We start from the raw sequence: 56,226 nt of genomic DNA, 5'->3' as shown, positions 1-56,226 counted from the left end.
GCGAGGTCGACCTCGCGGAGCTGACCGACGGCGAGACGGCGCTCGGCCTGCCGCGTCGCCGCCGCGGCGACGAGTCGGCTGCTGCGCCCGTGAGCCGGCCCGCACCGGCGCAGCCGCAGGCGCCGGACGAGGACGCCATCCCCGTCCCGATGCTCAACGCCCCGGGCGCGCTGCCGACGAGGTCGCGCAAGACGTTCGACGAGAACAACATCGTCCTCGCCGAGGCCCCGGACACGACGCTGTCGCCCGAGCTGTCCGTCGACACGGGCGAGTGGTCCCCGGCGGTCGCCGCGACCCCGCTCTCGGCCGGGCTCCCGACACGTGCGCGTGCCGCGACCTCCGCCTGGGCCAGCGAGCCCGTGCAGGAGGAGACGCGTCCCGCCGCGCCCGCCGACCCGACGGCCCGCGTCGGTCTCTTCTCCGGCTTCCGTGGCCTGGCCGCGGCGCCCGCCGCGCCCGCGGCCACCCCGTTCGTCGTGCCGTCGCTGGAGCCCGAGGCCCCCGCGTCCTCGGCGTCGGGCGGCGCGGCCGAGGAGTCCGGCTGGCCCGTGCCGTCGTGGCGCGACCTGGGCGCCGCCCCGCTGCCCACCCGTGGTGGTGGAGCCGAGCCCCGGACCGACGAGCCCGCCGAGGAGCCGGCCGCGGCGTGGGCCTCTCCCGAGGTCGACGAGAACGCCTGGGCGCCGGCGGACGAGCAGCCGTGGCAGCCCGTGCACACCGAGGCCCAGCCGTGGGAGTCGCCGCAGGCGGACCAGCGCCGGGATGCGCAGGACGCCCGTCCCGACGCGTCGTCCGAGCAGTTCTCGACCCCCGCCTGGGACGAGCCGCAGGCACCCGCCGCGTCGTGGGCCGAGCCCGAGCAGCAGGGGTGGGCCGAGCCCGAGCAGCAGCAGGGGTGGGCCGAGCCCGAGCAGCAGCAGCGGTGGGCCGAGCCCGAGCAGCCGTCATGGACGGAGCCGCAGGCTCCTGCCGCGTCGTGGGACGCGCCGCAGTCGTCGACGTGGGACGCCCCGCAGGCTCCTGCCGCGTCGTGGGACGCGCCGCAGTCGTCGACGTGGGACGCCCCGCAGCCGGCGCAGTGGGCGCAGGCCGACGCGGCCGCGCAGGAGCCCGTGCCCGGTGACGAGCCGCAGGACTGGTCCCAGGACGCGGCCGGCGCCACCGACGGTGCCGCGCAGCCCGACCCGGAGCCGACGTTCACGTCGTACAGCGGGTACTCGGGCTGGGCGGGCAGCACCGACAGCCCGGCGCTGCAGTACACGGCGCCGTACGTGCCCTTCGAGCGGTCCCTCGACGAGGCGCGCGCCTGGCACACCGGTGCGATCCCCGTCGTCCCGGAGCCCGCACGCACCGAGTCCGCGTGGTCGGCCCCCGCACCCGTCGAGCAGCAGCAGGCGCACGTCGAGGCCGAGCCCGAGGTCGAGGTCGAGGAGGAGGTCGCGGCCCCCTGGGCACCGGTCTCCGCGGTCTCCGCGCCGCCCGAGCTCGAGCCGGACCCGCAGCCGACGGCACCGGTCTGGGAGGCCCCCGTGTGGCAGGGCCAGGCGGCCCCGCTCACGTCGGTCCGCCGCGAGCCCACGAGCCCGAGGCCCGAGGAGTCCCGCCCGAGCACCCCGGCCTGGGCACGTACCGCGGCCGGCGACCAGCCGACGCAGGTCTTCGCACCCGTGGAGCCGCAGCCCGTCGCCCCGGCACCGGTCGCGCCGGCCGCCTCCGCGTGGCAGCCGACCGCGGTCGACGCCGGCCCTCGCGAGCCTGCGGCACCCGCGTTCAGCGACCTCGTGGCCCCGGCCGAGGACAAGCCGAAGCGCCGGTGGGGCAACTTCTTCAGCCGGAAGAAGGACGACGGCGTCGACCTCATGGAGCAGCCCGCTGCGCAGCCCGCTGCGCCGCCCGCCGTGGACCGCACCCCCCTGCGGACCTCCGCGTGGGGGCCCGACGCCGCGGCGTCCGCACCGGCCGCGCCGCCGGCGCCCGCCGCCAACGGCTGGGAGGCACCCGCGTGGTCGGCACCGCCCGCGCCGCAGTCGGTGCCCAGCCCCGTCGTCCAGGAGGCGCGTCCCGCGCCCTCGTGGTCCCCGCCGGAGTGGACGGGCCGTCAGGCCGCGCCCGCCTCGACGGTGCCGCACCCGTCCGTCCCGCCGTCGGCCGCACCCCGCGTGGGCACGCTCGACGACGAGGTCGCGGCGATGCTCGCCCTCCGCTCGGACATCCAGGAGCAGGCTCTCTCCGAGCTCAGCCAGCTGTCCGCGTACCGGCCCAGTGCCGTGGGGGCGGGCGGTTCGGAGCGCCTCACCAAGCGTGTGCCGAGCGCGGTCCCCGCCGCGCCGGCACCGACGGAGGAGCGCCCCGTCCAGCGAGACGCGGACCAGCTGCGTTCCCGCTTGTCCAGCTTCCAGACCGGTACGTCGCGCGGACGCCGCGCCGCACACGGCCCCCAGGACGGTGACCACTCGTGATCCGACGACCCCGAAGCTCCGGTGGCCTGTGCGTCACCGGTGACACCCCGCTCGCAGTCGGCCCAGACTGCACCATGAAGGAGGAAGTGTGACCGCGCTCAGCACCGAGGCAGCCAACTTCGGCTGGCTCCTGGACAACTTCGTCCGGACCGTGCCCGGCACTCGCCACACCCTCGTGGTGTCGGCCGACGGCCTGCTCATGGCCATGTCCGACCAGCTGGACCGCACCAGCGGCGACCAGCTCGCGGCCATCGTCTCCGGCATGTCGAGCCTGACCCGTGGCGCGTCGCGCCAGCTCCGGGCAGGCGAGGTGCGCCAGGCCATCATCGAGATGGACCACCTGTTCCTGTTCCTGATGAGCGTCTCCAACGGCTCCGTCCTCGCGGTGGTCGCCGAGGCGACGTGCGACGTCGGGCTCATCGGGTACGAGATGGCCATGCTCGTCTCGCGCACCGAGGCCACGCTCACCCCGCAGCTCATCTCCGAGATGCGCGGTCAGCTCCCGATCGACGGCGCCACCCGGGCGCCCGTCGCCTGAGGCCACCTGTCATGAGCGAACACCTCGAGTACGAAGCCCGCACGGTCCGGCCCTACGCCGTGACCGGGGGCCGCGTGCGCTCGGCGCGCTCCGACCTGCCTCTCGAGGCGCTGGTCGAGGTCATGCCGGGCGCGGTGGCCACCAGGGGGCTGACGCCTGAGAAGCGCGCGATCATCCAGCACGCGTCGGCCGGGTACATCTCGGTCGCCGAGCTGTCGGCGCTCCTCCATCTGCCGCTCGGTGTCGTCCGGATCCTCGTGTCCGACCTCACCGACGCCAACTCTGTGCGCGTGCACACCTCACAGCCGGTCGAGGTCAACACCGGTGAAAGCCCCGCCCTGTCCCTGAGCGTGCTGGAGAGTGTTCTCAATGGCATTTCCGCCCTCTGACGCCGCCGTCGCCGCTCCGGCGGGGACCGCGGGCGCAGTTGCCCCCACAGTCGTCAAGATCGTCGTCGCCGGCGGGTTCGCCGTCGGCAAGACGACCTTCATCGGCTCGATCTCCGACATCGAGCCGCTCAACACCGAGGCCGCCATGACCGAGCACTCCGTGGGCGTCGACGACGCCGGCGGTGTGACGGACCGCAAGACGACCACGACGGTCGCGATGGACTTCGGTCGCATCGCGCTGCCGGGCTCGCTCTGGCTGTACCTGTTCGGCACCCCGGGCCAGGACCGCTTCCTCTTCATGTGGGACGACCTGGTGCGTGGCGCGATCGGCGCCGTCGTGCTCGTCGACACCGACCGCCTGGACCAGTGCTTCCCGGCCGTCGACTACTTCGAGTCCCGCGGCATCCCGTTCGTCGTCGGCGTCAACTGCTTCGACGGGATCGCCAAGCACCAGCTCGACGACGTCCGCGACGCGCTGGCCATCCCCGCCCACGTGCCGGTGCTCTACACCGACGCGCGGTCGCGGGCTGCGACCAAGCAGGCGCTCATCGCGCTCGTGCAGCTCGCCATGGAGCGTCTGCGCCAGCGGTGAGCACGGCACCTGCGAACGGCCGGACCCCTGCGGGGGCCGGCCGTTCGCGCGTCCTGAGCACGGTGCCGGCGCAGCGGCGCGCGCTCGACGCGAGCGTCCTGGTGGCGCGGGACCCGGCCGCGGACGTGTACCTCGACGGGTCGGCGGTGAGCCGGTACCTGCCGCAGGCGCCGGAGGCGCAGGCGTGGTCCGCGTGGGTGGCCGAGCACGAGCCCGCCGTGGTCGTGTCACAGGTGTCGGTGCTGGAGGCGCGAGTCACAGCGGGGTTCCTGGGTCGCGAGGCGTCCCTGGTGGTCCTCGACGTGCTGGCACGGATCGGGCGCATGCGGCTGTCCGACCAGGTGCTGCGGCGGGCGGTCCTGCTGCCGACGGACCTGGGCCCGTTCGCCGCGCTGCACGTGGGGGCGGCGGTCGCGCACGTCGACGTGCGCGCGATCGCCACGTACGAGGCACCGACCGCGCGTGCCGCGGCTGCCGCGGGACTCGACGTGGTCAGCCCCGGCCGTCCGGCCGGCTGGTGGCGCTGACCCCGCCGGTGCGCGAGGCCTGCGCGTGCGGCTCGGGCGTGCGACGTGCGACGCGGGCGGCGCGGCCGTCGGCACCGCTGCCACGCTGGGGCGCATGGAGCCCCGCACCGGTGACCCGCACGAGCCGCGGTGGCACGTCCGCGCCCCGCAGGGCTGGCTGAACGACCCCAACGGCGTCGGCCGGTGGGACGGGCGCTGGCACGTGATGTACCAGTGGAACCCCGACGACACGGTGTGGGGCTCGATCCGCTGGGGGCACGCGAGCTCGGTGGACCTGCTGCGCTGGGAGCACGAGCAGGTCGCGCTGACGCCGCGGCCGGGCACGCTGGACGCCGGCGGCGTGTGGAGCGGGGTGGCCGTGGCGGACGGGGGCGACGTGGCCCTGGTCTACAGCGCGGTGCGCGACGCGTCCGACACGGGCACGGCGGGCGTCGCGGTCGCCCGCCGCGACGCCGACGGCGGCTGGGTGCAGCCCGACCGGCTCGCGGCCCCGCACCCGGACCTGCCCGGGGCCGTGGACGTGCGCGACCCGTTCCTGCTCACCGTCGACGGGCGTCGCGTGGCCGTCCAGGGCGCCGGGACGCCCGCGGGTGGTGCGGTCGTGGTCCACGACGCCGGCGACCTGGACGACTGGCGGCTGCTGGGCACGTTGCTGCAGGCGCGGGACGTCCCCGCGGGCCTGGCGGCGCCCGGCCAGGTGTGGGAATGCCCGCAGCTGATGCAGGTCGCCGACCGGTGGGTGCTGCTCGTGTCGTGGTTCGAGCGAGGCGACGGGCCGGAGCGGCTCGGCGTGACGGCGTACACGGGTCACCTCGACCTCACGGGCGCCGCGCCGCGGTTCGTCCCCGAGGTGGCCACCGCGCTCGACCACGGCCCGGACCTGTACGCGCCGCAGGCGTACGTCTGCGACGACGGCCGGGTGCTGCTGTGGGGGTGGTCCTGGGAGTCCCGCGACGGCAGCCGCCCGGCGGACGAGGTCGCCGCCGCGGGGTGGGCGGGCGTGCTGACGTGCCCGCGGGAGCTGGCGCTGGCGGTGGACGGGCGGGCGGTCATGCGCCCGGCGCGCGAGCTGGCCGGGCTGCGCGGGGCGCCGCTGGACGTCGACCGCGGCCTGCTCGTCACCGACGAGCCCGCGTGGCGCGTCGCCGCGTCCGGCGGGCTGGCGGTGTCACTGGTCGACGAGACCGGCACGGTCGTGGACGTGTGGTCGACGGGCGGGCCCGCGGAGGTGCTGGTCGACGGGTCGCTGCTGGAGGCGTTCGAGCGGGACCGCGGCAGCACGACGCGGCGGGTGTACCGGCGGGGTACGCAGCGGTGGCGCGTGCAGGCGGCCGGTGACGTGGCGGCGCACGTGCTGCGGGTGCCGGCTGCCTGAGCCCGTCGGCCAGGCCTCAACCGGCTGGCCGCGTCGCCCGGCCCAGCACGTGCGGGGACGCCGGCTGCGTGCGGCCAGGCGGGAACATGAACCGCTCGACGTCGTCGACGACGAACCCCGCTGACGCGATGGCGCCCACCGTGTCCCGCCCCGTGTGGCAGCCACCGCTGAGGATGGGCCACAGGGTCGCGTCGACGACGCGCTGGACGCGCCGCAGGGTCGGGCTCTGCGCCGCCACGTGCTCGTAGAACCGCAGCTCACCGCCCGGCCGCAGCACCCGGATGGCCTCGCCGAGCGCCGCGGGCACGTCGCGCACCGAGCACAGCACGAGCGAGGCGACCACGACGTCGACCGACGCGTCCGTGAGGGGCAGCTGCTCGGCGACGGCGTCGACGACCCGCACGGGGACGGCGGCGTCCGCGGCGCGGCGGGTGGCGCGTCCCCGCAGGTAGGGCTCCGGCTCGACCGCCAGCACCGACGTGACGCCGGCGGGGTAGTGCGGGAAGTTCGCGCCGTCCCCGGCCCCCACCTCGACGACCGTCCCCTGCAGCCGCGCGAGGACCCGCCGCCGGTGCGCGGTGACGCCCTGGGCGTCGAGCGTCCGCGACGCGCGGGCGTAGACCCGCGCGAAGACCGGGTGGCGACAGGTGGCCGGCACCCGCCCAAGGTCGGCCGTCGGGCCGCCGGTGTCAAGAGTGGTGGCGTCGCGGCGGCCGTCGTCCGGCGTGCGTCGCGGACGCCGGGGTGGCTTCCGGCCCGGCGCGCCCTCGCGTACGGTCGGTCGTGCGGTCGGCACCGCCACGTCCTGCCGGGAGGCGCGATGACCATGCTCGTCACCGGCGGCACCGGGAACCTCGGTGGCCACGTGCTGCCGCTGCTGCACGCCGCCGGGGTGCGTCCGCGGGTCCTCAGCCGACGTGCGCGGACGGACACCCCGCAGACCGCGTACGTCGTGGGGGACACGGTCACGGGCGACGGCCTGGACGCCGCGACGGCCGGGGTCACGACCGTGCTCCACATGGCCGGCGGCCGCGGCGACGACCGGGCGGCGCAGCAGGTGGCGGCCGCGGCGCGGCGGGCCGGTGTCGAGCACCTCGTCCTCGTGTCGGTGACGGCGGCCGACCGGCTGCCCGTCGGCTACTACCGCACCAAGGCCGCCGCCGAGCGCGCCGTGCAGCGGTCGGGCGTCCCGTCCACCGTGGTGCGCCCGGCCCAGTTCCACGACTTCGTGCTCCGCACGCTGGGGCGGCTCGCGGCCTGGCCCGTCGTGCCCGCGCCCCGGGCCATGTGGGCGGAGCCGGTCGAGGTCGCGGCCGTGGCACGCCGGCTCGTCGAGGTCGCGCTCGGGCCCCCGCAGGGCCGTGTCCCCGACGTCGTCGGGCCGCAGGTGCTCTCCGCCGAGCAGCTCCTGCGCGCCCTGCTGCGGGCCCGCGGGCGGGACGTGCGGGTCGTCCGCGTCCCGGTGCCCGGGCCTGTGGGGCGGGCGTGCCGGGAGCGCGTGAACCTCGCCGGTCCCGATGCCCTGCGCACCGGCGGGACGTGGGAGGAGTTCGTCGCGAGGGTGTGAGGGAGACGGTGGCGGGTGGGGTCGGCCGGTGACGTGGTGGCGCACGTGCTGCGGGTGCCGCCGGCCTGACGGTGGACGTGTCGGCGCGGATCGATCGCACGGGTGAAGCGCACGACGACGAGAACCGGAAGCGGCACGGGGGGCCATGATGTGCGCGTGGACGACGGTCACGGTCCGGCGGACTGGCACGACGGCCCGGACCCGGCGGCCGAGCAGGAACGACGCATGTCGGAGCCGGCGGCGCTGTGGCTCTACGGGCTGGGCGTGCTGGCCGTGCTCGCCGTGCCCCTGCTGGCTGTGCGGGGGCTCGCGGACGACGCGTCGGTGCAGATCCTCGCCGAGCGGGTCCTGGGCGTCCTGACGAGTGCGGTGGTCGGCGGCCTGCTGTGGCAGACGTGGCGCCTGCAGCGCGCCGACGGGGTCAGGGTGCCGGAGGAATCGTCGACGCTGCTGCTCGAGCCGATGCCGGCGTGGCCGCGCGACGCGATCCGTCGTGCGCGGCGACGCGCCGTGCGTGGTCGGCTGCGGTGGGCGGTCCCGGTCGTCGTGCTCGTGCTGCTGGGGCTCGCGGCGGTCGCGGGGAGCCGTGCGCAGCAGCACGACGCGACGGTGCTGTGCACGCAGCCGGTCCGTGAGGCGGTGGTCGTCGACGTCCGCGACCCGCTGTCGCGCACCGGGATCCCCGACGTCGTCGTGGAGGTCGACGGGCGCGAGGTCGTGCTGGCCCTGTCCTACCCGGGCAGCGACCGTGCCCGGGTGGGGGACGTGCTGCCGGTGGTCGTCGACCCGGACGACCCCGCGCACGTGCTGGCCACCACGAGCCACGACGGCTGGGAGTACACGGTGTGGGGCGACCTCGTGCTGTGGGGCACGCTGGTGCCGGCCTGCGTCGGCCTGGCGTGCTGGCGGCTGCCGTCGCGCCGGGCGCTGCGCGCCGCCCGTACGGTCCGCACGCACCGCCCCGCCCGGGTCGTCACGGTGGCACCCGGCTGGGTTGTCCTGGACGACGGGCGCGACCGGTGGGTGTTCGAGGGGCAGGAGCCGGCCGGGCCGCAGGTGGTCCTGCTGGGTGAACCGGCGCCGGGAGCGTGGGTGGTCCTCGACGACGGCCGGACGCGACTGCCCTCCGCGCCGCTGCGCGGTGAGCAGGACGACGACGGCGACGACGAGGACGACTGGGACGACGACGAGGACGGGCTGCCGCACGTCCGGTGACCCGCCGGGGCCCTGCGCCGCCGGCTGCGTCGGTCCGACCGTCCTGCTGCCCGGCGGCGCCGTGTGGGAGACTCGTCGCCGCCGCCGGCTCGCCGCGCGGCAGGGAGGGCTGGCTGAGCGGCCGAAAGCGACGGTCTTGAAAACCGTTGGTGCGGTGACCCCGTACTCAAGGGTTCGAATCCCTTGCCCTCCGCCACACGTGTGCTCGTGCTGCTCGGACAGGTGGCAGACCTCCGTCCGGGCTGCCGTCGACGCTGGACGGATGTCCCGACCCGCCGCCACGTCCGCGCCCCCGCCGCCCGACGGCGAGGGGCCGAGCGAGTGACGGAGCGGGTGAATCTCGGCGTATCCGCGCGAACCGTCTGCGCCGTGCAGCGGGGAGCACCAGCATGACCGTGCCCCGGTCGCACCGACCTGGGCGGTGATGCCCCGAACTCCCCGAGGAGCGCCGTGCGTTCGTCCGACCGTGCCCGCCGTCCCGCGCTCGTCGCCGCACTCGTCGTCCTCGCCCTCGTGCTGACGCCCACGGCCGCGTCTGCATCGCGCTCCCCTGGCGCCGATCCGGCGGGCGCCGGCGGCTGGGTCCAGCAGGCCGGGGCGAGCACCTGGCTCCGAACGTGGAGCTCGTCGCTGCGTGCCGACGAGCAGCGCACCGTGGGCCTGCCCCGCGGCGTCACCGGACGGGTGTCCTCGCTGGTCGTCCAGGTCGAGGTCGACGCGCGGGCCGAGGGCCGGCTCACCCTCGGGGCGGCCGGCGTCGACGAGCCGACGGCCGCCGCGGTGACGTTCCCCGCAGGCTCGTCCTCGACGACGACGCTCGTCGTGACCGACGGCGCCGGGCAGGTCGTCGTGCGGGCCACCGCTGCGGCGCGCGTCTCGCTCACCGTGGTCGGGGACCTGGGTGCGGCCGCCGACGGCGTCGGCCCGGGCGGATCCGTCGTGGTCCCGGCGGCCACGGTCCTCGACATCGAGACCGGTGACGGCGGTGCCGCACCGACCGTGGGGCAGCCAGTCCGGGTGCCCGTCGCCGGGCTCGCGGGAGTGCCGTCGCAGGGTGCGCAGGCCGTGTGGCTCTCCGTCCAGACGCGCGGACCGGTCGGCAGCGGCATCGCCCTCGCCGACCCCGCCGGCGCACCGTCCGCTGCGACCGTCGTCCCGGTCGCGCCGTCGTGGTCGTCGACCCTGGTGCTGGCACCGCTCGACGCCACGGGTGGGCTGACGTACGAGGTGCGCGGGGCGGTGCCGACAGGTCTGCACGCCGCGGTCGTCGGGTTCGTCCCGGGGGCGCGGGACGACGGTGCGGTCGCGCCCGCCACCGACGGCGTCGTGCCCGTGGCGACGCGTGAGCTCACCGTCTCCAGGCCGTCGCTGCTCGGTGTGCGGACGGTCGCCGCCGGTGGCGCCGACGTGCCGGGGTCCGCCCAGGGTGTCCTCCTGCGGGTCGTGCTGCGCACGGGCGCCCTGCCCGGGGCGCTGAGCGCGGCCGCGTCGTCGGTGGGGCTCCTGTCGCCCGCCGCCCCGGCCGTGCCGCTCGGCGACGACACCGCGGCCTCGGTGACGCTCGTCGCGCCGGTCGGCCGGGACGGACGCGTGCACCTCGCCGCGCCGTTGCTCTCGCAGGTGTCGTCCGTCGCGCTGCAGGGCTACGTCACCGCGCCCGTGCGGGCGGCCGACGACCGGACCCCGCCGGCCCTGACCGTGACGTCGCCCGCACCGGGCTCGACGCACGACCAGGCGGCCTCACCGACCATCACGCTGACCGGCGCCGCGTCGGACCCGGGATCGGGCGTGCGCGACGTGCAGGTGCTCGTGGGCGCGGACGTGGTCGCGGTGGCGGACCTGCGGGCCGGCGCCTGGACCGTCGACGTCCCCGCGGTCTCCGGCCGACAGAGCCTGCGCGTCGTCGCGACCGACTGGGCGGGCCGCAGCACGACGGTGACGCGCGAGCTGACCGTCGTCGAGGCGCCCGAGCAGAGCGTCGTCGTGGACCCCGACACCCACGTGCTGACCCCGCAGGAGGCCGCGACGGTCACGGGGGTCGGCACCGACCACGTCGAGTTCGCCGGTGACGCGCCGGTCGTCCCCGGCGACGTGCTGGTCGCGGGCAGCACGGAGGTGACACCGGACGGTCTGCTGCGGCAGGTCGTGGCCGTGCGTCGCACGGGGGGGACCACGGTCGTGACGACGCAGGACGCTGCCCTGACCGACGTGCTCGCGCAGGCGCACATCGACGTGCAGGACGTGCCCATGGACGGCGGCGCGCTGGTGCTCGCGGAGGACGGCACGGTGCTCTCGGCGACGCCGCCGTCCGACGGTGCCGTCGCCGGGCTCCTGGTCGAGCCCGGCGCAGGCGCGCGGACCGCGGCGTCCCGGGACGGGATCGGTGGGCAGTTCACGATCGTGCCGGCACCGTTGACCAACGCCTCGCGGACGATGTCCGTCGGCATCGAGGCGACCGCCGGGTTCACGGTCACCGTGAAGCTCGACATCGACCTGGACGTGTCGTGGTCGGGCGTCTCGTCGGAGGTGCGGGAGTTCGAGTTCGTGCTGGGTACGACCAGCGCGCTCAAGGTCGTCGCGGAGGCACGCACGCCCGAGGCGCGGCTCGACGTGAGTGTCCCGGTGCGCTCGGTGACGCTGGGAACGACGACGATCATGGCCGGCCCGGTGCCGATCCTGCTCGCGTTCACGCTCGACTTCTCGGTCGGTGCGACCGCCACCGCGAGCGCCGGCCTGACGACGTCGTTCGAGGTGCGGATGACGACGCGGTCGGGGGTCCGCTTCGTCGACGACGAGTGGACTCCGATCGCGACCCGCACCACGACGGCGCAGCCGCACGCCGCGCTGACCATCGAGGCCTCGATGGGCGCCTGGCTCGGGGTCGCCTTCGCGGTGAAGCTCTACGGGGTCGTCGGCCCGTACGCGCAGGTGCGATCCGGTCCGGAGCGGACCGTCACGGTCGACCTGGGACGCCGGACCGTCACCGACACGATCGAGATGCTCCACACGCTGCGGATCGGGGTGAAGGCGAGCGTCAAGGTCTGGAAGTTCCGGGTCACCCTGTTCGACTGGGCGGTCGAACCGGCCGAGGTGCGGGTGCCTCTGTCGACGCGGACCGTGCCGTGGGACGGCAGCGGCCCTGGCGACGGCAGCGGCCCCGGCGACGGCGGTGACCCCGGTGATGGCGGTGACCCCGGTGATGGCGGTGACCCCGGCGACGGCGGCGGCCCCGGCGACGGTGAGGACCCCGGCGACGCGCCGTCGGGCGGCTGGGACCTGGCGCTCGTCCTGGACCGCAGCGTCCCCGCCGGCGACGAGCGGGACAGGCAGCGTGCGGCGGCGCACGCGGTCGTCGAGATGCTCGGCGAGGGCGACCGGGTGTCGCTGCACGTCTACGACAGCAGCGGGTTCGGCGTGCTGTCGTTGACCGACGACCTCGACGCCGCGCACGCCGCGATCGACGAGACCTACGAGGCGAACCCCGACGGCTGGTCGTACCCGAACATGGGTGACGCGCTGGGGTCGGCGGTGGGGGAGCTGGTCGAGGCGGGGAGCCCCGGCCAGTTCCGGACGATCGTCGGGTTCGGTGACGGCGGCGGCTGGACGTCGATGTCGGACGTGAGCCTCGACCGGGCGCGTGGCGCGGGCATCACGATGCACGGTGTCGGCTTCGCACCGCTCTACATGGGGGAGCAGGTGGCGAACGTCGCGCACCGCCTGGGCGGCAGCTACCTCACGGTCGGCGTCGGCCAGGACCCCGTCTCGTCGGTCAAGGCGTTCGTCCGCGGGCTCGGCGGCGAGCCGTCGGGCATCGAGGTGCGCGCCCGGGTGGGCGAGGTCCTCGGCGTCGACACCCGGCGTGAGTACGTCGAGGTCGAGGTCGGCGACCTGCCCCCGGGGGCCGCCACCGGACGTGCGGGGTCGTCGGCCTCGTGCGTCGCGACGACGGCGGTGTCCTCGCCCGTGCGCGGCACCGACGCCGACCTGGTCCCCACCTACACGGGGGGCGGTCTCTGGCGGCTCGACTGGGAGAACGCCGCTGCCGTCGCCTCGTCGATCGGCCGGACGTACCTGTGCGTCGCGCAGGCGCTCGACCCGGACGGGCTCGTGGTCGCGTCGCAGTCGCTCACGGTGGTCGACACCGAGGGGACGCGGTTCCGGGGCACCTGGGAGCCGGCGGCCGACGGGTCGGGTGTGCAGATCGACCTGACGGCGTGGCCGGTCGGCACGCGTGTCGTCTTCGCGACGTGCACGACGGGCCTGCCGGGGCAGATGCCGACGGGGGACGAGGACCACTACTTCGTCGCCGACACCGCAGTGCCGGCGCGGGGCGACGCGTGGCGGGTGCGGGTGCCGGTGCCGGGCGGTCGCCCGTACAGCTGCGCGGTGTGGGGGGCGATCAGCGAGGAGGAGTCCGACGGGCCGGGTGAGACCGGCACCATGGACCGGCACGTGGTGGTCGTCCCCTGAGGGGACGCCTCACCCGTCCGGGTCCGCGCCGGTGGGGCGCCGCGACGTACGCTGCCGCCATGGGTCACCCCGCAGCCGAGGCGCCCGGCGACGTCGCCGTCGAGCCCGCACCCGACACCCGTCAGATCGCCGCGTGGGCCGCGTGGGACTGGGGGTCGGCGGCGTTCAACGCGGTCGTGACCACCTTCGTCTTCACGGTCTGGCTCACCGGCAGCTCGTTCGCCGAGCCCGGGGCCGACACCGACGCGGTCACCGCGCTGCACAGCCAGTGGCTCGGGTGGGGGCTGGCCGCCGCGGGCATCCTCGTGGCGCTGACCGCGCCGGCGCTGGGCACGCTCGCCGACGCGGGCGGCCGGCGTCGGCCCATGCTGGCGGTGTCGTCCGCGGTCGTCGGCGCGAGCATGCTGGCCCTGTGGTTCGTGCAGCCGGCCGAGGGCGGCATGGCCGACGCCGTGCGCCTGGGCGTCACGCTGCTGGCGGTCGGGACGATCGCGTTCGAGATCGGGTCCGTCGCGTACAACGCGCTGCTGCTGCAGATCAGCGGGCCGCGGACCATCGGGCGCATCAGCGGCATCGGGTGGGGAGCCGGGTACGTCGGCGGGATCGTGCTGCTCGTCGTCCTGTACGTGGGCTTCATCCAGCCCGACGTCGGCTGGTTCGGCGTGACGTCCGAGGGCGGGCTCGACGTGCGCGTCTCGATGCTCATCGCGGGCGTGTGGTTCCTCGCGTTCGCCGTCCCCGTGCTCGTCATGGTGCCCGACCGTCGCCGGCAGGGCGCACCCCCGGCCCGCGTCGGGATCGTCGGGGCGTACGCGGCCGTCGGCCGGCACATCGCGCACCTGTGGCGCGAGCAGCGCTCGACGCTGCGGTTCCTCGTCGCGAGCGCGGTCTTCCGCGACGGCCTGACGGGCGTCTTCACGTTCGGCGGCGTGCTGGCCGCCGGCAGCTACGGGTTCTCGCCGGACGAGGTGATCGTCTTCGCGATCGCGGCGAACATCGTGGCCGGCGCGTCGACGATCGGTGCCGGCTGGCTCGACGACCGCTACGGCCCGCGGCGCCTCGTGACGTGGGCGCTGGTCGTGCTGATCCTGGCCGGGTCGGCCGTGTTCCTCCTGCACGACGCGGGCAAGTCGGCGTTCTGGGCCGGCGGCCTCGTCCTGTGCGCGTGCGTGGGCCCGGCGCAGTCGGCGTCGCGCGGCCTGCTGGCGCGGCTGGCCGAGCCGGGCCGGGAGACCGAGCTGTTCGGCCTGTACGCGACGACCGGCCGCGCGGCGACGTTCCTCGCCCCGGCCGCGTTCTCGATCGCCATCGGCGTCGGCGGCGAGCAGTACTGGGGGATCCTCGGCATCGTCGTCGTCCTGGTGGCCGGGCTGGTGCTGTTCGCGCCGGTGCGGTTCCCCCGCGGGCTGGGCGTCGACGGGCGGCGGGACGTGACCGCGGCGGTGCGGTGACGCTCCCCGGCGACTGGGAGCCCGACCGGCTCCTGCCCGGGTACGTGGCGCGCACCCTGCCCGCCGACCGTCCGCCGCCCGTGGCCGCGACCGCACGCGCCGTGGCCGCCGGTGGCCCCGCGCCGGTGCTGACGCTCGTGCGTCCCGCGGACGGGCCCGTCGCGCCGCGCGGCGTCGTCGTGCGCCTGCACGGCTACAACGACTACTTCTTCGCGACCCACCTGGCCGACGCGGTCGCCGATGCCGGGTGGGCGTTCCTCGCGCTCGACGCGCGCCGCGCGGGCCGCTCGCTGCGTCCGGGCGAGGTGCCGCACTACCAGGGTGACCTGCGCGAGCAGGGGTCGGACCTGACGCGGGCCGTCGCGCAGGCCCGTCGGACGTGGCCCGGGCTGCCGGTCGTCGTGCACGCGCACTCCACGGGCGGCCTGGTCGCGGCGCTGTGGGCGCACGCGCACCGGCGACGTGGCGGCGCGGACGCGGTGGTGCTCGACAGCCCGTTCCTGTCGGTCGAGCGGTCGTGGCCGCGGTGGCTGCAGGACCGTGCGCTGCGGCCGCTGGCGCGCCGGGCGCCGCTGCGGGTCGTCGCGCAGGCTCCCTCCCGGTACGCGGCCCGCCTGGCCGAGCGGTGGGACGTCGACACGACGCTCAAGCGTCCGCAGGGCGTGCCCGTGCGCGCCGGGTGGCTCGCGGCGCTCCGGGCCGGTCAGCGGCGCGTCGCCCGAGGGCTGGCGATCGACGTCCCCGTGCTGGTGGCGCGCTCGTCCCGCTCGGACGTCGGGCACGGCGCCGACGGCCCGGGCCTGGACCGCGCGGACACCGTCCTCGACGTGGCGGCCATCGCCGCGCTGACCCCGGGGCTGGGCTCCGACGTGCGCGAGCTCGTCGTCGAGGACGCCGTCCACGACCTCGCGCTGTCCCTCGAGACCCCGCGCACCACCTACCTGACAGCGCTGGCGGACTTCCTCCACACCCTGCCCCGCTGACCGCGGGCCCGCCCGAACCCGCGCGAACCCGCGCGAACCCGCCGAGCGCGGCAGGAACCCGCCGGGCGCGGTACTCGTTTCCCCCGCGCTCGAGGATTGTGTGCCGCGCTCGGCGGGTGGTCAGAACGCCGGGAGGATCTCGCCGTCCGGCCAGCGCTCCTCGATGAAGGCGCGCACCTCGTCGGAGTGCAGCAGCTCGTCGAGCCGGACCAGCGCCGGGTCGTCGAGGTCCTCGGTGCGGGTGACGAGGAAGTTGGCGTACGGGTTGCCCTCGCCGGCCTCGAGCAGGATCGCGTCGGTCGCCGGGTTCAGGCCCGCCTCGAGCGCGTAGTTGCCGTTGATGACGGCCGCGTCGACGTCGGGCAGCGACACCACGAGCTGCTCGGGCGCCGTCTCGACGAGCTGCAGCCCCTTCGGGTCGTCCTCGACGTCGAGCAGGGTCGGGTCGCCGTCCGTCTCGGCCAGCGTGATCAGCCCGGCGTCGGCCAGCAGGTCCAGCGCACGCCCCTGGTTGCCCGGGTCGTTGGTGATCGCGACCGTGCCGTCGGCGGGCAGGTCGGCGAGCGAGTCGAGCGAGTCCGCGTACAGGCCGTACGGCTCGATGTGGACGCCCTCGAAGTGGTCGAAGTCGAACCCGTTCTCCTCGATCTGGGAGGCCAGGTACGGCAGGTGCTGGAAGAAGTTCGCGTCGATCTCGCCCTCGGCCAGCGCGGTGTTGGGCAGGACGTAGTCGGTGAACTCCTCGATCTGCAGGTCCAGGCCCGCGTCGGCCGCGAGCTCGTCCTGCACGAACTGCAGGATCTCGGCGTGCGGCACCGGGCTCGCGCCGACGACGACCGTCGTGAGGCCGTCGGCCGTCGCGCCGCCGTCACCGCCACCCGCGCAGCCGGTCATCACCAGGGCGGCTGCGGACAGGACGGCTGCGGTACGGACGGTTCTCTTCATGTGCGGTGTTCCTCTCGGGTGGCGCCCCTGCGCGGGGCCGGCTGCGGGCCGCGGGTCGCGGCGGGACGTGGACGCGCTCACCGGTGGTCCAGGCGGCGGGCGAGGGCGTCGCCGACGACCTGCACGAGCGTGACCAGGACGACGATGACGACGATGGACGAGTAGAGGACGGGCGGGTCGAACCGCTGGTAGCCGTAGGTGATCGCGAGGAACCCCAGGCCTCCGGCGCCGATCGCGCCGACCATCGCCGAGAACCCGATGAGCGTGATCACGGTGACGGTGAACGCCGAGACGATGCTCGGCAGGGCCTCGCGGACCAGCACGGCGACGAGGATCTTGGGCGTCGTGGAGCCCATGACGCGCGCGGCCTCGACCTTGCCGGGCGCGACGTCACGCACCGCGGTCTCGACGAGACGGGCGAAGAACGGGATCGTGCCGATGCTCAGCGGCACGACCGCGGCCTGCCATCCCAGCGTCGTTCCGACGAGCGCGCGCGTCAGCGGGATGAGCGCGAGTGCCAGGATGATGAACGGCAGCGAGCGCAGCACGTTGACCACGACGCCCAGGACGCTCGCGACCGGCCGGTGCGCCAGCAGGCCGTCCGGTGCGAGCGAGCGCAGCAGCAGCCCGAGCGGCAGGCCGACGACGAGCGTGATGAGCGCGGACAGCGCCACCATCTGCAGCGTCTCGACGGTCGCCTCGGGCAGCTTCTCGAGGATCACGCGGTTCGTCGTGATCTGCGTCCACAGGTCGCCCATCAGGCCACCTCCTGCCCGGCCGGCGCCGCGAGCGGGTCGAGGCCCGCCGCACGCAGGCGGTCGACGACCTCGTCCGTGCGGGCGGCCGGGGCGTCGACGATCAGGCGGCCGACGCGCACGCCACCGAGCGGCTCGATCGTGGCGGACACGACCTCGACGTCGTCGCCGAGCCCGGCGACGGCCGCGAACGCCGCGCTGGTCGCGACGGCGTCCGTCGCGTAGACGGCCTCGACCAGGCGGCGGCGGCCCCCGGGCGGCAGGTCCGGCACGGGGACGAGCGCCCGGGACAGCGGCGAGCCCACCTGCGTGACGACCTGCGCGAGCGCCCCGGACTGCACGACCCGCCCGTGCTCGAGCAGCGTCACGGCGTCGCAGACCTCGCGCACCACGGCCGGCTCGTGCGTGATGACCACGACCGTGATGCCGAGGCGGTCGCGCAGGTCGCGCACCAGGCCGAGGATCTGGCGGGTGGTCCCGCCGTCGAGCGCGGACGTCGGCTCGTCGCAGAGCAGGACGGCCGGCTCGGTGGCCAGCGCGCGCGCGATCCCCACGCGCTGCTTCTGCCCGCCGGACAGCTGCGCGGGGTACGCCGACGCGCGGTCGCCCAGCCCGACGAGGTCGAGGAGCTCGGCGACGCGGGCCGCCCGCTGCGCACGGTCCACGCCGGCGACCTCGAGCGGGTACGCGACGTTCCCGGCCAGCGTCCGGGAGTCGAGCAGGTTCACGTGCTGGAAGACCATGCCGGTCCTGCGGCGGGCGGCGCGCAGCCGCTTCTCGGGCAGGTCGGAGATGGTGACGCCGTCCACGGTCACGGTGCCGGACGTCGGGCGCTCGAGGCCCGTCAGGCAGCGGATGAGCGTGGACTTGCCGGCGCCGGAGCGTCCGACGACGCCGTGGACGGTGCCGCGCTCGACGGTGAGGTCGACGCCGTCGAGCGCGACGACGTCGCCGTCGGGGGAGGGGTACACCTTGCGGAGACCTGACAGCTCGATCACGGGGGATCCTCGGTGGTCGCGCCGCGTGCGACGGCCCGGAGGGCGCGTCGGCGGCGGGGGTGGGGAGACCCGGGGCGCGCGGTGCGCGGCGGTGCGGGTCAGGGGTGCGCGCGGAGCGCGCGGGGGGCCGCGGTCAGCGACACATTCGGGCACGACACGGGCAGCCGGCGGCGGCGTGAGCCGTCCGCGACGCGAGCGTGTCGAGGTGTGCCATGCCTGTCATGGAAGCACGCGGTCCTGTCATGACCACCGGCGTCTCGTCACGTGAGACCACGGCGCGCGACGAGGTGGATCCGCGCCGGGTCAGTCGACGAGCGCCTCGCGCAGCGCGGCGACCTCGTCGGCCGTCAGCCGCAGCCCGTCGCGCAGGTACCCGTCGAACGACCCGAACGTCTCGACCATCGCCCCGAGCGCGGCGTCGAGGTACTCCTCGCGGACCTCGAGCAGCGGCACCAGCAGCCCGGGGTCGCCGCCGACGTCGGCGAACCGCTCCAGCAGCGGCGCGTACATGGCGCGCACCGCGGGGTTCACGGCGAGGTACTCGTCGCGCGCGCCGGCCTCGTCGACGCCCGCGGCCAGCAGGAGCACCGTCGTCGCCCAGCCCGTGCGGTCCTTGCCCGCGGTGCAGTGGTAGAGCACCGGGGTCGCGTCGGCGTCGAGGAAGCGGCGCAGCAGCGCGGCGTAGCCCGCGCGCCCGGCGTCGGCGACCACCAGGTCCGCGTACGTCCGGCGCATCTGGACCGCCGGCTCGAGCGCGGCGAGCACGGCCTGCGCCTCCTGCGGCCGGCGCAGGATCTCGGTGAGGTCCGCCGCCGGGGCCTGCGGCGTGAGCTCCAGGACGTCGGCGTGCAGTCCGCGCGCACCGGCGGGCAGCACGTCGGGCAGGGCGGTGCGCTCGGCCGCGGTCCGCAGGTCGACGACGGTCCGCACGCCCAGCCCGGCGATCACGGGGTCGTCGGCGATGGCGGGCGCCCGCAGCTCGGCGGACCGGTACGCGACCCCGCGGCGGACCGTGCGGCCGTCCGCGGTCGGGCGTCCGCCGACGTCGCGCAGGTTGGCCAGCGTCCGGGACGCGACGACGTGCGGGTCGGCCGTCGTCACGGCGCCGCGCGGGTCGGGCGCGGGCTCGCCCGTGGGCGTCGTCGGCGGGTGCGGGGGCAGCGTCACGTCGTCGTCCACCCCCCGACCCTCGCACACCGGACGTGCCGCGCGGGCGTCGTAGGGTGGGCGCCGTGCCCGAGGGTCATACCGTCCACCGCGTCGCCCGCCAGCTGACGCTGGACCTCGTGGGCCGGCCGCTGGCCGTCAGCTCGCCGCAGGGCCGGTTCGCCGCCGGGGCCGCACGCCTCGACGGGCGGACGATGACCCGCGCCACCGCCGTCGGCAAGCAGCTGTTCTGCACGTTCGACACCGCCGACGTCCTGCGCGTGCACCTCGGCCTGTACGGCGCGTGGGACCTGTACGGCGACGTCAGCCCGCTCGGCGACGGCGAGCGCGTGCGCGGCAGCCTCGGCGCGCCGCGCGTGCGCCCGGGGGCGCTCATGGACGCCCAGCCGTCGACGCGGCGCCTGCGGATGGGGGAGGACGAGTCGGAGCACGCGGCGGCCGACGACGCGTGGCCGCCGCCGCCGCTGGGCCAGGTGCGGGTGCGCCTGGACTCCGGGTCGGTCGTCGCGGACCTGCGCGGCCCGTCGGCGTGCGAGGTGCTGACGACCGAGGAGGCGGCGCTGGTGCGCGCGCGGCTCGGACCCGACCCGCAGGACGTCGACGACCTCGACGCCGCCGAGCAGGTCGTCGTCGACCGCGTGACGCGCCGCGACGTGCCCGTGGGGCAGCTGCTCATGGACCAGTCGGTCGTGGCGGGCATCGGCAACATCTACCGCGCGGAGCTGCTGTTCCGCGCCCGGCTGGACCCGTGGACGCGCGGGCGGCGGGTGCCGCCCGAGACCGTGCGCGCGATCTGGCAGGACTGGGCGCTGCTCCTCGCCGACGGCATCCGCGACGGCGTCATGCTCACGCGCGAGGACCTCGACGCGGCCGGCCGTGAGGCCGCGGCGCACGACCCGACGCTGCGCCACTGGGTCTACGGCCGCGGTGGGCTGCCGTGCCGGGTGTGCGGCACACCCGTCGTGGTGGAGGAGCTGGCGACGCGCAAGCTCTACCGCTGCCCCGCCTGCCAGCTCTGACCCGGGGCCGTCAGGGCAGGGCCGGGGTGCGCTCGCCGACCGGGAGCTCGGCCGCCAGGGTGTTGGCCCGGGTGGGCAGCGGGCAGGACCACGACGGGTCGTACGCGCAGGACGGGTTGTAGGCGAAGTTCAGGTCGACGACGAGCCGGCCGACGTGGTCGCACCCGAGGTCCGCACCCTTGACGGTGTCGAGCACGTACCGTCCGCCGCCGAACGTGCCGCGCCCGGCGAGGGCGTCGCGCACGGGCAGGAACAGCCCGCCGGCGTACCCGCGCAGCGACCACAGCGTCAGGCGGCCGAGGTCGCCCAGGTCGACCGTGCCGACGCGGTCGAACCCGACGACCCCGTCGGTCCCGGTCGTCACGTCCAGCCTCTGCGCCCCGGCGGGCTGCACCTCGACCTCGAACCGGTACGCGGGGTCGTAGGGCGCGACGTCGAGGCCCACGAAGTCGGCGCGGGCGTCGGCGCTCAGCGGTGACGCCGGGTGGAACGCGAACAGCTCGTCGCGCTGCTGGACCCACACGGCGTGGGCGCCCTCGGGGTCCTGTGGGGCGAGCGCACGGACCTGCGCGTAGGTCTCGGACGTGCGGCGTCGCCAGTCCGCGACGTCGAGCGCGGCGGCGAGCGGGGTGGCGGCGTGCACCGGTCCACCGTCCCAAGCCCGGCGTCGTCGCGCACGTCGAAGGACGCCCGGACGCTCAGGGGGAGCGGCGTCCGCGACGCAGGACGCGGACCTCGCGCAGCGCCACCGCGGCGGCGACCAGCCCCGGGACGAGGGCGAGCGGGCGGCCGCGCAGCGCCGCGACGAGGCAGACGAGCGCGAGGGCGCCGCAGCCGACGACCAGCAGCAACGACGACCACCGGACGGACTGCCGCCCCCGGGAGCGCTCCGACCACCGCACCCGGTGACCGTATCCCGTGGGGGGTGCGGGGTGCGCCCGCACCGGCGGGCGTCCGCCGGTGCGTGCGAGGCTGCGGCCATGGATCTGCGCATCTTCACCGAGCCCCAGCAGGGTGCCACGTACGACGACGTCCTCGCGGTCGCGCGCGCGACGGAGGACCTCGGCTTCGACGCCTTCTTCCGCTCCGACCACTACCTGACCATGGGGGGCGACGGCGTGCCCGGCCCCACGGACGCCTGGACGACGCTCGCCGGCCTGGCGCGCGAGACGAGTCGCATCCGGCTGGGGACGCTGGTGTCGTCCGCGACCTTCCGGCACCCGGGCGTGCTGGCGATCCAGGTGGCCCAGGTCGACCAGATGTCGGGCGGCCGGGTCGAGCTCGGCCTGGGCGCGGGGTGGTTCGCCGCCGAGCACGCGGCCTACGGCATCCCGTTCCCGGCCAAGCGGTTCGGCATCCTCACCGAGCAGCTCGAGGTCGTCACCGGCCTGTGGGGCACGCCCGTCGGCGAGACGTTCTCCCACGACGGCGAGCACTACACGCTGACGGACTCCCCGGCGCTGCCCAAGCCGGTGCAGCGCTCGCCGCTGGACCCGACGCGCGCGGGCGTACCGGTGATCGTCGGTGGCGGCGGGCCGACGAAGACCCCGCGCCTGGCCGCGCGGTTCGGCGCCGAGTACAACCAGTCGTTCCCGGAGATCGCCGCGGTGCCCGCGCGCATCGCGCACGTGCGGGCCGCGTGCGTCGAGGCGGGGCGCGACCCCGGCTCGCTCGTGCAGTCGGTGGCGCTCGTGCTGTGCGTGGGCCGTGACGAGGCGGAGCTCGCCCGGCGGGCGGCGGCGATCGGGCGCGAGGTCCCCGAGCTGCGCGAGCACGGCATCGCCGGCACCCCGGACGAGGCGGTCGAGCGCCTGCGGTGGCTCGCCGAGCAGGGCGTGCAGCGCGTCTACCTGCAGACCCTGGACCTCGCGGACCTGGAGCACCTGCAGCTCGTCGCGGAGCAGGTCGCGCCGCACGTGCCGTCCGTCTGAGATCGGTCCCCGGCCGCCGGGTACGTCCGCATCGTGGGACGTACCCGGCGCGCACCGAGTATTAACACTCCGGACATATCGGGACGTTCCACCTGGTGGGAGCGTCGCCGCAGCGGGGTGAACATGTTCAACCACCGGCCCGGACCCCACGCACGGTGCCCGGCCGTATGACGCCCCGTCAGAACGCCTCCTACCGTCGAGCACATCCACGGGGGCTGCACCACCCACTCCGTCCGGGCCCGCCCGGCCGGTCGGCCCCCGTGACCGGACGCCAACGAGGCCGTCGCGCACGTGACGTCGGCCCCGGTCCCCGGGGCGACGTCGCACCTGACGACGACGAACGTGGGGGCGACCGTGGCCACGACCTTCGACCGACTGATCCTCGAACCACGACGGACCGACGACTCCGCGCTGCGGCCGCACCGCACCGGCGCGCGGGAGAACGAGGCGGCGCAGAGCCCGTCGCTCATGCTGCTCGTCCTGCTGGCGGCGGCCGGCATCATCGTCTACGCGGCGTTCCTCCTGAACCCCGCCAACCGCGGCGACTGGCTGCCGTACACGCTCGTGATCGCGGCCGAGACGATCCTGGTGGTGCACGCGCTGCTGGCCATGTGGACCGTGCTGTCCTCGGGGTGGAACCCCCGCGGCTTCGCGTTCCACGACGCGCAGGAGCGGCTGTACGACCTCGCGCAGATCCTGCGGGACGGCACCGAGGGCCAGCCGTGGCGCTGGCAGATCCACCTCGACGACCGCCCGGTCGAGGTCGACGTCTTCATCACGACGTACGGCGAGGACCTCGGGACCATCCGCCGGACCGTCACCGCCGCCCTGCAGATGCAGGGCCGGCACGCGACGTGGGTGCTCGACGACGGGCGGTCGGACGACGTGCGCGACCTCGCCGCGGAGCTCGGTGCCCGCTACGTGCGCCGCCTGTCCAGCGGCGGCGCCAAGGCCGGGAACATCAACCACGCGCTGACCCTGGCCCGCGGCGAGTACTTCGTGGTGCTCGACGCGGACTTCGTGCCGCGCCCCGAGTTCCTCCACGAGACGGTGCCGTTCTTCGCCGGCCCGGACGTCGCGTTCGTCCAGACGCCCCAGACGTACGGCAACTACGACAACGTCATCAGCCGCGGCGCCGGCTACATGCAGGCGGTCTTCTACCGCTACGTGCAGCCCGGCCGGAACCGGTTCAACGCCGCGTTCTGCGTCGGCACCAACGTCATCTACCGCCGGGCCGCCGTCGACGCGATCGGCGGCATCTACACCGACTCGAAGTCCGAGGACGTCTGGACGTCCCTCATGCTGCACGAGCGCGGCTGGCGGACCGTCTACATCCCCACGGTGCTCGCCGTCGGGGACACCCCGGAGACCGTCGAGGCGTACACCAAGCAGCAGCTGCGCTGGGCGACCGGCGGGTTCGAGATCATGCTCACCCACAACCCGCTGTCGCCGAAGCGCAACCTGACGATGGACCAGCGCATCGCGTACTTCGTCACGGCGACCCACTACCTGACGGGCATCGCGCCCTTCCTGCTGCTGCTGGTGCCGCCGCTGGAGATCTACCTCGACCTGTCGCCGATGGACCTCAAGACGACGGCCACCACGTGGGCGCTGTACTACGCCGGGTTCTACGTCCTGCAGATCCTGCTCGCGTTCTACACGCTCGGGTCGTTCCGCTGGGAGGTGCTGCTCCTGTCGGCGGTGTCGTTCCCGATCTACCTGCGCGCGCTGGTCAACGCGATCACGCGCCGCGAGCAGGCGTGGCACGTCACCGGCCGCAAGGGCGCCTACCGCTCGCCCTTCGCCTTCATGCTGCCGCAGGTGCTGGTCTTCCAGTTCCTGCTCCTGACGACCGTCGTGGCGCTGTGGAAGACCCACACGTCGGGCATCTTCACGCTCGCGCTGGCGTGGAACGCGACGAACACGGTCATCCTCGGCGGCTTCATCGTCACCGCCTGGCGGGAGGGACGCCGGGCGCGTGCCGAGGCGCGCGCCGCGCGCCGGGCCGAGGTCGCCCGCGAGCGTGCCGCCGCCGAACCCACCCGCCCCGCCTACCGAGAGGTGACGTCATGACCTGGGCCAGCCGCGTCCGTCTGCTCGCGGGCACCGTCCTCGTGCTCGTCGTCGCCGCCCTGGCGACCTACCACCTCAACGAGACCCGTGGCCTGGCCACCTCCAGCTCCGCGCAGATCCTCGCCCGCACGTACGACGTCGGGACCCCGTACCCCGGCCTCGTCGCCGACCAGCTCGTCGACCTGGGCGACGACGTCGTCGAGGGCGACCCGCTCTTCGTCATCGACTCCGCCGGCCTCACCTACGAGCTCGCGAACGGCCTGACCACCGAGCCGCCGGAGTTCACACGGCTCGACGAGCAGAACCGGCTCGTCGTGCTCGCGAGCGGTGACGGGCGCGTCACGCGGATCACCGGCACGCGCGGCACGTTCGTGCCGTCCGCCTCCGCGCTCGCGACCGTGCAGCGCGCCGGCACCCTGTACGTGCAGGCCGAGTACACGCTGACGGCCAAGGAGTACGCGCGCCTGCCCGACGGCGCCGACGTGACCATCACCCTGCCCAACGAGACGACGCTGCCGGGCAAGGTCGACCGCGTCGAGGTCACGACCGTCGCCGGGCAGGCCCAGGCGGTCGTCCGCATCACCAGCGACCGCCTCGTCGACGGGACCGACAACGGGCTCGTGGCGGCGGGCACGCCCGTGGTCGCCCAGATCGCGCTCACCAACGACGGCGTCGTGACGACCCTCGCCGCCAAGGTCCGCGCCTACGTCGAGGGGGTGCTGCGATGACCGCGGCCCGCAACGTCCTGCCCCGCACCGGCCGCGCCCGCTGGGTGCTGACCCTCGGGGTGGTCGCCGCACTGGCGGCCGGCACGCTCCTCGTCCTGCGGCCGGGGGGCGGCGGTGGCGTCGCCCCGGCCGCGGGCGCCGGTGCCGGTGGTGCCCCTGCCGCGCCCGTGACCGGCCCGCCGGACGCGACCGTGCCGGACGTCGACACGGCGGCCCTCACCGCCGCGCTGACACAGGCGCCCGACGCGAAGATCGGCCCGGCGCGCCTGGCCGACGGCGTCGTCCCGCCGTCGAACCGCTGGTACTCCGGTCTCGTCTTCGGTCCCGAGCCGATGCCCGTCTTCCCGCTGCCGCTGTCGTTCGCGCTCGCGGACGGCGGGTTCACGATGGGGCTGCCGGACCCGGTGACCAGCGAGCGGGCGATCATCGGGCCGCACGTCCCCGCCGTGACCGTGGACGTTGGGGCCGCGTCCGCGCAGGTCGTGGCCGCCGACCCCGTGGCCGTGACCACGCGTCTGCTCGACGCGTCCGGTGCGGCCCTCGGGGACGTGACGGTCGCCGCCGGGTCGCCCTTCGTGTCCTTCACCGCCGCGTCCGACGTGGAGGTCGCCGCGGGGGAGGGCTTCGGTGCACTGACCGACGGCGCGGCGACCGCGGAGGTCGCCGGCACCACCTGGGGCCTGGCGGTGTCCGACGGCACCCTGGACGGCGGCACGCTGACGCTGCCGTCCGGCGCGACGGCGGGCTGGTACGCGCTGCCCGACGACGCGTCGGACGACGCGGCGCAGGTGCTGGCCGCGGCCGCGGTCGACCCCGTGGTCGGCGTCGACGTGGGCTACGGCGTCGGCGACGACGTGGCGCGCACGACCCTGACCTACCGCACGGCCGGGTCGACGCCCAGCGCCCACGTGCTCATGCGCCACCACACCACCGGCACCCAGCCGGACCGCGAGGGGTGCGGCCTGGGCACCTACCGCAGCGTGCACGGGACGCTCGAGCTGTGCGCCGGGTCCACGCTCACGTCGTACGCCCCGACGCTGCGCCCCACCGGGGCGCTCGACCTCGACGGCGTCAGCACCGAGCGCCGCGACGCGGTCCTCGACCAGCTGGCGAAGGACGTGGCCGGGACGCCGCCGTTCGCGTCCGACACCTACTTCGGCGGCAAGCACCTCTACCGCGCCGCGACGCTCGTCACGCTGGGCGAGCAGCTCGGTGCGGACGACGTGGTCGCGGACCTGCGCACGCGCACCGCCGACGCGCTGCGCGAGTGGGCGCAGCCGGAGGGCTGCGACGAGCGCGAGGCGCGCTGCTTCGTGTACGACGAGGCCGCGCGCTCCGTGATCGGGCGGATCCCGAACTTCGGGTCCGAGGAGCTGAACGACCACCACTTCCACTACGGCTACCTGCTGTCGGCCGCCGGTCTGCTGGGGGCCGACGACCCCACCCTCGTCGACGACGTGCGACCCGTGATGGACGCGCTCGCGGCGGACATCGCGGCGGCGCAGCCGTCCGACGCGCTCCCGCAGCTGCGCACGTTCGACCCGTACGCGGGGCACGCGTGGGCGTCGGGCACGTCGCCGTTCGCCGACGGCAACAACCAGGAGTCCGCGTCGGAGGCCGTCAACGCGTGGAACGGCATCGGCCTGTGGGCCGCGGCGTCCGGCCAGGACGACCTGCTGACGCAGGCCACGTGGCTCGCGTCGACGGAGGCGGCGTCCGCGCGCGACTACTGGACGGACCCCGACCTCGAGGACCCCGTCATGGACGGGTTCGAGCACCGGGTCGTCGCCCTGAACTGGGGCGGCAAGCGCGACTGGGCCACGTGGTTCAGCGCCGAGCCCAGCGCGATGCTCGGGATCCTGCTCATCCCCATGGGCCCGGTGTCGGACTACCTGGCGGTGGACGTGGACGCCGAGACGATCCTCGCGGCCGTCGACGAGGCGACGCCGGCGGGGCCGGATGTCATGTTCGGCGACTACCTGCTGATGTACCGGGCGCTCGCCGGGCCCGACGAGGCCGCGGCGGCGTGGCAGGACGCGATCGACCTGCCCGACACGTCGGTCGACGACGGCAGCTCACGCGCGTACCTCCTCGCCTGGCTCGCCGCGCACGGCGCCTGACGCCTCGTCGGCGGCCGGGTCGTCCCCGGCCGCCGACGGCGGCGCGGCCGGCCGCACGAGGTGACGCACGGCCATGACGAGCAGCACGATCACGGCGACGTTGCGCCCCACGAGGACGAGCGTCATCGGCAGCTCGGCGTTGACCATCTGCGCGTACCACCACGGGTAGATGGCCTGCGTCGCCGCCGCGACCGCCAGCAGCAGGACCGCCGTGCCGCGCCAGCGCGCCGCACCGAGGGCGATCCCGACGGCGACCGCCGGCGCCAGCCAGGAGATGAACTGCGGGCTGCCGACCTTGTTCGTGATGATCAGCAGGAGGGTCAGGACGAACGTGCCGCGCACCACGAAGTCGCTGCGCAGGGCGTCGTCGGACCAGAAGCGCTCCCCGGCGCGACGCCGGCACCACCACAGCAGGGCCGCCGCGGCCAGGACCGCGAGCGGCAGCAGCGCGCCGAGCGCGTCCGCGGTCGCCCGGGTGCCGGGCCCGTGGACCTCGTACGTGAAGATCTGCGTGTCGTACTCGCGCAGGATCGTCGGCGTCCACATCGCGGCGACGATCCAGGGCGTCGCGGCCACGGACTCGATCTGCAGGTCACGCGCCTCCTGCGTGAGGATGAACGACAGCAGGTGGCCCCCGCCGCCCAGCGCGACGACCGTCCCGACGACGATCGCGCACACCAGGACGGCCGGCTCCACGACGTCGCGCCACGGCCGGCGCGACGCCATCAGGAGCGGGATCACGGCGGCACCGGGGGCGATCTTGATCCACGCGCCCACCGTGACGAGCAGCGCCGACGTCCGCGGGTGCGTCAGGGCGACGAGCAGCGCCGCGATGGTGATCGGTGCGACCACGCCGTCGAGCCGCCCCATCGCGGCCGGGCCCAGGAGCAGCAGGAAGGCGAGCCACCACACGGCCGCGGCGTGACCGGCCCGGTGGCGCATGAGCAGCGCGACGGCCACGGCGTCCAGCAGCGTCACGAAGGCGCACCACCCCGCGACGTAGGCGGCGGTCGACGTCGTGCTGACGACCGCGGGCACGAGGATCGGCAGCAGCGCGCCGGCCGGGTACACCCACGGGCCGTCCAGCACGGGCCACTGACCGAAGTCCAGACCGGTCTGCACCCACCAGCGGTACAGGTCGACGTCGGTGTAGGCGGGCGCCTGCGGGCCGAGGGCGAGGTACGTCTGCCAGGCGTGCACGACCACGAACAGCAGCCAGACGCGGGCATCCCGCGCGGAACCCTGCAGGCGGGCGGCGGGTGCCGGCGCACCCGGGCTTGCGGTCACGGCGTTCTCCGGGTCGTCGGCGGGGCGCAGCGACGTCACGTTACGGGAGCACGTCCTCCCTCGGAAGAACCATAACCTTTCGCATCTTCGCGACATCAGGGCCCGCGCGCGGGCCGGGGGAGTGCGGACGGCGCCACACGGGGACTCTCGTCCCCACCCCGGGCGGGGCGCGGTCGCTACCCTCTCGTCGGCGACCACCACGTGACGAGGAGCTGACATGAGCGGCTGGGGCTGGACCGTGCACGGCGACGGACGGAACGTCACACCCGGTGAGGTGGTGGCGCCCGAGGAGCGACTGGCCTGGGGACGGACCGTCGGCATCGGCATGCAGCACGTCGTCGCGATGTTCGGGGCCACGTTCCTCGTCCCCCTGCTGACGGGCTTCTCGCCGCAGACGACGCTGTTCTTCTCGGCGCTCGGCACCGCGCTGTTCCTGCTGGTGACGCGGAACCGCCTGCCCAGCTACCTCGGCTCGAGCTTCGCGTTCATCGCACCGGTCACGGCGGCGACGGCCGCCGGCGGGCAGTCGGTCGCGGTCGGCGGGATCCTGGTCACGGGCGTCGCGCTGTTCGTCGTGGGTGTCGTGGCGCACCTCGCGGGCACCCGCTGGATCGACGCGCTCATGCCCCCGGTCGTCACCGGCACGATCGTCGCGCTCATCGGGCTCAACCTCGCCCCCGCCGCGTGGGGGTCCTGCGGCGACGACGGCACGTGCTCGGGCTTCCGGGCCGCACCCGTGACCGCCACGGTGACCCTGCTGGCGATCGTGCTGGTCACCGTGCTGTTCCGCGGCCTGCTGGGCAGGCTGTCGATCCTCGTCGGCGTGCTCGTCGGCTACGCCGTCGCGCTGGTGCGCGGCGAGGTGGACCTCGAGGCCGTCGGCGACGCGGCGTGGATCGGCCTGCCGCCGTTCGTCGCGCCGACCTTCGACGTCAGCGTGCTCGGGCTGTTCCTGCCGGTCGTGCTCGTGCTGGTCGCCGAGAACGTCGGGCACGTGAAGTCCGTCGCCGCCATGACGGACCGTGACCTGGACCCGTACGTGGGTCGCGCGCTCATGGCCGACGGCCTGGCCACCACCCTCGCGGGCACGGGCGGCGGGTCCGGCACCACGACGTACGCCGAGAACATCGGCGTCATGGCCGCGTCGCGCGTGTACTCCACGGCCGCCTACTGGGTGGCGGCGGCGACCGCACTGGTGCTCGCGCTGTCACCCAAGTTCGGTGCGGTCGTCGCGACGATCCCGGCGGGGGTCCTCGGCGGTGCGGCGACCGTCCTCTACGGGATGATCGGCCTGCTCGGCGCCCGGATCTGGGTGCAGAACCGCGTCGACTTCTCCACCCCCGTCAACCTCATGCCCGCCGCGGTCGCCCTCATCGTCGGCATCGCCAACTTCACGTGGACCGCCGGCGACCTGCGGTTCGAGGGCATCGCGATCGGGACCGCGGTCGCGATCGGCCTCTACCACCTCATGCGGGCCGTGGCCCGGTGGCGTGGCACGCACGACGAGCCGGCGACGCCGGCCTCCGTGCCGGGCGGCGACGAGCTGACGCGCTGACGACGGGCCGGGCGGCTCAGCCCTCGGCCGGCTGCTCCGCCGCAGGGGTCGGCGCGGCGGCGGCCGGGGCCGTCATCTCGGCGAACGGGATGCAGCCCTCCGGGCCGACGAGCGGGGTGGCCGGGTCGAGCACGACCTGGTCCGGCGGCAGGAGGCCCGTGAACTCCGTGCCGACCACGAGGTCGACGCGGGCGTCGGCGCGGCTGTCGAGCTGGAGCACGGTCTCGGGGGCGTACGCCTGCAGCGTGTACGCCGCGGCGATCCCGGTCGCGCCGTAGATGATGCGACCCGCACCGGTGACGGTCGACGGCGCGTTGCCCGTCGTGCCGATGACGAAGCCCCGCTCCGTCAGGGACGTGGCGGTCTGCGCCGCGAGCCCGGCGAGGTCGGCGCCGTTGTAGACGTCGACCGTGATCTCCGAGGAGGGGACGGGCAGCGCGCCCTCGGGCGGGCAGTACGTCCGGATGGTCTCGGTCTCCTCGGTCGGGAGCGCCGAGAACTCGCGCTGGAAGAACGGCAGGCTCATGCTCTCCGTGTACAGCGCCGCGGCGCCGAGACCGGCGACGGCGAGACCCGCGAGCAGCACGCCGAACACCACTGCCTGCCGCTCGTGCATGTGGCGGCGACGCAGCGTGCGCCCGTTGTCATGGTCACTCACGAGGTCCCCCACGGCCCGAGGCGGTCACGGCAGCACCAGCACGCGTGCGTGCAGGAGCGCGCGCTGGTGGAGGGCGGCACGCACGGCCCGGTGCAGTCCGTCCTCCAGGTACAGGATCCCCTTGTACTCGACGACGTGGGCGAACAGGTCGCCGTAGAACGTCGAGTCCTCCGCCAGCAGCGCGTCGAGGTCGAGGGTCCGCTTCGTGGTGACGAGCTCGTCCAGCCGAACCTGGCGCGGCGGGACGTCGGACCACTGCGCGGGGGTCGTCAGCCCGTGGTCCGGGTAGGGACGCCCCTCGCCCACTGCCTTGAAGATCACGGCCCCGAGTGTAGGGGGTGAGCAGGGGCGGAGCCCGGACGGTCCGCCCTTCGTCACCCGCGCGCGCCGCGGGGGGACGCCGCAGGCCGCGGGCAGGTCGGCGACCGGGGGACAGGCGCCGGAGCGGACCGCCGGTGGTCGGTACAGTCGCCCGCATGCCGTCGCTCTACGCCCTCAAGCCCTGGTACACCCGGCGGCTCCGGCGGTTCGTCGACGGTGCCGTCGCTCGCGGGACCACGCCCGACCTCTTCACCGTCGTCGGTGTCGTCGGGGCCGCCCTCGCGGGCGTCGCGATCGCGCTCGGCTGGTGGCCCGCCGCCCTCGTGCTCCTGGCGGTGCGGCTCGCCGGGGCGAACCTCGACGGTGCGGTGGCGCGAGCGCGCGGCGTCGCGCGGCCGTGGGGCTTCGTGCTCAACGAGCTCGGGGACCGCGCGTCGGACCTGCTGATGTTCGCCGGGCTCGCGGTCCTCGCGGTGCGCGCGGGCGGTGACCCGGTCGCCGGGCTGACCCCCCTCGCGTGGGTGCTCGTGGCGGCCGTCGCGGCGACGCTGCCCACGTTCGTGTCGCTCGCCGCCGCGGGGGCGGGCGCGCCGCGGCTCAACGGGGGCCCGGTCGGCAAGACCGAGCGGTGCGCGCTCGCGGTGCTCGGTGCCGCGGTCCCGACGCTGCTGCCCGGCGTCGCCGTCGTGCTGGCCGCCGGGTCCGTGCTCACCGCGGTCGTCCGCGCGCGACGCACGCACCGCACCCTGGCCCGCACCACCGTCGAGGGGGCGCCGGCGCGCGTCGTAGGGTCCGGCTCGTGACCCTCGACCCGACCCAGCGCGAGGGTGTCGTCGACCCCCTGGCCGCGTGGGTGGGGCTCGACCGCACCGCGTACGCGATCGACCTGCGGCTCGGGGGCTGGCACGTGGACCTCGACGGGCGGGCCGTCTTCCTGCTCGTCCTGACGGCAGGGATCCTCGCGGTCGCCGCGCTCCCGGTGCTCGCGTCCCGCAAGCCCGAGCTGCGGCGCCGGTGGACGACGTGGGCGCTGATCCTGCCCGTCATCGGCATCCCGATGTGGCTCGGCCCCGGGCCGACGGCGGTGCTGGCGGTGCTCCTCGCGCTGCAGGCCGTCCGCGAGTACGCCGCGATGACGCGGCTGCCCCGTCCCGAGACCGCGCTGCTGCTCGTCCTGGCGGTCGCCTACCCGCTCGCGGCGTGGCTCGAGCCCGGCCTGCTCGCGCTCGTGCCGCTCATCGCGCTGCTCTGCGCCGTGCCGGCCGTGCTCACCGGCGACCTCGACCGCGGCGTCGAGCGTGCGACGGGTGCGGCGTTCGGGTCGATCTGGCTGTGCTGGTCGCTCGCGCACCTCGTGCTGGTCGGGTCGGACGCTTTCCTGCTGTGCTTCGCCGCCGCGGCGGCCGACGTGGCAGCGTGGTGCGGGGGGCAGGGCCTCAAGCGGTTCGCGTGGGCCCGACGCCCGCTGTCGCCCCTGAGCCCCAACAAGACGGTCGGCGGGCTGGTCGGAGCGGCGGTGGGTGGCACGCTCGTGCTCGTCGTGCTGGGCTCGGTGTCCGTGGGGCTGGTCGTGGCCGTGGTGCTCGGTGGTGTGGGAGGTGACCTGGTGGAGTCGATGGTGAAGCGGCGCGCGGGCGTCAAGGACGCGGGCACGTGGCTGCCCGGGTTCGGCGGTCTGCTCGACCGGGTGGACTCGCTGCTCTTCGTGCTGCCGCTGGCGTGGGTGCTGGCATGAGCGACGACGCACGGGCGAGCGCCGGCGACGTCGCCCCCGGCCCTGACGACGCGCCGTCCGCCGAGCGTCACCCGCACGCCCACGCGTACGCGCACGCATCGGCCGAGACGTTCCGCCGGCTGCGCAGGCGCGTCGGGCTGCCCCCCGGCTTCAACCTGGCCGGCGCGGTGCGGCACCTGGTGTGGCGCAACGCGTTCCACCTGGTCGGCGGCTTCCGGGTCGTCGGCTCCGCGCCCTACGAGGCGATGGTCGTCGTCGCGAACCACCAGTCGCACGCGGACACCCCGGCGCTGCTCGCCGCGTTCCCCTCGTCGTACAAGCCGGTCGTCGTCGCCGCCGGCGACTACTGGTTCGACAACCCCTGGAAGGCCCGGCTGCTCAAGGTCCTCATCGGGGCGGTCCCCGTCCGGCGGCACGGCGGCGGCGGGTACGAGTCGCTGATCGCGGGGGCGACGCAGGTGCTGGGCAGCGGGTCGAGCCTGATGGTCTTCCCCGAGGGCACCCGCTCCACCGACGGCCGGCTCGGGCGGTTCCGCAGCGGCGCCCTGCGCATCGCCCAGGAGTTCGACGTCCCGATCCTGCCCGTGGCGGTCGTCGGGACCCGCGAGCTGCTCGCCAAGAAGGGACGGTTGACGCCGGGACCCGTCGAGGTGCGGGTGGGCCACCCCGTCGACCCGCAGGAGCTGACGGACATGGCGCCGCTGGTCGCGCAGATCGAGGGAATGCTGGCGGCCGGGCCGCCGGTGCCGTCGACGTCGAAGTCGTGGCGCGTCGTGCGCGGCTTCATGGCGGGTCCCGCGGGCCTGGCCGGGGCCGTCGTGTGGGGCTTCGCCGAGGCGGTGAGCCTGCCGGTGACCTCCGAGATGTACCTGGTGCTCGTCGCTGCCGCGCACCCCCGGCGCGTCCTGCCGGCCGCCGCGTGCCTGGCCGTGGGGTCCGCGGCCGGTGTGCTGGTCACGCGCGCGATGACGGCGCAGGGCGACCGGCCGTGGGCGCCGCTGACGACTCCGGCGATGCGCGAGCGCGCTGCCCGTGACCTCGCCGTCGCGGGTGCCCGCGGGATCTGGCGGCAGGCGCTCAACGGCGTGCCCGTCAAGGTCTACGCGGCAGAGGCGGGCGCGGCGGACGTGCCCGCCGTCGCGTTGGCCGTGCACGCGCTCGGCGCGCGTGCCGCCCGCTCGCTCGCCGTCGGGGCCGTCGTCCGCGTGGCCGCCGGTGCCGGCGCTCCCGTGCTGCGCCGCCTGTACGGCCCGTACCTGGGGGCGGCGGGCGTGACGTTCGCGATCGGGCTGGGGCTCGTCGTCCGGCGCTGGAGCCGCTGAGGCGTCAGGGGGTGAGCCGGGTGAGCAGCACGGCGAACCCGACCGCCCCCGCGACGAAGCCCACCTGGATGGTCGACGTGAGCAGGCGCAGCCTGCGGGTGTCACGGCGGATCGCGGCCTCGGCCGTCGCGCGGTCGGCACCCGGGGGCAGCAACGGGTCGACGTCGGAGGCGTCGCGCAGCCCGAGCACGGCGGCCACCGCGACCACCACGAGGGCCGGGACGGTGAGCGCCGGTGCCGCCACGGTCGCGACCTGCCACGCGCGCCCCACCAGGGCGACCCCGGCCAGCAGGAGCCCGGACGCCGTGACCAGGAGCCAGATCCGCCAGAACGAGCTCTCGACGAGGTAGCGCAGGACCGGCGTGCCGTAGCGCTGGACGACGAACGGCAGGGCGAGCATCGCGCCGACGACGGCGAGAGTGCCGCCCGTCACGTCGACCGCGCCGTCACCGAACCACGCGACGATGCCGGTGATCGCGACGACCAGGGCAGCGCCGCCGAGTGCCGGTGGCACCATCGCACCGGGCTCGTCCGGCGTGGGGCGGGCGGCCGTCTCGGCGATCGTCGCCGCGTAGGCCCTCGGGTCGCCGAACGCGTCGTCGGCGGACGTGCCCGCGTCGAGGACGTGCGACTCGACCTGGGCCAGAGCGTCCCCGACCAGGTCGCCCGGGACGTCGCGCAGGCGCAGCTCGAGGACGAAGGCGTCGACCCACGCCGGGTCGACGTGCGGGGCGATGTCGGTCGGGTTCGTGCTCATCGGTGGTCTCCTGACTCCGGGACGGCCGGGCGGTGGGCGGTCAGCGCGGCAGCAGGGCGAGCCCGCCCGCGGCGAGCAGGGCGACGACGGGGAGCGCGGCACTCACGAGGACGGAGGCGGTCCGCGCGCGTCGGACGGATCGCGCGTCGTCCGCACCCGGGGCGCTGACGACGTCCGCCGTGGCGCCGCCGGCGTGCAGCGCGACCGCGCCGACGGCCAGCAGCACGAGGCTCACGAGGGCCAGCGGGGCCGCCGGCGCCTCCAGGCGGCCGTCGGGCACGAGCCTCGTGAGTGCCGCCAGGGCGACGGCGACCCCGGACCCGGCGAGCGCGGCCTGCCACCACCGGGCGCGGGTCAGCCACCGCAGGGTCGGCGCGGGGGCGAGGCACAGGGCCACGGCCGCGAGCAGGCTGACGACGACCGTGGCCGCCATGCCGCGTGAGGCCACGAGCGGGTCGCCGTTGAGCCACGGCGGCAGGGCCCACACCACGCCGAGGACACCGGCCGTCTCGACGACGACGGCGGCGCCGTCACGCAGCGGCAGGCGCGCACGGGTGGGCAGGTGCTCGGCCAGGCCCTGCGCGTAGGCCACCGGGTCGCCGAACGCCGTGGTCGCGTCCTCGTCCGCGTCGCGGCAGTGGCCGTCGACCTCCGCGAGCGCGTCGCCGATCCGGCGTCCGGGCACGTCGCGCAGGCGCAGCTCCATGATGAACGCGTCGCGCCAGCGCGGGTCGACGTGCGGGGCGAGCGTGTCCGGGCTGGTGCTCATCGGTGGGCCTCCTGGCTCGTGACGAACGACTGGGTGAGGGCGGCGAAGCGCGCCCAGCGGGCGCTCTCGTCGTGCAGGTGGGCGCAGCCGGCCTCGGTGAGCGCGTAGTACTTGCGGCCGGGGCCGCCGTCACCGGGACGCCACTCCTCGTCGAGGAACCCGGCGGCGTGCAGCCGGCCGAGCAGCGGGTAGAGCGTGCCGCCCTTGATCTCGCCGAGCCCGACGCCGGCCAGGCGCTGCGCGATGTCGTAGCCGTACGTGGGGCCGTCCGCCAGGACGCGCAGGGCGCACAGCGACAGGACGCCGCGCAGCCACTCGCCGGGCCAGTCGGGGGTGGCCGGCGTCGCCTCGGCGAGGGGGTCGGGGGGTGCGGGTCGCGGCATGGCTAGACAGTATGCCTGACTAGGTAGGCGCGCAACCCATCGGTGTCGCCCGATCTCGTCGTCCCCGGACCGGGCGGCGTGAAGGGGCCGGGGGCCGCGGTGCCCCCTGGAACGGCGAAGGGCGCCCCGACCAGTGGTCGGGACGCCCTTGCGTGAGCCCGTGGGGCTCGGTGAGCTCGTCTGCTCAGGCAGGCGCGACGTTGGAGGCCTGCGGACCCTTGGGGCCGGCCTGCACGTCGAACTGCACGCGCTGGTTCTCCTCGAGCGAGCGGTAGCCCTGCGTCTGGATGGCCGAGTAGTGGACGAAGACGTCCGGGCCGCCGTCCTCGGGGGCGATGAAGCCGAAGCCCTTCTCAGCGTTGAACCACTTCACGATGCCAGTGGGCACGTCATTCTCCTCATGCGGTGTACTACGGACCCGACGACCGGGACCGGTGAATCACGGTGGCCGTCGTCCGCTCCGGAGAACGGGACAAACACAGCACTGCGACTACGTGCCACAGCCTAGCGGCACAGATCGTGCATGCGCGAGGGGTTCAGCCTGCCGGGCGTATCACGTTCGAGGCGCCCCGGACGCGACGACGCACGCCCCGCAGCAGGCCCCGGGTCATCACGGCGCTGACGGCGCACGCCGGCTCCGCGGCGAACCGGGCCCACGCCGTCAGGTACGCGTAGCGCTCCCGCACCACCAGGCGCGTCCCGCCGCGCCCGTCGGGCCGCACGACGAACGCCCACGTGAAGCGGTAGGGCGCCGCCGCGTCACAGGGCGACCGCAGGACGAGCGCACGCCCGGCGTCGACCGCGGCGACCTCGAGGGCCACGCGCGGGTGCAGGCGGACCGTGTCGCCCGGGGCGAGGTCCTGCCAGACCGGCTCGGCCCGGTCCGCCGAGCGGATGCGGCAGCCGGCGAGGTTCTCGAGGGCGTCGTAGGAGGAGAAGCCGCCCCGGCCCTGGCCGAGCTGCACGACCCACGGCCAGACGTCCTGCGGGGGTGCCGCCAGCCCGATCGCGCGCGTCGCGACCAGGTCCGCGTCGGGTGCCAGGCAGTCACCCGGCAGGTGCGCCTCGAGCTCGTCCTCGCGCGCGCCCCACTGCAGCCCCCAGGCCCGCAGCAGCGGCAGGCCGGCGACCCCGAGCGCGACCGCGCTCCTCGCCAGGTCGCGTCGGCGCGGCAGCGGGATGCGCAGGGTCAGGTGGCGCCGGTCGTCCATCCGGCCAGCCGACCACGCGGCCCGCCGGAGCCGGTGAGCCGAACGTCCCGGACGTCGTGCACAGACAGGGGCGAAAGCACCCTCGCGCGGACGGCCCGGCCGCTACGCTCCCGCCGACGGGACGCAGCCGTGTCCCAGGGACTGCCGGAGGAACCCATGTCCACCAGGCTGCGCGCCGTCGTCGCGGTCCTCACGCTGGCCGGCTTCTACGTCGCCGCGCTCGTCGTCATCGCCGGGCTCGGCGGCCTCACCGTGGTGGCGTTCACCTCCGGGGTGAACGTCGTCGCGGGCAAGCTCGGGTTCCTCACGATCGCGGCGATGGTCGGCGTCGTCGTCGCGATGTGGAAGGTCGCACGGGCGCGTCCCGCACCGCCGTCCGGGCCGCTGCTGCTGCGGGCCGACGCCCCGGAGCTGTGGGCGATGGTCGACGAGGCCGCGGCGCTGGCCGGCACCCGCGCCCCCGACGAGATCAGGCTCGCGCCCGACGTCAACGCCGGCGTCCAGGAGGACGCGCGCCTGCTGGGGCTCGTGGGCGGCACGCGCCGGATGGTGCTCGGGGTCCCGCTGCTGCAGGGCCTGACGGTCGCGCAGCTGCGGTCCGTCCTGGCCCACGAGCTGGGCCACTACTCGCACGACGACACGCGCCTGTCGGTCGTCGTGCACCGGGGCCGTCAGGTGATCGGGGCGACGCTCGGCCAGCTCTCGGGCTCCCTGCCGGGCTGGCTGCTGCGCCAGTACGGCAAGCTCTACCTCCTGGTCTCGGCCGCGACGAGCCGTCGCCAGGAGCTCGCCGCCGACGCCCTGTCGGTCGCCGCGGTGGGCCGCGCGACCGCGCAGTCCACCCTGCGCGAGGTCGAGGTCGTCGACGCGGCGTGGAACTTCTACCTCGGCGCCTACGTGAGCACGGGCTGGGACGTGGGCCTGGCCCCGACCTCCGAGGCGTTCTTCGGCGGCTTCCCCCAGCTCCTGGCCGCCCGGGGCGACGAGCTCCGTGCGGTCCGGCAGGCCCCGCTGTCGGCGGAGGCCGGGCGCTGGGACAGCCACCCGCCGACCGCCGAGCGCGTCGTCGCGATGGACCGGCTGGCCGACGTGCCGCACACGCCCGACGACCGACCCGCGTACGTCCTCGTCCCGCAGATCGCCGTCCTGGCCGCCCACCTCGCGGACGAGGTGCTGGCGGTGGAGGACCGGCGCCGCCTGCCGTGGGACGAGCTGGTCCCGCCCGCGATCGCCGCCGAGCAGCAACGCCGTGCCGACGCGGTCCACCGCACCGCCGCGCGTCTGGCCGGCGTCCCGCGCGCGACGCTGGGGACCGTGCTCGACCTCGTGGCGCAGGGACGCAGCGACGACCTCGCGCTGGAGCTGGGCCTCGACCTGGAGCCGCCGACCGGCGCGCCGGGGGAGGTCACGGCCCACCCGCTGGCGGAGGCGCTGCACCCCGTGCTCACGGCGGCGCTGGTGAACGGGGGTGCCGCGCGCTGGCGCCTCGAGTGGGCGGGTCCGGCGACCCTGCGGGGGCGCGAGGGCGACGAGCTGGACGTCGAACCGTGGGCGGCGCTCGCGGCGCACCGCGGCGGCGTCGACCAGGTCCGGGCGTGGCTCGCCGGCCTCGGGGTCGACCCGGGCGCCGTCGGCCAGGTGCACGAGCGCGCGACCGCGCACGGCGCGTCCGTCGTCGCCGGCCTGGCGAACGTCAACGTCGACGGCGCCCAGCACGACGTCGTGGTGCTCGACCGTGGCCTGGTGCTCGTGCCGTGCCCCAAGCAGACCGACGGCGGCAAGGGCCGGATCATCGGCATCCTGCAGTCGGCGCCCGTCCACGTCCTGGCCCGCACCCACCGCTACGTCGCGTACGAGGACGTGCGGGCGGCCACCGTGCGCCGGGTCTCACCCGTCCAGGCGACGATCGAGCTGCACGACGGCACCCGGGTCGAGCTCAAGGAGAAGTGGTCGGGGGAGTACCTGACGAAGGAGTCGCAGAGCGTGCTCGTCGGTCACCTGCACTCGCTCACCCCCGTGCACCACGTGGGAGCGGGCGAGGGCTGACGGCCGGTGACAGGCTGGGCGGATGCGCGCGACGACGCCCCCGCCCGGCCCGGACGACGACCAGCCGCACCCGCAGGCGGGTGCGATCACCGACGTGCCCGGCGTCCGCGTCGGCCAGGTGCAGCGCGTCGGCGACGGCTGGCTCACCGGCGTGACCGTGGTGCTGCCGCCGCCCGGCACCGTCGGCGGCGTGGACGTGCGCGGCGGTGGGCCGGGGACCCACGAGACCGACGCGCTGGACCCCCGCACCCTCGTGCCGACCGTCGACGCCGTGGTGCTCACCGGTGGCAGCGCCTTCGGGCTGGTCAGCGCGCACGGCGCGCAGCGCTGGTGCGCGGAGCAGGGACGCGGGTACCCGGTGTCACCCGTCCCCGGACAGGTCGTGCCGATCGTGCCGGCCGCGGCCGTCTTCGACCTCGGCCGTGGCGGCGACTTCACGACGCACCCCACGCAGGACATGGGCCACGCGGCGGCCGCGGCCGCCCACGCGTCGGGGGACGGCGCCGCCGTGGCGCGCGGGTGCGTCGGGGCCGGCACGGGCGCGGCGGTCGCGGGCGCCACGTACAAGGGCGGGGTGGGGACGGCGTCGCTCCGGCTGACCGACGGCCCGGCCGCCGGCACGGTCGTCGGGGCGCTCGTCGTCGTCAACGCCGCGGGTGCCCCGACCGGGCTGGGCCCGCCGGCGTCCGCCCCGGGCGGGCCGCTGGACGCATCGGGTGTGCAGGTCGTCCCCGGTGCGGCCGCCGGGGGGTCGCCGCTGAACACGACGCTCGTGGTCGTCGCCACGGACGGGGGGCTGGACCCCGCCGAGACCTCGCGGACGGCGACCGCCGCGCACGACGGCCTGGCCCGCGCGCTCGACCCCGTCCACACGCTGGCGGACGGCGACACGGTGTTCGCGCTGGCCACGCAGTCGGTCGCGCTACCGGTGGCCCGCCCCGAGCGCGTCGCCGCGCTCGTCGCGCTGCAGGCGGCCGCCGCGACCGTCGTCGAGCGGGCCGTCGCCGACGCCCTTCGCTCGGCGACCCGCACGAGGACGCCGGTCCACGACCTGCCCGCCTGGACCGCCTGACCCGCGGGCCCGTCAGCCGATCGTGGCGGTGAGGCGCAGGCGGTCGCCGAGCTCCACGTCCTCGACGCGGACGAGCAGCCCGCGGGCGCCAGGGAACGTCTCGCCGACCAGGGGGCCCAGCCGGTCGAGGTCCACCTCGACGATCGTCGCCCCGTCCTGCGTGGACGCCGTCGCGACACCCGGGGGCAGCTGGGTGAGCTGACCCCGCACCGCCTCGGTCACGAACCCGCTGAGGTCCATGCGCAGCACGGGGTGCGAGGCCACGACCGCCACGCGCCAGGCGCGGCCGGTCGTGCCGCGGTCCTCGACGCGCACGTCGACGGGCCCGGCGAGCTTCGTGGCCATGCGCACCGCGCCCGGCACGCCCGGCAGCTCGTGCACCTTGACCTGGGCGCGCACCAGGCGCGGCTCGCCGCGGACGTCGGTCACGGCGGTGGGGATCGCGTCGGCCGCGCGGGCCAGCGTCAGGGCTTCGTCCAGCCCCAGGGTGAGCTCCATGCGGTCAGGTTACGGGCGCCGGGGCGCTCGCGCGGGGGAGCGGGACGTCCGGCCCTGCGGACGGCGCCGCGGGGGTGCACGATGGGGCCACCGTCCCGCGCCCCGTGCGCCCGTCCCCGGAGGTCCCACGTGCCGAAGAACCTGACGAAGTGGCGCGAGATGAGCGGGCGCCGGCGCGCGATGGTCGTCGTCCTGGGGACCGCTCAGGTCGCGCTGACCGCCGCCGCCTACCGCGACCTGGTGAAGCGGCCGGCCGAGCAGGTGAACGGCCCCAAGTCCGCGTGGGCGCTCGCGCTGCTCGTCAACTGGGTCGGCCCCCTCACGTACTTCGCGAAGGGCCGCATCACGTCCTGAGGTCGACCGTCACAGGTCGACGGGTCACAGGTCGACGAGCCGCAGCCGCACGCGGGCCACGTCCCCGGGCGCGACGTCGGCGGCCGTCCGCACCGCCTTCTTGACCGGCAGCACGAACGTCTCTCGGCCCTTGTCCGGGAACAGCGACGTGCGCCACGTCGTGGGGCCGAGCGTGGCCTCGACGCGCACCGAGCCGAACCCGCCCTGGCGACCCCGCGTGAGCTCGTCGATCTCGTCGGCGACGTCGAACGGCAGGGACGCGAACACCCAGGACCCGTTCTCCACCTGCCACAACGGGGCGTCGACCTCGAACTCCGGCACGCCACGACGCTACCGGGGACCGCCGACACGCGGCCGCGTCGCTGGGGCGTCAGGCCGGCGCGACGTCCCCGGGCAGCAGCCCGCGCAGGTACGCGGCCTGGCCGACGTGCTGCGCGCAGTCGTCGAGGATGCTCACCAGCCGCACCCCCAGCGTCACCGGCGGGTCCCACGACTCGTCGACGACGACCCCGAGGTCGTCGTCGTCGACGCGCTCCAGGTACGCGAGGGTCTGCGCCGTCGCCGCGTCGAGGTACGCCAGGAGCAGGTCGGCCGGTGCGGTGACCTGCGCCACCTCGTCCGCGGACTGCCCGTACCCGGTCGCGTCACGGTCGAACGGCAGGCCGAACCGGTCGGCCCAGCCGTCCGCGGTCCACGCCTGCTCGACGCCCGCGAGCGGCGCCACCTGCGCGTCCTGGACGCGCGCGATGTGCCACACCAGCCACGCGAGCGTGTTGGCGCCGGGCGCGGGGCGCCACGTGAGCGCCGCCGCGTCCGTGCCCTCGAGCGTGGCCCGGACCGCCGGGCCCAGCCGTCCGAAACCGTCCGTCAGCATCTGCCGTGCACCTGATCCCGTCACGCGGTCGACCGTACGACGCACGGCCGCGGTGTGCTCGGCGGGCGCAGCCGTCCGGGCGCCGTCAGATGCCCAGCAGGCGCCACAGCCACGCGCCGATCGTGCCGACGCCCACGACGACGACCGTGAGGAACGCCAGCACGCCGAGCAGCACGAGCACGCCCTCCCACCGCCCCGGCGGGGTGCCGCCGGGGTCCTCCCAGGTCGTGGTGCGCCCCAGCGACGCCTCGGCACGCTTCCGGACGGCCCGCAGGCGCTCGCGGGCGAGCGGCGTCGACGCGTCCTGCTCCGAGCCCTGCCAGCGCAGCACGCGCATGATCTCCACGGGGTCGTCGCCGAACGCGCGGACGAACGCCGCCGTCTCGTCCGGGCGCACGTCGGGGGACAGGTGGCCCCAGCGTCCGGCCTGCGCGGCGTTGCCCTCCGCCCGGTAGACGGCGGCGAGCTCCGCGCGCAGGTCCAGCCGCTGCGGCTGCGCGGTGACACGGTCCTTCAGGGCACGCCGACGTCGCGCCAGCTCGGCGTCGTCGGGGGTGCGCGTCTCGTCCACCGGTGCACCGTAGGGAGCGGCGGGGGTCGCCGGCGAGGGGATTGCGCCGCCGTCACTGCGGGCGCGTGGCCCTGCCGTCCAGCCACAGCGTGTCCGACGCGTCGCGGTGGGTGCCCGTACTGCCCACGTGCGTGTCCCCGATCTGCGGTCCCTTGGTGATGACGTGGACCATCGCCATCCCGTGCCCGCGGCCGAGGCCGTGGTCCTCGGCGAGCCAGGCGAGGATCGGCCCGGCCTTGGTGGACGCGTCGAACCCGCGCTCGTGCGCATGGTCGAGCAGCTGCCGGGGGGTGAGCCCGGTCTTCTCCTCGACGGCGTCGAGGTAGGCCTGGAAGGACATGGTGGCTCCCGTCTGTCGGTGCGGGGTAGACCGACGGGGACGGCGGGAGTCATCGGGGGCGCCGTTGGCGCGACGACGAAGGGCCCGTCACCACGTCGCCGCGGTCACGGGCCCTTCGGTGCTGCGGAGGATGGGGGATTCGAACCCCCGAGGGCTTGCACCCAACACGCTTTCCAAGCGTGCGCCATAGGCCACTAGGCGAATCCTCCTGGTGCCGTCCGCCCGCCGGGCGGGCGCACTGCGGGTAGGAGTCTAGCGGAGGAACGAGCGCGTCCTGGACGCGGAGCGCCCCTCGCGCCGGGGACCGTGTCGTCCTCCCGGTCGATGGGCGTTCTCGGTGCGACGTGATGGGCTGGGCGCATGGTGGCGCGTCCGGGCTCGTGGAGCATGCTGCCCGTGCGGTCCGTCGTGGCGGGGGACCCCAAGCTCGACGGCGAGCGCGGAGGCGACTGGCACCGGACGGTCCCCGCCGTGCGTCAGGTGCTCGAGCACGGCTGGGACCTCGGCGCGGCGACGGTGCTGGTCGGGGACAACGGGGCCGGCAAGTCGACGCTCGTCGAGGGGATCGCCACCACCTTCGGCATGGCGCCGGAGGGTGGGTCGACCGGGTCGATGCACCGCACGCGCCCCACCGAGTCCGGGTTCGCGCACGACATCCGGCTCGTCCGCGGCGCGGGGGCACCCCGGCGGGGCTTCTTCCTGCGGGCCGAGACGATGCACGGCTTCTACACCTACCTCGACGAGCACCCCGGCGCCGACCCGGTGTTCCACGAGATGTCCCACGGCGAGTCGTTCCTCGAGCTCATCGGCTCGCGGATGATGTACCCGGGCCTGTACGTGCTCGACGAGCCGGAGTCGGCGCTGTCGTTCACGGGCTGCCTCGCGCTGCTGCAGCACCTGCACGACCTCGTCCGGCACGACTCGCAGGTGATCCTGTCGACGCACTCGCCGCTCCTGGCGGCTCTGCCGGGCGCGACGATCTACGAGGTCGGTGAGTGGGGCCTGCGCGAGTGCGCGTGGGAGGACCTCGACCTCGTCATCGCGTGGCGCGGGTTCCTCGACGACCCGCAGCGCTACCTCCGCCACGTCCTGGACTGACACGTCCTTGCCTTCCCCTCGCGGCGCCGACGACGACCGGCTCCCGTCCGGAGGGCGAGACGGGACGAACGCGAGACCGGGCTGAGTCGTGCTCAGGGGCGTCATGAGCGACCTGAGCCCGGTCTCGCCGCGGGCACGTCTCACGCAGCGGGCGACGAAGGTGGCCGGGCGTCGGGGGCGCCGGCCGCGTGACTGGGTTGCTCTCTCACGGGGGAGGGGGAGGCTGGGAGGGAGGGGTGGGTCAGGGGAGGAAGCGGGTGGCTCGCTCGCGGACGCGGCCCTCGCCCAGGCCGCCGCGGGCCGTGGCGTCCCACGTGTAGACCTCGGTGCCGGTGACGAAGACCTGCTCGGCGCGCGCGTTGACGTCCAGGGGGTCGCCGGACCACACGACGACGTCGCCGTCGAGCCCGGGCGCCAGCGCGCCCACGCGGTCGTCGAGCCCGAGGAACGACGCGGGGTTCACGGTCAGCGCGCGCAGGGCCGTGTCCCGGTCGAGCCCTTCCTTGACGGCCAGCGAGGCCTGGTGGACCAGGAAGTTGACGGGCACCACGGGGTGGTCCGTCGTGATCGCGACGCGCACGCCGGCCCGCGCCAGCACGCCCAGGTTGGCGATCGCCCGGTCCCGCAGCTCGACCTTGGACCGCGAGGTGAACAGCGGCCCGAAGATCACGGGCACGTCCCGCTCGGCCAGCACGTCCGCGATCGCGGCGGCGTCCGTGCCGTGGTTGACGACGAGCCGGTACCCGAACTCGTCGGCCAGGCGCAGGGCGGTGGCGATGTCGTCCGCGCGGTGCGTGTGCTGGTCCCACGCGAGCTCGCCCGCGAGCACGGCCGCGAGCGTCTCCTTGCCGAGGTCCCGGTCGAACGGCTCGCCCTTCGCCGCGGCGGCGTCGCGACGCGCCACGTAGGACTGCGCGTCGACGAACGCGCGGCGGATGACGGCCGCGACGCCCAGCCGGGTCGACGGCAGCTTCTTCTGCTCGCCGTACACGCGCTTGGGGTTCTCGCCCAGCGCCGACTTCACCGAGACGTCGTGGCGGATGACCTGCTCGTCGACGGTCCGCCCGCCCCACGTCTTGACGGCGACGGTGCGCCCGCCGATCGGGTTCGCGGACCCGGGCTTGACGACGGCCGACGTCACACCCCCGACGAGAGCGTCCCGGAACCCCTCGTCCTCGATGTTGATGCCGTCGATCGCACGCAGCGCGGACCCGTCGGGGTCGGTGCGCTCGTTGGTGTCCTCACCGGCCCAGCCCTCGGCCTCCTCCGCGACGCCCATGTGCGCGTGCGACTCCACGAAGCCCGGCAGCACCCACCGGCCGCGCGCGTCGACGACCCGCACACCGTCGGGCACGGTGACGTCGGTGCCCACCGCGGTGACGACACCGTCCTCGACCAGGACGGTCGCGCCGTCGAGCGGCGGGGACGCCATCGGCAGGACGTGACCGCCGACGATCGCGACGGAGCCGCGGGCGGTGCGGATCGGCAGGGGAGCGGCAGGGTGCGGGACCGGCATGACCTCCATGATGGACCCGCTCGGCACCCGGTGGGCGCGGTGCGCGGTGCCCGCGGCGGGCGCCGGCGTGTGAGGGGACGGTGCAGGTCCGTCCGGGGGCAGCCGGACGAATGTCCGGATCGCCCGTCGCTCGTTAGCGTGGACCCCATGACCGAGGACCAGCCGCAGACCCCGCAGGACCTCCCTCCGCACGGAGGACCCGCTGCCCCGAGCGTCACGTCCGCACGGCTCGCGGACCGCTGGGAGGGCGACGGGTGGCGGGCGCCGCTCGCCGCGGCCGTGCTCGCGCTGCTCACGCTGCCCGCCGTCGCGATGGTCCTGGTCGCGCTCGTCGTCCTGGCCGTGCAGGGGCAGGCGACGTGGCTCGTCGTCGCCGGGGCGGCGCTCGTGACGACCGCGTTCGGCGCGCTCGGCACGGTCGTCGCCCTGCGCCGCGGGCACCCGGGCCTCGAGCACCGGCTCGCGGTCCTCGCCTGGGTGTGGGGCGTGCTCGTCGTCGCCCTGGGTGTCGCGCTCGCGCTGACGCTGGACGCCCCCGAGCGCGTCGGCGTCGCGGTGCTGCTGGTGCTCGGCGGGACGTACACCGTGGTGCTCGGGCTGGGTCTGTGGGGAGCCGCCAAGCTCCTGCCGGCGCCGGCCGCGCCGGACGTCCCGGAGGACGACAGCGAGGCGCGCGGGACGGGTGACGCGCCCGACGTCGCCCCGGACCGTCCGGCGGCAGCGCCGCGCCGGACCGCGCCGGTCGGAAGCCCGTCCGCCCCGGTCGTCCAGGAGGAGGACCCGCTGGCCGAGTGGCCGGAGTGGGGCGCCGGGGAGCGTCCCCCGGGCACCGCGGCCGGCGGGAGCGCGCCGGAGCCCTCGACGACCACCGAGCCCGCGCGGCCCGTCGGTGCCCCGGCGGCGCCCCGGCGTACCCGTCCGGCACCCGAGACCGTCGCGGAGGCCGAGGTCGTCGACCCCGCCCGTGCCGACGACGCGCGGCCCGTCGGCCGGAGCACGCCGCCGCCCCGGCGCAGCGTGACGGGCGGCACGCGGCCGGAGCCGGAGCCGACCGCACCCGGCCCCGCCACCGAGCGCATCACGCGCCAGGACGGCGACGACGGACCGCCCACGCAGCGCCTCCCCCCGGTGGGGTACTGACCGCGCGTGCCCGCACCGGGAGCCCGCGTCGCGTCACGAGCGCGCCGGGTCCTGGGCTAAGGTGATGCACAGACCCCTCGTACGGCGTCATCTCGCTGAACCCCCCCAGGGCCGGAAGGCAGCAAGGGCAGGTGAGCTCTGGCGGGTGTGCGGGGGGTCCTTGCATGCCCGGACGGCGCCGCGTGCGACCGGGGACGGGTGCCCGCCGCCGCCGCGTCCCCCCAGGGTCGCAGCACCCGCGGGACAGGACCGGACCGACGCGGGACGCGCCGCCACCGCGCCCGCTCGCACGATGGGGGCATGACCCAGCCCGCTGCCCCCAGGCCCGCGTCGACACCGCACCCGCCGGCCACGTCGGTGTGGGCGGACGCGGCGCCCCGCCTCGCCGCGCGTGGCCTCGTCCACCGCTTCGGGGAGACGACGGCGCTCGCGGGCGTCGACGTCGACCTGGCCGACGGCGGGTCGCTCGCCGTCATGGGGCCGTCCGGCTCCGGCAAGTCGACGCTGCTGCACGTGCTCGCCGGGATCCTCGTGCCGACGGCGGGCGTGGTCGCCCTCGGAGGGCGGGAGGTGCAGGGCCTGTCGGAGAAGGAGCGGTCGCTGCTGCGGCGCCGGCGGTACGGGTTCGTCTTCCAGTTCGGGCAGCTGCTCTCCGAGCTGTCGGCGCTCGAGAACGTGGCGCTGCCGGCGATGCTGACGGGCGCCTCGCGCACGGAGGCGGAGGAGACGGCGCGGCAGTGGCTCGGTGCACTGGGACTGGCAGGGACCGAGAGCCGACGTCCGGGTGAGCTGTCCGGTGGTCAGGCCCAGCGCGTCGCCGTCGCGCGCGCCCTCGTCACGCGGCCCGAGGTCGTGTTCGCCGACGAGCCCACCGGCTCGCTCGACCAGGCCACCGGGCACGACGTGATGCGGCTGCTCGTCGAGTCCACGCGGGCCGTCGGAGCGGCCCTGGTCGTCGTCACGCACGACGCGCAGGTGGCCGCGTGGTGCGACGCGCGCATCGAGATGCTCGACGGGCGCGTCGTCGCGGCGGGGGCGGTGCCCGGCTCCGGGGTGGGCCCGCGCCCGGGTGAGCTCGAGGCGATCCGCGCGACCGCGGTGCCGCGGTGAACCCGGTCCTGGCGCTCGCACCGCGCCTCCAGCGCGCCGGCGGTCGGGACGGACGGACGACGACCCTGCTCGCGGTCACCGCGTTCGCCGTGTCGACGGCGCTCGCGCTGAGCGTCCTGGGTGGTCTGCTCGCCTTCGTCGGCCGGGCGGCCGACCCGGCGAACGACTACCAGCGCGAGACCGGCGACTTCTACGTGACGCTCGCCTGGATCGCGACCGTCCTGCTCCTCGTCCCTGTCGTGACGCTGGCCGGCGCCGCGGCGCGGCTCGGGCTCTCCCGGCGGGACGCGCGCCTGGCGAGCCTGCGCCTGCTCGGTGCGACACCGCGCGAGGTCGTCGGCCTCACGGTCGTCGAGACCGCCCTGCAGGGGCTGGCCGGGGCGGTCGTCGGGACGGTCCTGTACGGCGTGCTGCTGCCCGTGTGGGCGCAGGTCCCGTTCCAGGGTGCGCCGCCGACCGTGGGCGAGCTGTGGGTCGGCGTGCCGGCGGTCCTGGCGGCGTGGGCCGCGGTCCCCGTCGTCGCCGTCCTCAGCGGGATCGTGTCGCTGCGCCGGGTCGTGGTGTCCCCGCTCGGCGTCGCGCAGCGCGTGGAGCGACCGCGGCTGCGGGCGGCCCGCCTGGTCCTCGCCCTCGTCGGTCTCGGCGTCTTCATGGTGCTGTCCGCGGTCCGGGGCGCACTGGGAGCGGCGCTCGTCGCGTTCCTGCTGGGCGGGCTGCTGCTCGCGTTCGCGACGATGAACGCGGTCGGGCCGTGGCTCGTCGGGGTGATCGGGCGCCGGCAGCTGCGGCGCGCGCGGACGCCGGCGCAGCTGCTGGCTGCGCGCAGGCTGCTGGGCGATCCCCGGGCCGTCTGGCGTGTCGTCGGCGGGCTGGGACTGGCGTCGTTCGTCGCCGGCTGCCTCGCCGTCGTCCCCGCGATGGTCGGCGGCGACGTGCCGGCGGACGAGGTGCTGCTGATGCAGGACGTCCTCACCGGTGCGCTGCTCACCCTGACGATCGCCTTCCTGCTGGCGGCTGCCTCGGCCGGGATCGCCCAGGCCGGGCAGGTGCTCGACCGGCGCCGGGAGTACGCGCTCGCGACGCTCGCGGGCGTGCCGGTGGACCTGTTCGACGCCGCCCGCCGCCGCGAGGTGCTGGTGCCCGTGCTCGCGGTGTCCGGGGGATCGGCGCTCGCGGCGCTGGTCATGTGCCTGCCCCTGCTCGGGCTGGCGGTGGTCGCCGCCCCGGCAGGGCTGGTCCTGGTCGTGGTGAGCGTCGCGGTCGGCACCGCGCTCGTGCTCGGCGCGACCGAGTCCGCCCGCCCGTTGCTGCGCCGCGTGCTCGCCGACACGGTGGTGCGCGCGGACTGAGCCGGAGGTGTCCGCGGGTGGGGACGACGGTGCCGCGGTGTGGGCGTCGGCGCTTAGGCTCGGGGCGTGACGACAGCGCTGTACCGCAGGTACCGGCCCGAGTCCTTCGCCGAGGTCATCGGGCAGGACCACGTGACCGCGCCCCTGCGCCAGGCGCTGCGGTCGGGGCAGACCAACCACGCCTACCTCTTCTCCGGACCCCGCGGGTGCGGCAAGACGACGAGCGCGCGCATCCTCGCCCGCTGCCTGAACTGCGCCGAGGGCCCGACGGACACGCCGTGCGGCGTCTGCCCGTCGTGCGTCGAGCTGGCGCGCGGCGGCCCGGGCTCGCTCGACGTGGTGGAGATCGACGCGGCCAGCCACGGCGGCGTCGACGACGCCCGTGAGCTGCGCGAGCGCGCGACGTTCGCCCCCGCGCGGGACCGGTACAAGGTCTTCATCCTCGACGAGGCGCACATGGTCTCGCCGCAGGGCTTCAACGCGCTGCTGAAGATCGTCGAGGAGCCGCCGCCGCACGTGAAGTTCATCTTCGCGACGACGGAGCCGGACAAGGTCATCGGCACGATCCGCTCCCGCACCCACCACTACCCGTTCCGCCTCGTGCCGCCCGACGTGCTCGTGCCGTACCTCGAGCAGCTGTGCGCGGCCGAGAGCGTGCCCGTCGGCGCCGGGGTCCTCTCGCTCGTCGTGCGCGCGGGCGGCGGGTCGGTCCGCGACACGCTGTCCGTGCTGGACCAGCTCATCGCCGGCTCCGGTGACGGCGGGCTGGACTACGAGGGCGCCGTCGCGCTGCTCGGGTACACGCACACGTCCCTGCTCGACGACCTCGTCGACGCGATCGCCGCGCGCGACGGTGCGTCGGCGTTCCGCGTCGTCGAGCGCGTCATCACCACGGGCCACGAGCCGCGTCGGTTCGTCGAGGACCTGCTCGAGCGGCTGCGCGACCTCATCGTCATCACCGCGTCCGGCGAGGCCGCGGGCGCCGTGCTGCGCGACGTCCCGTCCGACCAGCTCGACCGCATGCGCCGCCAGGCCACGCACCTCGGCATGTCCGAGCTGTCGCGCTCCGCCGACCTGGCCAACGCGGCCCTCACCGAGATGGTCGGTGCGACCTCGCCGCGGCTGCACCTCGAGCTGCTCATGGCGCGTCTGCTGCTGCCGAGCGTCGACGACTCGCGCACCGGCCTCGGCGCGCGCATCGACCGGCTGGAGCGCGGGCTCGGTGCCGCGGGAGCGCCGACGGCCGGCCCCACGGCGACGGCGACACCTGCTGCCCCGGCGGGCGCTGCCCGGGAGGAGCGGGCCGCCGCGCCGCGGCCGGCCGCGGCACCCTCCGCACCGGTGCCGGACGCGCCGGCGGCGAGCGAGCCGAGCACGTCGGGCGGACCGAGCGGGTCGAGCACGTCGGACAGGCCGAACACCCCGGGCGAGCCGGGTCGACCGAGCACCCCGCCCGGGTCGGGCACGCCGACCGAGCCCAGCACGGCGAACGCCCCCGGCGCGTCCGGCGCCCCGGGGGGTTCCGCCGCCCCCGGCACGGACGCCCCGGCCGCCCGGCGCCGGTCGCCGCGCCGACCACGGCGTCCGGGCCGTCCGCCGAGGCCGCCGGCCGGTCGACCGGTGGCCCCTCCGCGTCGGACCGCGGCCAGACGCCCGCGCCCGTGCAGCCGGCGCCCGCCGCGTCCCCGGCGCCCGCGCAGCCCGTCCCCGCCCCCCGCGCAGCCCGCGCCCGCAGCGCCCCCGGCGGCCGGCAGCCCGCCCGCCCCGGTGCCGGGTGCCGCCGCTGCGGCGGCGGATACCGAGATGCTGCGCCGCCGCTGGCCGGACGTCCTGACGACGCTGCGGCGCCTGCGCCTGCCGTCGTGGGCGCTGGTGAACCAGCACGCGCAGGTCCTCGAGCTCGACGCGACGACGCTGCGCCTGGGGTTCGCCCAGCCGGGCCTCGTCACGACGTTCCGCAACAGCAACCACGCCGACGTCGTCGCGCGCGCCCTCTCCGAGACGCTCGGCGTCACGGCGCGCGTCGAGGCGGTGCTCGACGAGCCGGGCGGCAGCACGCGGCCGGTGCCCTCCGCCGCGGCCGACGCTCCCGCCGGACCGGTGGCGATGACTCCCGAGCGGGCCGCCGCGTCGTGGGACGCCCCGTCGGTGGCGTCGCCGCGCGAGGTCCCGCCCGCACCCGCGTCACCGGCAGCGGCACGTCGCCCCGACCCGTCGTCGGCCGGCGCGGCCGAGGCACCCCGACGCGCCGGTGACGGGTCGCCCACCGGCGACGGTGGTGCGGACCAGGGCGCGGACGCCCGCTCACGCCCGGTGCCGCCCTGGGAGGCGGCGCCCGACGGCGGCGCCGGTGCCGGCCCCGGGACCACGGGCGCGCCCGCCGCGGCAGCGCCTCCGCCGCCGGCCGCGCGACGGGACCCGCCGACGACGCCCGCCCGGGCGCCGTCGCCCACCCCGACGACGACATCCCCCCGGGCGACGAGCCCGACGACCCGTGGCGGGACGGCCCGCCCGCGGTTCGCGGACCGGGACGTGGCACCCCGGGCGCCGGTGCGCGCGCCCGCCGCACGCCCGTCCGCCGCCCCCGCGGCGGGCGGCGGCGGCCCCGCCGCCGACGGTGGCACGGCGCGTGAGCGCGGTGCGGCCGCCGCCCGCGCGGCCGCCGCCCAGTCCCGTCACCGGAACCAGGAGCCGGACGAGCCGTCACCCGACGACCCGACCATCGGTCAGTCGGGCCTCGTGGGTGCGCAGCTGGTGGCGCAGGTGCTCGGCGGTCGCGTCATCGACGAGCAGATCGAGATCTGAGGACGCCCGTGCGCCGCGTGCTGCCGACGTCGCCCGTGCCGAGCACGCGTGCGCCGCGGCACGCGGTCCGACGACCACGGCGTGCCGTCGTCGCCGGGCCGGTCGTGCTCGCCGTGCTCGCCGTCGCCGGCTGCTCGGTACCGCTGGGCGAGGCAGGGATCCCCGGGGACGGCGAGGTCACCCTGGTGGCGTACGTGGGTTCGTCCGGGAGCGGCGAGCTGCGTGTCCGCGACGACGGCGCGGGCCAGTTCGTCGCGGTCCCGGCGCCGTCCCCCGGCAGGACGCCGGACCCGGCCCGCGGTGGCCGCCCGGGTGCCGAGCCGTCCGGCACCGCGGGCCGGACCGGCTCCGGCCTGCCCCCGGTGCTCGACCGCGCGGGGTTGCAGGAGCTCGTCACGCAGCAGCAGCGCTGCGACGGTGACCTGCTGCTGGCGTCCGGCGACGCGGTCGAGGTCACCGGACCGTGTGCGACCCTCACCGTCACCGGTGCCGGTGCCCGGGTCGTCGCCGCCGACGTGGAGCGGCTGGTGGTGCGGGCCGACGACGTGTACGTCGTCGTGGGGGGCGTCGACCGGTTCGTCGTCGCCGGCACGGGCGTGCGCGTCGCGTGGGAGGACGCGCTGCCCCACGTCGAGACCTCGGGCACGGACGTGCGTTTCGGGCCCGTCGGGGTCGTGCGCCTCGACGCGGGCCGCTGACGCGCCGGCTCACGTCCCGGCGCGACTAGGCTGGCGACGTGTACGAGGGTGCGATCCAGGATCTGGTCGACGAGCTCGGGCGGCTGCCCGGGGTCGGCCCCAAGAGCGCCCAGCGCATCGCGTTCCACATCCTGGCCGCGGACCCCGCGGACGTGCGGCGCCTGGCCGACGCGCTGACCGAGGTCAAGCTGCGGGTGCAGTTCTGCGAGATCTGCGGCAACGTCGCGCAGGAGACGCAGTGCCGCATCTGCCGCGACCCGCGCCGCCTGCTGACGACCATCTGCGTCGTCGAGGAGGCCAAGGACGTCGTCGCCATCGAGCGGACGCGCGAGTTCCGCGGTCGGTACCACGTGCTCGGCGGGGCCATCAACCCGATCGCGGGCGTCGGCCCGGACGACCTGCGCATCGTGCAGCTCATGTCCCGGCTGGCCGACGGCACGGTCACCGAGGTCATCCTGGCCACCGACCCGAACGTCGAGGGCGAGGCGACCGCCACCTACCTGGCGCGCCTGCTGGTGCCCATGGGCCTGACGGTCAGCCGCCTGGCCTCGGGGCTGCCCGTGGGCGGTGACCTGGAGTACGCGGACGAGGTGACCCTCGGTCGTGCGTTCGAAGGCCGGCGGCGCGTCAGCGCGTGACGTCGACGACGGAGGGGAACCCATGAGCACCGACGACCGGCGTCCAGCAGTGGACGCGGACCTGCGCGAGGTGGCGGACGCGGTCGCGTCCGAGTCCCGCGGCTTCCTGACGACCGTCACGGAGGTCGCGGCCGGCTCCGCGCCCGAGGCGTCGCTGCCGCTGCTCCTGCTCGCGCTGTCCGACCTGCTCGCGGCGGGCGCGCGGCTCGGTGCGACGACCGACGTCGTCCCGCAGTCGCGGTTCGAGCCGGACGTCGGCCCGGACGCGGACCTCGAGCCGCTGCGCGTCAACCTCGCCAACCTGCTGGACGGCATCGACGAGTACGTCGAGGTCGTCGACCCGCTGCTCGGCCCCGAGGTCGAGGAGGCGACGATCTCCGGTGACCTCGTCGCGATCGTCGGCGCGGTGACGCAGGGGCTGGCGCACCACGAGCGCGGGGACGTCCTCGAGGCGCTGTGGTGGTGGCAGTTCAGCTACCTGTCCGACTGGGGCGAGCGGGCGGCGAGCACGCTGCGCGCGATCCAGACGATCCTCGCGCACGTCCGCCTCGACGTGGAGGACGACGTCGCGACCGAGGCGGAGTACGACGCGCTGCAGCCGTGAGCGGGCGCTGGTCCGCCCGTCGGCCGCTGCCCTGACCGCCGACCGGGGGACGACCCGGAGGGCGGGGGTGCGCACGGCCGACGGGCGGCGTCCGAGGGCGCGTCAGGCGACGCGGGTGCCGCGGGGCAGGGTGCGCTGCGGGGTGCGCAGGCGGCGGACCGCCACGAGGAACCCGGCGGCGCCGAGCAGCAGGTTCACGCCGAGGCCGAGGGGCCATACCGGCCCCGCGGCGTCCCGGGCGGGAACGGCGGCCGAGGTTTCCTGCTCGCCCCAGCACTCGTCGAGGACCTCCGGCCCTCCGAGGCGCAGGTCGCGCAGGGTCTGTGTGGCGACGCCCACGACCTGGGCGGGCGAGTACTCGTCCGTGGCCGCGGAGGCCGGCACGGCGCCGTCGGCGACGACCGCGAACGGGTTGATCGCCAGCAGCCACCACGTCCACTCGGTGTGTGCGACCGAGCGCTCCTCGACGCTGAGCTCGCAGACCGGGTCGTCCATGGCGGCGGAGTCGCCCTCGTCCATCTCCTCCCAGTAGGAGTCGGGGACCCCGTACACCTGCACCTGCTGCACGGAGCTGAGGAACGGGTAGGTCAGGCCGAAGAAGATGGGCGTGAAGATCGTCAGCGCCGCGACGGTGACGAACGTGAGCACGGTCGACCCGGCGGGACGCGCCGCGAGCGTCGACCAGCCGAGCCCCATGCCGCAGACCGCGGCCAGCAGCAGCGCGATCAGCAGCACCACGCGCGGCAGCGTCGCGAGCGGCACGCCACCCATGAGCAGCGCGATGACGAAGAACGGCAGGCTCACGACGAGGAAGGCGCACGCGCTGACCCACGCGGCCAGCAGCTTGCCCGCCGCGATCTCGGCAGGTGACAGCAGCGTGACCTGCAGCGTCGCGAGCGTCCCGGCGGCCCGGTCGCCGTTCACCGCGGTCGAGGCGAGCGTCGGCGTGACGAGCAGCCCGAGCCCCAGGACGAGGGCCGTGACGACGACGAACAGCACGGCGCCCGCCTCGTCGGTCGTCGCGGCCGAGTCGTCGAAGAGCGTCAGCACGCCGCCCGCGAGCAGCGTGATCGCGCCGACGACGACGAACCACACGATGAGTGCGGCCTTCCACCGCGACGAGCGCACGCGCTGACGCAGCTCCAGGGCGGCGACGGTGCGCACGCCGTGCCACGTCAGCGTCCACGTGCCGACCGCGGGGGCCGCGTGCGGGGCGGGGGCCGGGGGTGTCGTGGTCGCGGTCATCGCCGCTCCTCCTCCATTGCGAGGTACGCCTGCTCGAGAACACCGGCGGCGGGGGCCGACGACACGACGGGGACACCGGCGGCGACGGCGTCGCGCAGCAGCGCGGCCGCCCCGGCCTCGCCGTCCACGTCGACGAGGACCCCGCCGGCGGGGTCGGCGCCGGGCCGCGCGTCGCCGGGCCGCGCCGCGTCGTCGGGCTGGTACGCCACGCCGGCCGTGTCGAGCCAGGCCGTCAGCGCGGGCAGGGACAGTGCGCGCAGGTGCCACGTGCGTCGGCCGGTCGCGGCGTCCAGGTCGGACAGCCCGGCGACGGTCCGCCCGCGCGAGAGGAACACCGCGTCGTCGGCCATCTCGTCGAGCTCGGACAGCACGTGCGACGACACGAGCACGGTGCGGCCCTCGTCGGCGAGGCGGCGCAGCAGGAGGCGCAGGTCGACGCGCGAGCGCGGGTCCAGCCCGCTGGCCGGCTCGTCGAGCAGCAGCACCTGCGGGTCGTGCACGAGCGCGCGGGCCAGGCCGAGGCGCTGCTTCTGCCCGCGGGACAGGACGGCGGCGGGCTGGTCGGCGTACTCGGTGAGGTGCACGGTGGCCAGCAGCTCGTCGATCCGCGCGGTGGCCGTGGCGCGGTCGACGCGGTAGGCGGCCGCGAACGTCGCGAGCACCTCGCGCGCCGTCAGGGAGTCCCAGGTGCCGAACGCGTCGGGCATCCACCCGGTGCGGGCGCGGGCTGCGGCGTTGTCCGTGACGGGGTCGTGGCCGGCGACGCGGACCTGCCCGGTGTCGGGCACGAGCAGGCCCGCCAGCACCAGCAGGAGGGTCGTCTTGCCGGAGCCGTTCGGCCCGACGAGCGCGGTGACGGCACCCGCACGGGCGACGAGGTCCGCACCGTCGAGCGCCTTGACGGTGCCGAACGCCCGCCGCAGACCCGTGACCTCGATGCCGGGCGGTCGCGGGGCGGTGGCGACGGC

The 56,226-nt window shown here is 75.8% G+C and carries 54 protein-coding genes, 2 tRNA genes and 1 other RNA gene (2 of these 57 running past the window's edge); 33 read left to right on the top strand and 24 right to left on the bottom strand.

Annotated elements, in window-relative coordinates; genetic code table 11:
* The 6 genes from NP075_RS16910 to NP075_RS16885 form a co-directional block, all read left to right on the top strand.
* Positions 1-2,459 carry the 3' portion of an ATP-binding protein gene (locus NP075_RS16910; protein ID WP_227565826.1) on the top strand. It extends 1,927 nt beyond the left edge of the window, so the window shows 2,459 of its 4,386 coding nt (coding positions 1,928-4,386); its start codon lies beyond the left edge, outside the window; the stop codon is at positions 2,457-2,459.
* Between the two features lie 88 nt (positions 2,460-2,547).
* Positions 2,548-2,997 (top strand): roadblock/LC7 domain-containing protein, encoded by a 450-nt coding sequence (locus NP075_RS16905; protein WP_227565824.1) that lies wholly within the window; start codon positions 2,548-2,550, stop codon positions 2,995-2,997.
* Positions 2,998-3,008: 11 nt separating this feature from the next.
* Positions 3,009-3,386 (top strand): DUF742 domain-containing protein, encoded by a 378-nt coding sequence (locus NP075_RS16900; RefSeq protein WP_227565822.1) that lies wholly within the window; start codon positions 3,009-3,011, stop codon positions 3,384-3,386.
* The gene (locus tag NP075_RS16895) at positions 3,367-3,978 is read left to right on the top strand and encodes a GTP-binding protein (RefSeq protein WP_062100947.1); all 612 of its coding nucleotides are present in this window, start codon (positions 3,367-3,369) and stop codon (positions 3,976-3,978) included. The genes NP075_RS16900 and NP075_RS16895 overlap by 20 nt, the downstream gene beginning before the upstream one ends.
* On the top strand, positions 3,975-4,505 hold the full coding sequence (locus NP075_RS16890) for a hypothetical protein (protein WP_227565820.1): 531 nt from the start codon (positions 3,975-3,977) through the stop codon (positions 4,503-4,505). Before NP075_RS16895 ends, NP075_RS16890 begins: the two co-directional genes overlap by 4 nt.
* 94 nt (positions 4,506-4,599) lie before the next feature.
* Complete coding sequence (locus NP075_RS16885; protein WP_227565819.1) at positions 4,600-5,880, top strand: glycoside hydrolase family 32 protein; 1,281 nt, start codon at positions 4,600-4,602, stop codon at positions 5,878-5,880.
* A gap of 16 nt (positions 5,881-5,896) precedes the next feature.
* Here the strand turns inward: NP075_RS16885 and NP075_RS16880 are convergent, their stop codons facing one another.
* Complete coding sequence (locus NP075_RS16880; protein ID WP_227565818.1) at positions 5,897-6,538, bottom strand: class I SAM-dependent methyltransferase; 642 nt, start codon at positions 6,536-6,538, stop codon at positions 5,897-5,899.
* A 162-nt stretch (positions 6,539-6,700) separates the two neighbouring features.
* Here NP075_RS16880 and NP075_RS16875 point away from each other — a divergent pair, with 162 nt between their 5' ends.
* The 6 genes from NP075_RS16875 to NP075_RS16850 all read left to right on the top strand — a co-directional run bounded on the left by NP075_RS16875 (position 6,701) and on the right by NP075_RS16850 (position 15,566).
* Positions 6,701-7,447: an SDR family oxidoreductase gene (locus NP075_RS16875; RefSeq protein ID WP_227565817.1), complete on the top strand. Its 747-nt coding sequence runs from the start codon at positions 6,701-6,703 to the stop codon at positions 7,445-7,447.
* A gap of 156 nt (positions 7,448-7,603) precedes the next feature.
* Positions 7,604-8,662 (top strand): hypothetical protein, encoded by a 1,059-nt coding sequence (locus NP075_RS16870; protein WP_227565815.1) that lies wholly within the window; start codon positions 7,604-7,606, stop codon positions 8,660-8,662.
* Positions 8,663-8,765: 103 nt separating this feature from the next.
* A tRNA-Ser gene (locus NP075_RS16865) sits at positions 8,766-8,858 on the top strand.
* Positions 8,859-9,112: 254 nt separating this feature from the next.
* On the top strand, positions 9,113-13,132 hold the full coding sequence (locus NP075_RS16860) for a hypothetical protein (RefSeq protein ID WP_227565813.1): 4,020 nt from the start codon (positions 9,113-9,115) through the stop codon (positions 13,130-13,132).
* A 59-nt stretch (positions 13,133-13,191) separates the two neighbouring features.
* A complete protein-coding gene (locus NP075_RS16855) occupies positions 13,192-14,583 on the top strand; it encodes an MFS transporter (RefSeq protein ID WP_227565811.1) in 1,392 nt (463 codons plus the stop codon).
* Positions 14,580-15,566 carry an alpha/beta fold hydrolase gene (locus tag NP075_RS16850; protein ID WP_227565809.1) on the top strand — a complete coding sequence of 329 codons (987 nt, stop codon included), beginning with the start codon at positions 14,580-14,582 and terminating at the stop codon, positions 15,564-15,566. Before NP075_RS16855 ends, NP075_RS16850 begins: the two co-directional genes overlap by 4 nt.
* Positions 15,567-15,686: 120 nt before the next feature.
* Here the strand turns inward: NP075_RS16850 and NP075_RS16845 are convergent, their stop codons facing one another.
* The 4 genes from NP075_RS16845 to NP075_RS16830 all read right to left on the bottom strand — a co-directional run bounded on the left by NP075_RS16845 (position 15,687) and on the right by NP075_RS16830 (position 19,443).
* On the bottom strand, positions 15,687-16,511 hold the full coding sequence (locus NP075_RS16845; protein WP_227565808.1) for a MetQ/NlpA family ABC transporter substrate-binding protein: 825 nt from the start codon (positions 16,509-16,511) through the stop codon (positions 15,687-15,689).
* Between the two features lie 77 nt (positions 16,512-16,588).
* Entirely contained in the window at positions 16,589-17,269 is a 681-nt protein-coding gene (locus NP075_RS16840) for a methionine ABC transporter permease (RefSeq protein WP_227565806.1), read from the bottom strand.
* Positions 17,269-18,264, bottom strand: coding sequence for a methionine ABC transporter ATP-binding protein (locus NP075_RS16835; protein WP_227565804.1), 996 nt, complete (start codon positions 18,262-18,264; stop codon positions 17,269-17,271). Before NP075_RS16835 ends, NP075_RS16840 begins: the two co-directional genes overlap by 1 nt.
* A gap of 303 nt (positions 18,265-18,567) precedes the next feature.
* Positions 18,568-19,443, bottom strand: a complete 876-nt coding sequence (locus tag NP075_RS16830; protein WP_227565802.1) for a tyrosine-protein phosphatase — start codon at positions 19,441-19,443, stop codon at positions 18,568-18,570.
* Positions 19,444-19,496: 53 nt separating this feature from the next.
* Between NP075_RS16830 and NP075_RS16825 the strand changes: the two genes are divergently transcribed.
* Positions 19,497-20,450: an Fpg/Nei family DNA glycosylase gene (locus NP075_RS16825; RefSeq protein ID WP_227565800.1), complete on the top strand. Its 954-nt coding sequence runs from the start codon at positions 19,497-19,499 to the stop codon at positions 20,448-20,450.
* 10 nt (positions 20,451-20,460) lie between these two features.
* On the opposite strand, the gene NP075_RS16820 is transcribed toward NP075_RS16825, so the two are convergent.
* Both NP075_RS16820 and NP075_RS16815 read right to left on the bottom strand, forming a co-directional pair.
* The gene (locus NP075_RS16820) at positions 20,461-21,093 is read right to left on the bottom strand and encodes a DUF1684 domain-containing protein (protein ID WP_227565798.1); all 633 of its coding nucleotides are present in this window, start codon (positions 21,091-21,093) and stop codon (positions 20,461-20,463) included.
* A gap of 55 nt (positions 21,094-21,148) precedes the next feature.
* Positions 21,149-21,352: a hypothetical protein gene (locus tag NP075_RS16815; protein WP_227565797.1), complete on the bottom strand. Its 204-nt coding sequence runs from the start codon at positions 21,350-21,352 to the stop codon at positions 21,149-21,151.
* A gap of 78 nt (positions 21,353-21,430) precedes the next feature.
* On the opposite strand from NP075_RS16815, the gene NP075_RS16810 reads away from it, so the two are divergent.
* The 4 genes from NP075_RS16810 (at position 21,431) to NP075_RS16795 (ending at position 27,302) form a co-directional block, all read left to right on the top strand.
* The gene (locus NP075_RS16810) at positions 21,431-22,381 is read left to right on the top strand and encodes an LLM class F420-dependent oxidoreductase (protein ID WP_227565795.1); all 951 of its coding nucleotides are present in this window, start codon (positions 21,431-21,433) and stop codon (positions 22,379-22,381) included.
* A gap of 291 nt (positions 22,382-22,672) precedes the next feature.
* Positions 22,673-24,454, top strand: coding sequence for a glycosyltransferase family 2 protein (locus NP075_RS16805; protein ID WP_227565793.1), 1,782 nt, complete (start codon positions 22,673-22,675; stop codon positions 24,452-24,454).
* Positions 24,451-25,182, top strand: a complete 732-nt coding sequence (locus tag NP075_RS16800; protein WP_227565791.1) for an efflux RND transporter periplasmic adaptor subunit — start codon at positions 24,451-24,453, stop codon at positions 25,180-25,182. Before NP075_RS16805 ends, NP075_RS16800 begins: the two co-directional genes overlap by 4 nt.
* Positions 25,179-27,302, top strand: coding sequence for a glycosyl hydrolase (locus NP075_RS16795; protein WP_227565789.1), 2,124 nt, complete (start codon positions 25,179-25,181; stop codon positions 27,300-27,302). The genes NP075_RS16800 and NP075_RS16795 overlap by 4 nt, the downstream gene beginning before the upstream one ends.
* On the opposite strand, the gene NP075_RS16790 is transcribed toward NP075_RS16795, so the two are convergent.
* Positions 27,258-28,589: a hypothetical protein gene (locus tag NP075_RS16790; RefSeq protein ID WP_227565787.1), complete on the bottom strand. Its 1,332-nt coding sequence runs from the start codon at positions 28,587-28,589 to the stop codon at positions 27,258-27,260. The two genes, NP075_RS16795 and NP075_RS16790, sit on opposite strands and share 45 nt — an antisense overlap.
* A gap of 217 nt (positions 28,590-28,806) precedes the next feature.
* Here NP075_RS16790 and NP075_RS16785 point away from each other — a divergent pair, with 217 nt between their 5' ends.
* Positions 28,807-30,144 (top strand): uracil-xanthine permease family protein, encoded by a 1,338-nt coding sequence (locus tag NP075_RS16785; protein ID WP_227565785.1) that lies wholly within the window; start codon positions 28,807-28,809, stop codon positions 30,142-30,144.
* A 16-nt stretch (positions 30,145-30,160) separates the two neighbouring features.
* Here the strand turns inward: NP075_RS16785 and NP075_RS16780 are convergent, their stop codons facing one another.
* Complete coding sequence (locus tag NP075_RS16780) at positions 30,161-30,802, bottom strand: LytR C-terminal domain-containing protein (RefSeq protein ID WP_227565784.1); 642 nt, start codon at positions 30,800-30,802, stop codon at positions 30,161-30,163.
* Between the two features lie 24 nt (positions 30,803-30,826).
* Entirely contained in the window at positions 30,827-31,123 is a 297-nt protein-coding gene (locus tag NP075_RS16775; protein ID WP_227565783.1) for a type II toxin-antitoxin system VapB family antitoxin, read from the bottom strand.
* Positions 31,124-31,278: 155 nt separating this feature from the next.
* Between NP075_RS16775 and NP075_RS16770 the strand changes: the two genes are divergently transcribed.
* Genes NP075_RS16770 through NP075_RS16760 form a run of 3 tightly spaced genes read left to right on the top strand, consistent with a single transcriptional unit; the run spans position 31,279 to position 34,180 of the window.
* Positions 31,279-31,926 carry a CDP-alcohol phosphatidyltransferase family protein gene (locus NP075_RS16770; RefSeq protein WP_227565782.1) on the top strand — a complete coding sequence of 216 codons (648 nt, stop codon included), beginning with the start codon at positions 31,279-31,281 and terminating at the stop codon, positions 31,924-31,926.
* A complete protein-coding gene (locus NP075_RS16765) occupies positions 31,923-32,858 on the top strand; it encodes a phosphatidate cytidylyltransferase (protein WP_227565781.1) in 936 nt (311 codons plus the stop codon). The genes NP075_RS16770 and NP075_RS16765 overlap by 4 nt, the downstream gene beginning before the upstream one ends.
* Positions 32,855-34,180: a lysophospholipid acyltransferase family protein gene (locus tag NP075_RS16760; protein WP_227565780.1), complete on the top strand. Its 1,326-nt coding sequence runs from the start codon at positions 32,855-32,857 to the stop codon at positions 34,178-34,180. The genes NP075_RS16765 and NP075_RS16760 overlap by 4 nt, the downstream gene beginning before the upstream one ends.
* 4 nt (positions 34,181-34,184) lie before the next feature.
* On the opposite strand, the gene NP075_RS16755 is transcribed toward NP075_RS16760, so the two are convergent.
* The 5 genes from NP075_RS16755 to NP075_RS16735 all read right to left on the bottom strand — a co-directional run bounded on the left by NP075_RS16755 (position 34,185) and on the right by NP075_RS16735 (position 37,300).
* The gene (locus NP075_RS16755; RefSeq protein ID WP_227565779.1) at positions 34,185-34,937 is read right to left on the bottom strand and encodes a hypothetical protein; all 753 of its coding nucleotides are present in this window, start codon (positions 34,935-34,937) and stop codon (positions 34,185-34,187) included.
* Positions 34,938-34,977: 40 nt separating this feature from the next.
* On the bottom strand, positions 34,978-35,706 hold the full coding sequence (locus NP075_RS16750) for a hypothetical protein (RefSeq protein ID WP_227565778.1): 729 nt from the start codon (positions 35,704-35,706) through the stop codon (positions 34,978-34,980).
* On the bottom strand, positions 35,703-36,089 hold the full coding sequence (locus tag NP075_RS16745) for a PadR family transcriptional regulator (protein ID WP_227565777.1): 387 nt from the start codon (positions 36,087-36,089) through the stop codon (positions 35,703-35,705). The genes NP075_RS16750 and NP075_RS16745 overlap by 4 nt, the downstream gene beginning before the upstream one ends.
* 184 nt (positions 36,090-36,273) lie before the next feature.
* Positions 36,274-36,477, bottom strand: a complete 204-nt coding sequence (locus NP075_RS16740) for a cold-shock protein (protein WP_089797961.1) — start codon at positions 36,475-36,477, stop codon at positions 36,274-36,276.
* Between the two features lie 148 nt (positions 36,478-36,625).
* Complete coding sequence (locus NP075_RS16735) at positions 36,626-37,300, bottom strand: SRPBCC family protein (protein WP_227565776.1); 675 nt, start codon at positions 37,298-37,300, stop codon at positions 36,626-36,628.
* 156 nt (positions 37,301-37,456) lie between these two features.
* On the opposite strand from NP075_RS16735, the gene NP075_RS16730 reads away from it, so the two are divergent.
* Both NP075_RS16730 and NP075_RS16725 read left to right on the top strand, forming a co-directional pair.
* Positions 37,457-39,346 (top strand): M48 family metallopeptidase, encoded by a 1,890-nt coding sequence (locus NP075_RS16730; protein WP_227565775.1) that lies wholly within the window; start codon positions 37,457-37,459, stop codon positions 39,344-39,346.
* A 22-nt stretch (positions 39,347-39,368) separates the two neighbouring features.
* On the top strand, positions 39,369-40,418 hold the full coding sequence (locus tag NP075_RS16725) for a P1 family peptidase (RefSeq protein ID WP_227565774.1): 1,050 nt from the start codon (positions 39,369-39,371) through the stop codon (positions 40,416-40,418).
* A gap of 12 nt (positions 40,419-40,430) precedes the next feature.
* Here NP075_RS16725 and NP075_RS16720 read toward each other — a convergent pair whose 3' ends face one another.
* Complete coding sequence (locus tag NP075_RS16720) at positions 40,431-40,916, bottom strand: hypothetical protein (RefSeq protein WP_227565773.1); 486 nt, start codon at positions 40,914-40,916, stop codon at positions 40,431-40,433.
* Between the two features lie 129 nt (positions 40,917-41,045).
* On the opposite strand from NP075_RS16720, the gene NP075_RS16715 reads away from it, so the two are divergent.
* Positions 41,046-41,270 carry a PLDc N-terminal domain-containing protein gene (locus tag NP075_RS16715; protein WP_227565772.1) on the top strand — a complete coding sequence of 75 codons (225 nt, stop codon included), beginning with the start codon at positions 41,046-41,048 and terminating at the stop codon, positions 41,268-41,270.
* A gap of 24 nt (positions 41,271-41,294) precedes the next feature.
* Here NP075_RS16715 and NP075_RS16710 read toward each other — a convergent pair whose 3' ends face one another.
* The 5 genes from NP075_RS16710 to NP075_RS16690 all read right to left on the bottom strand — a co-directional run bounded on the left by NP075_RS16710 (position 41,295) and on the right by NP075_RS16690 (position 43,264).
* Positions 41,295-41,591: a DUF1905 domain-containing protein gene (locus NP075_RS16710; protein ID WP_227565771.1), complete on the bottom strand. Its 297-nt coding sequence runs from the start codon at positions 41,589-41,591 to the stop codon at positions 41,295-41,297.
* 49 nt (positions 41,592-41,640) lie between these two features.
* On the bottom strand, positions 41,641-42,144 hold the full coding sequence (locus NP075_RS16705; protein ID WP_256791269.1) for a mycothiol transferase: 504 nt from the start codon (positions 42,142-42,144) through the stop codon (positions 41,641-41,643).
* Between the two features lie 85 nt (positions 42,145-42,229).
* The gene (locus NP075_RS16700; RefSeq protein ID WP_227565769.1) at positions 42,230-42,715 is read right to left on the bottom strand and encodes a DUF6584 family protein; all 486 of its coding nucleotides are present in this window, start codon (positions 42,713-42,715) and stop codon (positions 42,230-42,232) included.
* A gap of 52 nt (positions 42,716-42,767) precedes the next feature.
* A complete protein-coding gene (locus NP075_RS16695) occupies positions 42,768-43,055 on the bottom strand; it encodes a DUF4287 domain-containing protein (protein WP_227565768.1) in 288 nt (95 codons plus the stop codon).
* Between the two features lie 124 nt (positions 43,056-43,179).
* Positions 43,180-43,264, bottom strand: a tRNA-Ser gene (locus NP075_RS16690).
* Between the two features lie 151 nt (positions 43,265-43,415).
* Here NP075_RS16690 and NP075_RS16685 point away from each other — a divergent pair.
* Positions 43,416-44,153, top strand: coding sequence for an AAA family ATPase (locus NP075_RS16685; protein ID WP_227565767.1), 738 nt, complete (start codon positions 43,416-43,418; stop codon positions 44,151-44,153).
* A 241-nt stretch (positions 44,154-44,394) separates the two neighbouring features.
* Here the strand turns inward: NP075_RS16685 and NP075_RS16680 are convergent, their stop codons facing one another.
* On the bottom strand, positions 44,395-45,669 hold the full coding sequence (locus NP075_RS16680) for an amidohydrolase (RefSeq protein ID WP_227565766.1): 1,275 nt from the start codon (positions 45,667-45,669) through the stop codon (positions 44,395-44,397).
* A 147-nt stretch (positions 45,670-45,816) separates the two neighbouring features.
* Here NP075_RS16680 and NP075_RS16675 point away from each other — a divergent pair, with 147 nt between their 5' ends.
* From NP075_RS16675 to NP075_RS16640, 8 genes are all read left to right on the top strand, one after another.
* A complete protein-coding gene (locus tag NP075_RS16675; RefSeq protein WP_227565765.1) occupies positions 45,817-46,809 on the top strand; it encodes a hypothetical protein in 993 nt (330 codons plus the stop codon).
* A 68-nt stretch (positions 46,810-46,877) separates the two neighbouring features.
* An RNA gene (ffs, locus tag NP075_RS16670) (signal recognition particle sRNA small type) lies at positions 46,878-46,974 on the top strand.
* Positions 46,975-47,109: 135 nt separating this feature from the next.
* Positions 47,110-47,919: an ABC transporter ATP-binding protein gene (locus NP075_RS16665; RefSeq protein WP_227565764.1), complete on the top strand. Its 810-nt coding sequence runs from the start codon at positions 47,110-47,112 to the stop codon at positions 47,917-47,919.
* Positions 47,916-49,268 carry an FtsX-like permease family protein gene (locus tag NP075_RS16660; RefSeq protein WP_227565763.1) on the top strand — a complete coding sequence of 451 codons (1,353 nt, stop codon included), beginning with the start codon at positions 47,916-47,918 and terminating at the stop codon, positions 49,266-49,268. The genes NP075_RS16665 and NP075_RS16660 overlap by 4 nt, the downstream gene beginning before the upstream one ends.
* Before the next feature lie 66 nt (positions 49,269-49,334).
* A complete protein-coding gene (locus NP075_RS16655; protein ID WP_256791267.1) occupies positions 49,335-52,073 on the top strand; it encodes a DNA polymerase III subunit gamma and tau in 2,739 nt (912 codons plus the stop codon).
* 8 nt (positions 52,074-52,081) lie between these two features.
* Positions 52,082-52,771: a hypothetical protein gene (locus NP075_RS16650; protein WP_227566342.1), complete on the top strand. Its 690-nt coding sequence runs from the start codon at positions 52,082-52,084 to the stop codon at positions 52,769-52,771.
* A 38-nt stretch (positions 52,772-52,809) separates the two neighbouring features.
* Positions 52,810-53,409 carry a recombination mediator RecR gene (gene recR / locus NP075_RS16645; RefSeq protein WP_227566343.1) on the top strand — a complete coding sequence of 200 codons (600 nt, stop codon included), beginning with the start codon at positions 52,810-52,812 and terminating at the stop codon, positions 53,407-53,409.
* A gap of 22 nt (positions 53,410-53,431) precedes the next feature.
* Positions 53,432-54,013 (top strand): DUF5063 domain-containing protein, encoded by a 582-nt coding sequence (locus tag NP075_RS16640; RefSeq protein ID WP_227566344.1) that lies wholly within the window; start codon positions 53,432-53,434, stop codon positions 54,011-54,013.
* A 102-nt stretch (positions 54,014-54,115) separates the two neighbouring features.
* Here the strand turns inward: NP075_RS16640 and NP075_RS16635 are convergent, their stop codons facing one another.
* A complete protein-coding gene (locus NP075_RS16635) occupies positions 54,116-55,258 on the bottom strand; it encodes an ABC transporter permease (RefSeq protein WP_227566345.1) in 1,143 nt (380 codons plus the stop codon).
* Positions 55,255-56,226, bottom strand: the 3' portion of a protein-coding gene (locus tag NP075_RS16630) for an ABC transporter ATP-binding protein (protein ID WP_227566346.1). 63 nt of this gene lie beyond the right edge of the window; the window shows 972 of its 1,035 coding nt (coding positions 64-1,035); the start codon falls outside the window, past its right edge; the stop codon is at positions 55,255-55,257. Before NP075_RS16630 ends, NP075_RS16635 begins: the two co-directional genes overlap by 4 nt.

Origin of the sequence: Cellulomonas wangsupingiae, assembly GCF_024508275.1 — a bacterium.
GTDB lineage: Bacteria > Actinomycetota > Actinomycetes > Actinomycetales > Cellulomonadaceae > Cellulomonas > Cellulomonas wangsupingiae.
Note: the sequence above shows the minus strand (reverse complement) of the source record. Positions and strands in the feature narration are given on the sequence as shown.

Coding starts and splice junctions, on each gene's coding strand:
- NP075_RS16755 (WP_227565779.1), bottom strand. CDS start 34,937: ATGAGCACGAACCCGACCGACATCGCCCCGCACGTCGACCCGGCGTGG.
- NP075_RS16675 (WP_227565765.1), top strand. CDS start 45,817: ATGACCGAGGACCAGCCGCAGACCCCGCAGGACCTCCCTCCGCACGGA.
- NP075_RS16800 (WP_227565791.1), top strand. CDS start 24,451: ATGACCTGGGCCAGCCGCGTCCGTCTGCTCGCGGGCACCGTCCTCGTG.
- NP075_RS16770 (WP_227565782.1), top strand. CDS start 31,279: ATGCCGTCGCTCTACGCCCTCAAGCCCTGGTACACCCGGCGGCTCCGG.
- NP075_RS16795 (WP_227565789.1), top strand. CDS start 25,179: ATGACCGCGGCCCGCAACGTCCTGCCCCGCACCGGCCGCGCCCGCTGG.
- NP075_RS16900 (WP_227565822.1), top strand. CDS start 3,009: ATGAGCGAACACCTCGAGTACGAAGCCCGCACGGTCCGGCCCTACGCC.
- NP075_RS16705 (WP_256791269.1), bottom strand. CDS start 42,144: ATGCTGACGGACGGTTTCGGACGGCTGGGCCCGGCGGTCCGGGCCACG.
- NP075_RS16875 (WP_227565817.1), top strand. CDS start 6,701: ATGACCATGCTCGTCACCGGCGGCACCGGGAACCTCGGTGGCCACGTG.
- NP075_RS16855 (WP_227565811.1), top strand. CDS start 13,192: ATGGGTCACCCCGCAGCCGAGGCGCCCGGCGACGTCGCCGTCGAGCCC.
- NP075_RS16695 (WP_227565768.1), bottom strand. CDS start 43,055: ATGTCCTTCCAGGCCTACCTCGACGCCGTCGAGGAGAAGACCGGGCTC.
- NP075_RS16665 (WP_227565764.1), top strand. CDS start 47,110: ATGACCCAGCCCGCTGCCCCCAGGCCCGCGTCGACACCGCACCCGCCG.
- NP075_RS16735 (WP_227565776.1), bottom strand. CDS start 37,300: ATGGACGACCGGCGCCACCTGACCCTGCGCATCCCGCTGCCGCGCCGA.
- NP075_RS16745 (WP_227565777.1), bottom strand. CDS start 36,089: ATGCCGCGACCCGCACCCCCCGACCCCCTCGCCGAGGCGACGCCGGCC.
- NP075_RS16720 (WP_227565773.1), bottom strand. CDS start 40,916: ATGGAGCTCACCCTGGGGCTGGACGAAGCCCTGACGCTGGCCCGCGCG.
- NP075_RS16845 (WP_227565808.1), bottom strand. CDS start 16,511: ATGAAGAGAACCGTCCGTACCGCAGCCGTCCTGTCCGCAGCCGCCCTG.
- NP075_RS16640 (WP_227566344.1), top strand. CDS start 53,432: ATGAGCACCGACGACCGGCGTCCAGCAGTGGACGCGGACCTGCGCGAG.
- NP075_RS16635 (WP_227566345.1), bottom strand. CDS start 55,258: ATGACCGCGACCACGACACCCCCGGCCCCCGCCCCGCACGCGGCCCCC.
- NP075_RS16785 (WP_227565785.1), top strand. CDS start 28,807: ATGAGCGGCTGGGGCTGGACCGTGCACGGCGACGGACGGAACGTCACA.
- NP075_RS16750 (WP_227565778.1), bottom strand. CDS start 35,706: ATGAGCACCAGCCCGGACACGCTCGCCCCGCACGTCGACCCGCGCTGG.
- NP075_RS16895 (WP_062100947.1), top strand. CDS start 3,367: ATGGCATTTCCGCCCTCTGACGCCGCCGTCGCCGCTCCGGCGGGGACC.
- NP075_RS16840 (WP_227565806.1), bottom strand. CDS start 17,269: ATGGGCGACCTGTGGACGCAGATCACGACGAACCGCGTGATCCTCGAG.
- NP075_RS16760 (WP_227565780.1), top strand. CDS start 32,855: ATGAGCGACGACGCACGGGCGAGCGCCGGCGACGTCGCCCCCGGCCCT.
- NP075_RS16680 (WP_227565766.1), bottom strand. CDS start 45,669: ATGCCGGTCCCGCACCCTGCCGCTCCCCTGCCGATCCGCACCGCCCGC.
- NP075_RS16685 (WP_227565767.1), top strand. CDS start 43,416: ATGGTGGCGCGTCCGGGCTCGTGGAGCATGCTGCCCGTGCGGTCCGTC.
- NP075_RS16730 (WP_227565775.1), top strand. CDS start 37,457: ATGTCCACCAGGCTGCGCGCCGTCGTCGCGGTCCTCACGCTGGCCGGC.
- NP075_RS16725 (WP_227565774.1), top strand. CDS start 39,369: ATGCGCGCGACGACGCCCCCGCCCGGCCCGGACGACGACCAGCCGCAC.
- NP075_RS16885 (WP_227565819.1), top strand. CDS start 4,600: ATGGAGCCCCGCACCGGTGACCCGCACGAGCCGCGGTGGCACGTCCGC.
- NP075_RS16810 (WP_227565795.1), top strand. CDS start 21,431: ATGGATCTGCGCATCTTCACCGAGCCCCAGCAGGGTGCCACGTACGAC.